General features: G+C 66.0%; 41 protein-coding genes and 1 pseudogene (1 of these 42 running past the window's edge). 20 read left to right on the top strand and 22 right to left on the bottom strand.

Going from position 1 to position 49,124, the window contains the following annotated elements:
- On the bottom strand, positions 1–186 hold the 5' end (the start) of the coding sequence (locus tag ACL03I_RS31050) for a maleylpyruvate isomerase N-terminal domain-containing protein (protein WP_412807613.1). It extends 471 nt beyond the left edge of the window; the window shows 186 of its 657 coding nt (coding positions 1–186); the start codon lies at positions 184–186; its stop codon lies beyond the left edge, outside the window.
- Between the two features lie 19 nt (positions 187–205).
- Positions 206–571, bottom strand: a complete 366-nt coding sequence (locus tag ACL03I_RS31055; protein ID WP_364425379.1) for a hypothetical protein — start codon at positions 569–571, stop codon at positions 206–208.
- A gap of 84 nt (positions 572–655) precedes the next feature.
- Here ACL03I_RS31055 and ACL03I_RS31060 point away from each other — a divergent pair, with 84 nt between their 5' ends.
- The gene (locus ACL03I_RS31060; RefSeq protein WP_355078141.1) at positions 656–1,246 is read left to right on the top strand and encodes a TetR/AcrR family transcriptional regulator; all 591 of its coding nucleotides are present in this window, start codon (positions 656–658) and stop codon (positions 1,244–1,246) included.
- 331 nt (positions 1,247–1,577) lie between these two features.
- Here ACL03I_RS31060 and ACL03I_RS31065 read toward each other — a convergent pair whose 3' ends face one another.
- On the bottom strand, positions 1,578–2,357 hold the full coding sequence (locus tag ACL03I_RS31065) for an NAD(P)H-dependent oxidoreductase (protein WP_364425382.1): 780 nt from the start codon (positions 2,355–2,357) through the stop codon (positions 1,578–1,580).
- Positions 2,358–2,495: 138 nt separating this feature from the next.
- Here ACL03I_RS31065 and ACL03I_RS31070 point away from each other — a divergent pair, with 138 nt between their 5' ends.
- Positions 2,496–3,344, top strand: a complete 849-nt coding sequence (locus tag ACL03I_RS31070; RefSeq protein ID WP_355078139.1) for a helix-turn-helix transcriptional regulator — start codon at positions 2,496–2,498, stop codon at positions 3,342–3,344.
- A 31-nt stretch (positions 3,345–3,375) separates the two neighbouring features.
- Here ACL03I_RS31070 and ACL03I_RS31075 read toward each other — a convergent pair.
- The 4 genes and pseudogenes from ACL03I_RS31075 to ACL03I_RS31090 all read right to left on the bottom strand — a co-directional run.
- Positions 3,376–3,474 (bottom strand): annotated as a pseudogene (locus ACL03I_RS31075) (SGNH/GDSL hydrolase family protein); the annotation flags it as partial.
- Between the two features lie 184 nt (positions 3,475–3,658).
- Positions 3,659–4,390, bottom strand: coding sequence for a dienelactone hydrolase family protein (locus ACL03I_RS31080; RefSeq protein ID WP_412807614.1), 732 nt, complete (start codon positions 4,388–4,390; stop codon positions 3,659–3,661).
- A gap of 262 nt (positions 4,391–4,652) precedes the next feature.
- Complete coding sequence (locus ACL03I_RS31085) at positions 4,653–5,204, bottom strand: dihydrofolate reductase family protein (RefSeq protein WP_355078137.1); 552 nt, start codon at positions 5,202–5,204, stop codon at positions 4,653–4,655.
- Between the two features lie 107 nt (positions 5,205–5,311).
- Positions 5,312–5,749: a DoxX family protein gene (locus tag ACL03I_RS31090; RefSeq protein ID WP_412807615.1), complete on the bottom strand. Its 438-nt coding sequence runs from the start codon at positions 5,747–5,749 to the stop codon at positions 5,312–5,314.
- A 370-nt stretch (positions 5,750–6,119) separates the two neighbouring features.
- Here ACL03I_RS31090 and ACL03I_RS31095 point away from each other — a divergent pair, with 370 nt between their 5' ends.
- The 3 genes from ACL03I_RS31095 to ACL03I_RS31105 all read left to right on the top strand — a co-directional run bounded on the left by ACL03I_RS31095 (position 6,120) and on the right by ACL03I_RS31105 (position 11,292).
- Positions 6,120–6,881: an AfsR/SARP family transcriptional regulator gene (locus ACL03I_RS31095; protein ID WP_412807616.1), complete on the top strand. Its 762-nt coding sequence runs from the start codon at positions 6,120–6,122 to the stop codon at positions 6,879–6,881.
- A gap of 155 nt (positions 6,882–7,036) precedes the next feature.
- Positions 7,037–9,118: a serine protease gene (locus ACL03I_RS31100; protein WP_355078134.1), complete on the top strand. Its 2,082-nt coding sequence runs from the start codon at positions 7,037–7,039 to the stop codon at positions 9,116–9,118.
- A gap of 1,259 nt (positions 9,119–10,377) precedes the next feature.
- Positions 10,378–11,292 (top strand): SDR family NAD(P)-dependent oxidoreductase, encoded by a 915-nt coding sequence (locus ACL03I_RS31105; RefSeq protein WP_412807617.1) that lies wholly within the window; start codon positions 10,378–10,380, stop codon positions 11,290–11,292.
- Between the two features lie 546 nt (positions 11,293–11,838).
- On the opposite strand, the gene ACL03I_RS31110 is transcribed toward ACL03I_RS31105, so the two are convergent.
- Positions 11,839–14,772 carry a tetratricopeptide repeat protein gene (locus tag ACL03I_RS31110; RefSeq protein ID WP_412807618.1) on the bottom strand — a complete coding sequence of 978 codons (2,934 nt, stop codon included), beginning with the start codon at positions 14,770–14,772 and terminating at the stop codon, positions 11,839–11,841.
- Between the two features lie 101 nt (positions 14,773–14,873).
- Entirely contained in the window at positions 14,874–15,320 is a 447-nt protein-coding gene (locus ACL03I_RS31115; RefSeq protein WP_412807619.1) for a hypothetical protein, read from the bottom strand.
- A 438-nt stretch (positions 15,321–15,758) separates the two neighbouring features.
- On the opposite strand from ACL03I_RS31115, the gene ACL03I_RS31120 reads away from it, so the two are divergent.
- Positions 15,759–16,364 carry an ABC transporter ATP-binding protein gene (locus ACL03I_RS31120; protein WP_412807620.1) on the top strand — a complete coding sequence of 202 codons (606 nt, stop codon included), beginning with the start codon at positions 15,759–15,761 and terminating at the stop codon, positions 16,362–16,364.
- Positions 16,365–16,372: 8 nt separating this feature from the next.
- Entirely contained in the window at positions 16,373–17,179 is an 807-nt protein-coding gene (locus ACL03I_RS31125) for an ABC transporter permease (protein WP_412807621.1), read from the top strand.
- Between the two features lie 67 nt (positions 17,180–17,246).
- Here the strand turns inward: ACL03I_RS31125 and ACL03I_RS31130 are convergent, their stop codons facing one another.
- Complete coding sequence (locus ACL03I_RS31130; RefSeq protein WP_412807622.1) at positions 17,247–19,256, bottom strand: polyprenyl synthetase family protein; 2,010 nt, start codon at positions 19,254–19,256, stop codon at positions 17,247–17,249.
- Between the two features lie 67 nt (positions 19,257–19,323).
- Between ACL03I_RS31130 and ACL03I_RS31135 the strand changes: the two genes are divergently transcribed.
- On the top strand, positions 19,324–19,611 hold the full coding sequence (locus tag ACL03I_RS31135) for a hypothetical protein (RefSeq protein WP_355078128.1): 288 nt from the start codon (positions 19,324–19,326) through the stop codon (positions 19,609–19,611).
- A gap of 86 nt (positions 19,612–19,697) precedes the next feature.
- Here the strand turns inward: ACL03I_RS31135 and ACL03I_RS31140 are convergent, their stop codons facing one another.
- The 4 genes from ACL03I_RS31140 to ACL03I_RS31155 form a co-directional block, all read right to left on the bottom strand.
- Positions 19,698–21,026, bottom strand: coding sequence for a cytochrome P450 (locus ACL03I_RS31140; RefSeq protein WP_355078127.1), 1,329 nt, complete (start codon positions 21,024–21,026; stop codon positions 19,698–19,700).
- A gap of 291 nt (positions 21,027–21,317) precedes the next feature.
- A complete protein-coding gene (locus ACL03I_RS31145) occupies positions 21,318–21,701 on the bottom strand; it encodes a GFA family protein (RefSeq protein WP_355078126.1) in 384 nt (127 codons plus the stop codon).
- Positions 21,702–21,849: 148 nt separating this feature from the next.
- Positions 21,850–22,122, bottom strand: a complete 273-nt coding sequence (locus ACL03I_RS31150) for a hypothetical protein (RefSeq protein WP_412807623.1) — start codon at positions 22,120–22,122, stop codon at positions 21,850–21,852.
- 233 nt (positions 22,123–22,355) lie between these two features.
- Positions 22,356–23,528 (bottom strand): hypothetical protein, encoded by a 1,173-nt coding sequence (locus ACL03I_RS31155; RefSeq protein WP_412807624.1) that lies wholly within the window; start codon positions 23,526–23,528, stop codon positions 22,356–22,358.
- A gap of 389 nt (positions 23,529–23,917) precedes the next feature.
- Here ACL03I_RS31155 and ACL03I_RS31160 point away from each other — a divergent pair, with 389 nt between their 5' ends.
- Complete coding sequence (locus ACL03I_RS31160) at positions 23,918–25,060, top strand: BUD32 family EKC/KEOPS complex subunit (RefSeq protein ID WP_412807625.1); 1,143 nt, start codon at positions 23,918–23,920, stop codon at positions 25,058–25,060.
- Between the two features lie 106 nt (positions 25,061–25,166).
- On the opposite strand, the gene ACL03I_RS31165 is transcribed toward ACL03I_RS31160, so the two are convergent.
- Positions 25,167–25,916 (bottom strand): TetR/AcrR family transcriptional regulator, encoded by a 750-nt coding sequence (locus tag ACL03I_RS31165; RefSeq protein ID WP_412807626.1) that lies wholly within the window; start codon positions 25,914–25,916, stop codon positions 25,167–25,169.
- Positions 25,917–26,062: 146 nt separating this feature from the next.
- On the opposite strand from ACL03I_RS31165, the gene ACL03I_RS31170 reads away from it, so the two are divergent.
- Complete coding sequence (locus ACL03I_RS31170) at positions 26,063–26,209, top strand: hypothetical protein (protein ID WP_355078122.1); 147 nt, start codon at positions 26,063–26,065, stop codon at positions 26,207–26,209.
- 112 nt (positions 26,210–26,321) lie between these two features.
- Positions 26,322–26,447: a hypothetical protein gene (locus ACL03I_RS31175; protein ID WP_355078121.1), complete on the top strand. Its 126-nt coding sequence runs from the start codon at positions 26,322–26,324 to the stop codon at positions 26,445–26,447.
- A 3-nt stretch (positions 26,448–26,450) separates the two neighbouring features.
- Here the strand turns inward: ACL03I_RS31175 and ACL03I_RS31180 are convergent, their stop codons facing one another.
- Together ACL03I_RS31180 and ACL03I_RS31185 are read right to left on the bottom strand one after the other, a co-directional pair.
- Positions 26,451–27,158, bottom strand: coding sequence for a hypothetical protein (locus ACL03I_RS31180; RefSeq protein ID WP_355078120.1), 708 nt, complete (start codon positions 27,156–27,158; stop codon positions 26,451–26,453).
- A 157-nt stretch (positions 27,159–27,315) separates the two neighbouring features.
- The gene (locus tag ACL03I_RS31185; protein WP_412807637.1) at positions 27,316–27,558 is read right to left on the bottom strand and encodes a pentapeptide repeat-containing protein; all 243 of its coding nucleotides are present in this window, start codon (positions 27,556–27,558) and stop codon (positions 27,316–27,318) included.
- Positions 27,559–27,830: 272 nt separating this feature from the next.
- On the opposite strand from ACL03I_RS31185, the gene ACL03I_RS31190 reads away from it, so the two are divergent.
- Together ACL03I_RS31190 and ACL03I_RS31195 are read left to right on the top strand one after the other, a co-directional pair.
- Positions 27,831–28,208 carry a hypothetical protein gene (locus ACL03I_RS31190; protein WP_412807627.1) on the top strand — a complete coding sequence of 126 codons (378 nt, stop codon included), beginning with the start codon at positions 27,831–27,833 and terminating at the stop codon, positions 28,206–28,208.
- Positions 28,209–28,265: 57 nt separating this feature from the next.
- Positions 28,266–36,761 (top strand): amino acid adenylation domain-containing protein, encoded by an 8,496-nt coding sequence (locus ACL03I_RS31195; RefSeq protein WP_412807628.1) that lies wholly within the window; start codon positions 28,266–28,268, stop codon positions 36,759–36,761.
- Positions 36,762–36,850: 89 nt separating this feature from the next.
- Here ACL03I_RS31195 and ACL03I_RS31200 read toward each other — a convergent pair whose 3' ends face one another.
- Positions 36,851–38,170: an FAD-binding oxidoreductase gene (locus ACL03I_RS31200; protein WP_355078116.1), complete on the bottom strand. Its 1,320-nt coding sequence runs from the start codon at positions 38,168–38,170 to the stop codon at positions 36,851–36,853.
- A gap of 456 nt (positions 38,171–38,626) precedes the next feature.
- On the opposite strand from ACL03I_RS31200, the gene ACL03I_RS31205 reads away from it, so the two are divergent.
- Positions 38,627–39,511, top strand: coding sequence for a hypothetical protein (locus tag ACL03I_RS31205; RefSeq protein ID WP_412807629.1), 885 nt, complete (start codon positions 38,627–38,629; stop codon positions 39,509–39,511).
- 671 nt (positions 39,512–40,182) lie between these two features.
- Here the strand turns inward: ACL03I_RS31205 and ACL03I_RS31210 are convergent.
- From ACL03I_RS31210 to ACL03I_RS31220, 3 genes are all read right to left on the bottom strand, one after another.
- Entirely contained in the window at positions 40,183–41,424 is a 1,242-nt protein-coding gene (locus ACL03I_RS31210; protein ID WP_412807630.1) for a lipase family protein, read from the bottom strand.
- 242 nt (positions 41,425–41,666) lie between these two features.
- A complete protein-coding gene (locus ACL03I_RS31215) occupies positions 41,667–42,047 on the bottom strand; it encodes a peptidase inhibitor family I36 protein (RefSeq protein ID WP_364425428.1) in 381 nt (126 codons plus the stop codon).
- Positions 42,048–42,193: 146 nt separating this feature from the next.
- Positions 42,194–43,093, bottom strand: a complete 900-nt coding sequence (locus ACL03I_RS31220; RefSeq protein ID WP_412807631.1) for an AraC family transcriptional regulator — start codon at positions 43,091–43,093, stop codon at positions 42,194–42,196.
- 572 nt (positions 43,094–43,665) lie between these two features.
- Here ACL03I_RS31220 and ACL03I_RS31225 point away from each other — a divergent pair.
- From ACL03I_RS31225 to ACL03I_RS31245, 5 genes are all read left to right on the top strand, one after another.
- Positions 43,666–44,265, top strand: coding sequence for a putative immunity protein (locus ACL03I_RS31225; protein ID WP_397278293.1), 600 nt, complete (start codon positions 43,666–43,668; stop codon positions 44,263–44,265).
- The gene (locus tag ACL03I_RS31230; protein ID WP_355078110.1) at positions 44,262–44,771 is read left to right on the top strand and encodes a putative immunity protein; all 510 of its coding nucleotides are present in this window, start codon (positions 44,262–44,264) and stop codon (positions 44,769–44,771) included. Before ACL03I_RS31225 ends, ACL03I_RS31230 begins: the two co-directional genes overlap by 4 nt.
- Before the next feature lie 173 nt (positions 44,772–44,944).
- A complete protein-coding gene (locus tag ACL03I_RS31235; RefSeq protein ID WP_355078104.1) occupies positions 44,945–45,562 on the top strand; it encodes a TetR/AcrR family transcriptional regulator in 618 nt (205 codons plus the stop codon).
- Between the two features lie 11 nt (positions 45,563–45,573).
- Positions 45,574–46,221 carry an enoyl-CoA hydratase/isomerase family protein gene (locus ACL03I_RS31240; RefSeq protein WP_355078103.1) on the top strand — a complete coding sequence of 216 codons (648 nt, stop codon included), beginning with the start codon at positions 45,574–45,576 and terminating at the stop codon, positions 46,219–46,221.
- Positions 46,222–46,248: 27 nt separating this feature from the next.
- Entirely contained in the window at positions 46,249–46,737 is a 489-nt protein-coding gene (locus ACL03I_RS31245; protein ID WP_364425435.1) for a hotdog fold domain-containing protein, read from the top strand.
- 139 nt (positions 46,738–46,876) lie between these two features.
- Here ACL03I_RS31245 and ACL03I_RS31250 read toward each other — a convergent pair whose 3' ends face one another.
- Positions 46,877–47,470, bottom strand: coding sequence for an RDD family protein (locus ACL03I_RS31250; RefSeq protein ID WP_412807632.1), 594 nt, complete (start codon positions 47,468–47,470; stop codon positions 46,877–46,879).
- Positions 47,471–48,051: 581 nt separating this feature from the next.
- Between ACL03I_RS31250 and ACL03I_RS31255 the strand changes: the two genes are divergently transcribed.
- Positions 48,052–48,522, top strand: a complete 471-nt coding sequence (locus tag ACL03I_RS31255) for an RDD family protein (RefSeq protein WP_412807633.1) — start codon at positions 48,052–48,054, stop codon at positions 48,520–48,522.
- Positions 48,523–49,124: the final 602 nt, after the last annotated feature.

Raw genomic sequence — 49,124 nt, forward strand, 5'->3', positions numbered from 1 at the left:
GTTCGCGCGGGCGGGCGGGGGAGCGGCCAAGCCGTCGGGGACGCGAGCGATCGCAGCTGTGACGTGCGCGATGAGTTCGGCGACTGTCCATGGTGGGCATGGGGTTGGCAATGTGAACTGGTGTGCCGTCAGTGTGGCGGTGGCCCGCACCCAGGCGGTGCACTCCTCGTCGAAGGCCCGGGCCACGAGGTCATCCGTAGGCGCGTCAGGCATCGACCGGCCCTCGGCGCTTCGTGCGACGCAGTGTCGCGAAGACCGCGAGGGCGGCGGTGATCGCGAGGGTTGGATGCACGATGCGGTCGCGCATGTCGACCGGGATGACGCCGAGGATGGCGTCGCCGCCCACGATGCCCAGGGCGGTTTCGATCGCGTAGAGGATTCCGACTGCGGTGACGACCGGGATGGGTCGGGTGCGCAGCCCGGCGAGCAGGGTGATACCGACTACCGCTTGCAGGGCCGCGCGCCATCCCGATCCAGGAAGGGAGAATGCCGGAGCGCCGAGCAGTGTGGTGAGCGACCGGATGAGAAGGAACAGTCCGACGACGGAGCAATACCACTGTGTGGCAGTCATCTCCGCTGATCTTCGAAAGGTATGGGCAACCACGAGACTCCTTATTGCCATGGTGGCAGTAACTGTATTGCTTATACTGCCACTGTGGCAATAGCGGAGGTGAAACGGCGTAGGCGCACCGTGGCGGAGGCTCGTGCGGAGATTCTGGGAGCGGCTGGCGCGCTGCTGCGTGAGCAGGCATCCGAAGCGGTGACCGTGAGCGCGATCATGGCCCGGACGACATTGTCGCGGAAGTCGTTCTATGTGTACTTCCCGGATCGGGTCGCATTGCTGCGCGAACTACTCGCTCCGTTGCGCGCCGAGACCGATGCCGCCATCGCCCGGTGGCGCACTGCAGCCGATCCCCGCCCGGCCGCGCGTGCCGCGCTGGAATCGGCTGCGCGGATGTATCAATGCGACGGCGCCCTGTTGCGCACCCTTGCCGTGGCCTCGCAGCGGGACGCGGAGGCCGCCCAGTTGTGGCAGGAGTTCCTGGCTCCACTGGAAGAGGTTGCGGCCGAGACGATCACGCGAGCCGACGAGCGGCTTCCCGCTGTGTCGGTTGCCCGGGCCCTGGTCGCGATGAACGTGCACTATCTGCTCGACGAGGTCGTCGGCGCCGCACCCGAGTCGGTGGACGCGGCCGTCGACACGGTCGCCGTCATCTGGGAGCGCACCCTGTATCCCCACGACTGAGACGGCGGTCGTTTCCGGCTCGACATGACCAACCCCAGAATGACCAGCAGGCTCAGGACCTATCGGTGCGGTGTCCGCGCAATCTGCGGCGCGCTGCCGGAATTCGGCTATCGCCCCTCCGGGGCGCTCAGGGCAGGTACCCGACCAGAGCCTCGCTGAGACGACGCGCCGCCTCACACGGTTTTCGAGGTGCATCGGGCTCGGCCGGACTGCTGGAGATCCCGCTGTTGTCGATCACCTAGGCCGCGAAGGCGGACTGGGCCTGCGCCGGAGCGGGGGACATCAGCGCCGCACCGGCGAGGAGGGCGGCAGGCGCGGGTCACCCCTTCGCTCAGCCGCGCACGTGCAGCCCGAAACCCGTGCGGCCCGAGGGCTCCAGCCCTTCCTTCAGTTGCAGCGAGGGGATCTCATAATCACCGAAGTTCTGCCGCCGGAACGCGATCGGCTCGGTCGAATCCAGGGTGAGCAGGCGTTGCTGCCAAGCCTTGGCGACATCCGGGTAGTCCTCGCCGGTCATCCGGTCGGTCCCGTACAGCACGAACGGCGGCAGCACTTCGATGCCCGGGTAGTAGAGGATGCCGTGGTGGATCGGGAACAGTAGATCCTCGATCGGGCCGTTGATGCCGCGGGCGGCGTAATGCGACTCCGGGCCGCCGGCGGTCACCGACAGCAGAGCTTTCCTGCCCGCGAGTGTGCCTTCGCCGAAGCGCTCACCGTACTTCGTGTCGTTGTGCTCGCCGACGCCGTATGCGAAGTGGTAGGTGAACACGCGGTCTACCCAGCCTTTGAGGATCGCGGGCATCGAGTACCACCACAGCGGGAATTGGAAAATGATCATGTCGGCCCACAGCAGTTTCTCCTGCTCGGCCGCGACGTCCGGGGTAAGCGTCCCGGCGTCGAAGGCCCGGCCGGAGTCCAGGGCGACCTTCAGCGGACTCGAGGCGTGGGGCCCGTAGTCTGCGGCGTCCACGACCGCCTTCCAGTTCATCGCGTACAGATCGCTCACTCGTACCTCGTGCCCGGCTGTCTCCAATGTGGACACAGCGAGGTCCTTCAGCGAGCTGTTGAGCGACTTCGGCTCGGGGTGGGCGTAGACGATCAGTGCCTTCATGGGAACTCCTTCGGATCAGGTGCCTTCGATCCTGAGCACCGCTGCGCCTGGTGTTCAGAGACGCTTCTTCCGCCGGACGGGACTTCCTGGTAACGGCAGGACCACCTTCGCGAGCACCACCGAGGCCATACTGGGGACGTGGACGATCTTGCGGGCTACCTGCGGACCCGGCGTTCCCGGGTCGACCCGGCGACCGCCGGCATTCCCATCGACAGGCGCCGCCGGGTCGAAGGGCTTCGCCGCGAGGAGGTCGCGCACCTGTCCGGGGTCAGCGTCGACTATTACGTGCGCCTGGAGCAGGGCCGCGCGACCCAGCCTTCCGAGCAGGTCCTCGACGCGCTCGCTCGCGTCCTGGGCCTCGATGAGACCGAACGCGGGCACCTCTACCGGCTCGCCCGGCAGCGCCGCCGCCGCGCGAAGGCGCCGAGCGGGCGGGTCCGACCGGAGCTGCTACGCGTCCTCGACCTGGTCGCCGACGCACCCGCGCTGATCATGGACCACCGCATGGACGTGCTCGCCGGAAATCGGCTCGCCGGCCTTCTCTACGGCCGACCGATGCCGGGCCTGAACACCGCCCGGCACATCTTCCTCGAGGAGGCCGAGCGCGGCCTCTACGCCGACTGGGAGAATTGCACCCTCGACGTGGTCGGGCACCTGCGCCTGGCCGCAGGCAAATACCCCGAGGACCCCCGCCTGGCCTCGCTTATCGGTGAGCTGGCGATGGGCAGTGAGCGCTTCCGCCGCCTCTGGGCCCGCGCAGACGTGCGCGCCCGCACGCATGGACGCAAGGCGTACCGACACCCGCTGGTCGGATTGCTGGAACTGCATCAGGAGAACTTCGCACTACCGGACGAAACGGGCATGGAGCTGCTGGTGCTGTCCGCGCTCCCCGGCAGCCCCGCCGAGGACGGGCTGCGTCTGCTCGCGGGGCTGGACGCCGACAGCGGTGACACGCATCCCACGATGAACGCTCAGGTTCGCGAGTAACTCAACGTCGGCCCCCGGAAACACCTTAGCTGGCTGCGAGTTGGACCAGTCCGATGTCGTTGCCGCCGATCCCCACGGTGACGAGCGTGGTGTCGGGAGTGAGCGCCTCGTACTGCGGCGCCACGGAAGCTCAGGGTGCTATCCGAGGAAGTTTCGGGAGGCGAGTGGGGAGCTGAGTCGGGCCCGGAGATGCACTTGATCATCGCCGGGCCCAACACTTCAGTCTGAAGCAGCCGTCACCCCCATAACCCGAGAATGCGCGGATTCGACGAGTCGGCCGCTATCCGCCTCCATGTCGGCCTGTCGGGCCGGATTCACTTCAAGTGCCGGGCGAAGAACCGGTTTGCCTCCTCTCCCGCGAACTGCGGGACGCCGGTGTGCCCGCCCATGTTGGCGTGCAGCGTCTTCTCCTTGGAGCCGAAGGCGTCGAACAGGTCCAGGGCCATCTGCCGGTCGTTTCTCTCGTCGTCCCACTGCAGCAGGACATGCAGTGGAATAGTGACCTGCCGGGCCTCCTCGAATATGGCGCGCGGCACGAAACTCCCGGCGAACAGAACGGCGGCCACGATGCGCGGCTCGACCGCCGCCAGCCGGGTGCCGATGGAGATCACCCCGCCCGAATACCCGACCGGCCCGCCGATCTCGGGCAGCGCGAGAAGGGCGTCCAGGACGGCCCGCCATTCTGGGACCGCCTGGTCGACCAGCGGGAGGACGAGCCGGTCGACGATGTCGTCGGTGACCGGCTCGCCAGCCCGTAGCACCCGGTGCAGGTCGGCGCGGACCTGCTCGGCGGCAGCCGAACGGGGCCGGTCACCGCTGCCGGGGAGCTCGATGGTGGCTGCGGCGAAGCCCTCCGCCACGGAGTGCCGGGCCCGGGCAATCAGTCGGGGGTACATCTTGTCCAGTCCGCCTGGGTGGCCGATCAGGATCAGCGGTGCCGGCGCGGATGCTGATCCGGGCGTCCACAGGACGCCGGGGACCTCGCCAAGGGTGAATTCGCGCTCGAGGATATCGTCGTCGAGGCGCTGTTCAGAAATGAATTGCACGGTGGTGCCTTTCGGGAGTGCTCTTGAACGGCGCTCCCGGACGATCTATCGCCCGACCGTGACCCCAGAGGGGAGCACCCATGTAGATACTGCGTTCACGGGTACCACCTCCTCGTTCACTTGCACGGCTTCCGGAAGGCTAGCAGTGGTCGCCGCGGTCGACCAACAGGTTTTGCGGAGGCTCCAGGGCCGGTGCCGCGGAGCCGCTCGCTTACGGTGTCCGGCCGTGTCTGGTGACGAGGGTGCTGCGGTCGAACGGAGCTCAGTCGGCGAGATAGCGCAGCATCACTGCGGTGTCGAAGTGCCTCGTCTCGACCAATCGGAGCTGGATGCGCTTGTCCAACGATGGGAACAGCGGTGTGCCGCCGCCGAGCACCACGGGCAAGACGAACAGTTGATACTCGTCGATCAGCCCGTGTGGTATCAGCGAAGCCGCGAGGCTGGCGCCACCGATCTCCATGACGCCATCGCCTCCCGCCTTGAGCCTGCGGACCTCCTCGACCGCGTTCTCGCTGATCAACGTGCTGTTCCAGTGGACCTCGGTGAGCGTCCGGGAAAAGACGACCTTCGGCTTCTCCGTCCAGAGCCTGCTGAACTCCCGCTCGATGCGCGGCGCGTCCGCGGGCACATGCGGCCAGTACTCGGCCATCAGCTCGTACAGGCGACGGCCGTGCAGCGAGACCTCGATTTCGCGGTAACGGTCGTTGTGAAACTGGTGTAGCTCCTCGTCAGGGTTGGTCCAGTCGATGCTGCCGTCGCGGTCGTTGATGTAGCCGTCCAGGGACACGCTGAACCCGTAGATCAGTTTCCTCATGACGAGGTAGACCTCCTACACGCTCGAAACTCATCGGCGCTCATCGGATAGAGGCAGGCGTCAGGCTCTGGGCCTGCCTCCAACGCCCGGTCGCACTTATGGATTCGTCATCGCGACAGCGAGTTGCGCAGATCCGTGATGGTGGCGCGGCGCTCGTAGGCGATCCAGGCGAAGATCGCGGCAAGCGCCAAAGGGAAGATTCCCATCAAGGGCTTGTCGGCGATGAAAGCCTGCGTCGCTGCGGCGAGCACGGTGAGAACGGACAGACCTGCGGCAGCCAGGGCACTGAGCCGTGGCACCATCAGGCCGATACCGCCCGCCACCTCCGCAACTCCGATGAAGACGAGCAACCCGAGGGGGATGGTCAGATTCTCGGGGGCGTTGTCCGTCAGGGCGCTCGGCATAACGAGTTTCGGCCCGCCGGAGGCGATGATGAAGAACAGGCCGAGCAGGATCTGCAGGGCCCACAGGACGCGGTTGCGGACTTTGCCGGGACGGTCGGTGACGTCGCTGGAGAAGTTGGTGGTGGGGTTGGCGGTGGTCATTCCTGGTCCTTCTGGTTGGTGCGCCGCGTTGGCAGCGCGTTCACCGGATAGGACGGAGCACCGTCGGAGAACTCATCGCTGTCCACGAAGATTCTCCGGACCGCTTTACGTGGAGGAGTTTTGCTTCGATAGTGCGAGATCGTGGGTCTCACTCCGTTGATACCGCATGCGAGTAGTCCGCTACGCGGCGGTTCGTTCTGGGCGTGGCGACCATAGTCATTCGTCGACGTTCGTTGTCTCGCGATCGCGTAGTCGGCTACTCGCGCCGACAGTTCGTGACCTGGGCATGATGGCCGGTGTGCGATAGCCGAGATCGACCGGTCGACGTACGCCTGCGAAATGAAGACCGACGCCGCGATCGAGTAGTGAAATGGTGCTCATCCATAATGCCACGCATGCGACGTGTGTCCAGCTCACGTTGATCGAAGAATTCGCCCTGCACAGCGGCGACCGCCGACTTTCCATTCCGCACGCGGCGGAGCGGGTGCTGACCTATCTGGCACTGCTGAACCGGCCGGTCTCTCGTGGCCGCCTCGCCGGCGCGCTGTGGCCGGAGTGCGCTGATCACTGTGCGGCGCAGCGTCTGCGAACCGCCTTGTGGCGCTTGCGCCGTATCCAGGACGCAGTCGTGGAGATCAACGGCGACCGTCTTCGCCTCCATCCGGACGTGGTCGTCGATCTGGCGTATCTGACCGAATTGGCGCAGAAACTGGTTCACCAGCCGTGCTCGGAGGATCTCGCGCGCGTCCCGCTGCTGCTGGATCGCGCAGCGCTGCTGGCGGACTGGGACGAGGAGTGGGTGGTCGTCGACCGGGAACGGTACCGATTGGCCTGGGTCGCGGCGCTGGAAGCGGCGGCCGAAGCCTTGCTGGAGCGTCGGCAGGTCGGCGCCGCCCTGATGGCCGCGTCGGCGGTGGCGGCGGCAGAGCCGCTCCGGGAAAGTTCCCGCAGGATTCTGATGCGAATCCATCTCGCGCAGGGCAACAAGATCGACGCCCTTCGGGAATACCGGCGATACCGAGACCTGCTGTGGGCCGAGTTCGACACCGAGCCGTCGCCGGAATTCGACGAACTCCTCCTCCGCGTCCAGAAGTGCGACGCCCCGGCGGTCGAGTCGCTCCGGAATCGCTGACACGAGTCGCACGGGCGCGGTGACGATGGACGAACGCTGTCGGGCACTGCCGCGCTGGACGAAACGCTGAGGTGACGGTGGTGTGACGCGCCTGAGGAACACTCCGCCAGTAGCGGACATGACCACATCAACCTCTGTTTCCAGGCGGTTGCACCATGAATTCTCGTGAACAAGTCCAAGCGGCGTGGTTGAAGCAGATCGGGGCCGCCGCGGAGCGTTACGTCGCGACCGAGACCAAGCGCGAAGACATCGAGCAACGTCGCAAAATGAAGGACAGCCCGGTTGTCGACTCTCCGGAGCAGATCAGCGCTCGGGCGCAGCGGCTGGCTACCAGCGGCGAGATGCCGGTCGAGGCCATGATCGAAGCCGGCCGGATCGAGCCCTCCGACCGGATCACGACGCTCGAGCGGATCATCGGCGCCAGCAACGAACTCCAACCGGCCAACTTCCTTTCCCGCGGTGCTCGCACGGCGGCGTCGGTCGCGCGGATATCGCTGAGCCGCAACGGCCGAGAAGTACCGCTGGGCACCGGGTTCCTGGTGTCGCCCCGGCTGCTCTTGACCAACAATCACGTACTTCCCGATCAGGACACCGCCCGGCAGGCCGTGATCGAGTTCGGCGCCGAGACGACGATCGACAACGACCCTCGCCTTCCTGTGCGGTTCCGTCTCGACCCCGACTTCTTCGTCACCGATGAGCACCTGGATTTCACTTTGGTGCCGGTTCGTCCCGGCGCCGACGGCAAGCCGCCCGGCGACGCCGTCGGCTGGTGGAACCGGCTGATCATGGACCAGGGAAAGATCGTCATCGGTGAGGCGATGAACGTCATCGGGCACCCGATGGGCAGGCTCAAGGAGATCGGCATCCGCCGCAACCAGCTCGACTTGCAGCTCGATGACTTCCTGCACTACTCGACCGACACCGAACCGGGGAACTCCGGCTCGCCGGTCTTCAACGACCAATGGGAGGTCGTCGCGTTGCACCACTCCGGCGTTCCGCGCACCGACGAGCAAGGGCGGCTTCTGCGCCGTGACGGCACGGTCTGGCACGAAGGCGACGGTGACGACGCGATTGCCTGGAGGGCCAACGAGGGAGTGCGCATCAGTGCGATCCTCATGCACCTGGCCGGACTGCAGCGCTCGGCGCGCGACCACGAGTTTCTCGCCGAACTCGGTCCCGACGCCGGGCCGGTCGGCGGACCATCGGCAATCCGCCCCCGCCTCGCACCTGCCGAGGACCGCACCGAACAGATAGGTCCGGCTTCGGCGCCGCGTGAAAGCACGGAACTCCGCCACGGCGTCACCGCCCGAGCAGGCGCCTTCGGCGGCACACGTCACCTGCTGTTCCTGCATGGCCGCAGCCAGCATGGTCGCGATCCCGAACTTCTGCGCCGCGAGTGGACCGCCGGCCTCAACAAGGGCCTCACCCTCGCCGGGCTCAGCACGTTCGATCCCGCGGATGCCTTCTTCCCGTTCTACGGCGACCGTTTGGCAGCCCTGCTGCAGCCCACGGAGGAAACGGCACTCGCGCCCGAGACCATGGCCGTCGATCATGCGCTGGCAATGGCGCCGACCACGCCGCAGGCTCGCCGGCTGTACGAACAGATCCTGCAGAACGCGGCCGCGGACGCGGGCATGCCCGCCGAGGACGGGCAACCGGCCGACCGGGTCGAAGCGGAAGGACTCGGTTCGATCGGCAGCGCGATCGTGAGCAGGCTGCAGCGGCAGCTCAGCTGGCTGGCCGCCCGTACCGACCTGGACGAGCTCATCATCGCCCAAGTCTTCCGGGACGTCGCTTCGTACCTCGCCGACGAGCAGATCCGGCAAGCGGTACTCGACTGTGTCCTCGAGACCGCTCCCGCATCGGGACGGCTCACCCTCGTCAGCCACAGCCTCGGCACCGTGGTCGCGATGGATCTGCTCACCCGGCTCCAGCCCCAGCTCGACGTCGCCGTGCTGCTCACTCTCGGCAGTCCCCTGGGGCTGGACGCGGTTTACAACAAACTCCTGGTCCCAGGACCGCACCGGCCGGAGCGTGTCGGCGACTGGCTGAATGCCTGGTCCGTGGTGGATCCGATCACCATCGGATGCCCGCTGCGCCATATCTGGAAGGGACAGCTGCGGGAGATTCCCGTCGACAATCCCAAGGAACGGGCCCACAGCATCGCTGAGTACCTTGCCCATCCAGCTGTCGCGCAAGCCATCCACAACGGTGTCGCGCCGACGACGGGACCATGACGGGAGTCCGTGGTTCGTGATGGTCCGGCACCCGCGTGACACGTCGGACGCGGCCGGTGAGAGCGGCGGTGCCAGGGCCATCCCGGTCACTTGCTCAACCTGGCCGTCAGGTGCGGAACGGTGGCGAGCGAGTTCGCAGTCGTCGGCAACGACCGAGTTTGTGCCTGAGGACTGCGCGGATACTTCGCGGAGTTGCTGGAACTTTATTCCAGCAGGATTTTTACCGGCTGCTCATAGTCGTGTTCGATGTCGTCGGACCGGTGGCGGATGGCTGTCGGTGCCGCCAGAGTCGTCCCCAACGGTATGAGCTTCCCGCACCGGTTAACGCAATGTGGATTGCCGACGGATATGTGTGGGCGCTGGGTGCGGCGACGGCCTAGCGAAGAGTTCAGCGTGGCCCAGCAGGTCCGTCCACCTGGTCGGGGTCACCGTTGCGACCACTATCGGGCTGACCTTCGGTGCCTGCTCTCTCGCTTGCACTCTTTCCCACTCGGCGCGGTTTGACCATGCGCCGAATACCGGCGGCCGGAGCATCGTCACCAGCTCGTTTCCGCCGCAACGCGTCGAGATCGATGACACTTGCATCAGGCTCGGCACTGCCCGGATCATCCTTCGGAGCGGGGTGCCGCGCCGCGCCGGGGTCGACCGGCCACCACCCTGTCTCCCGCTGCAGTTCCGATCGCAGTACGGGCTTGGTCGGTGCAGGATCATAGACGGAGCCACCGTCCGAGCGCCGAGTCTTTTGGAGACGTTCGCCGGCCTCTTCTGCCACGCGCCGCGGGCGACGTGGTAGTCGGGTGACTTTCGACGTGCCGTCTCCCACTCCGGGAGTCTCCACAGCCTTCATCCCTTCGTCCTGTTTTCTGCGCGACCGGTCCAGCTCGTCGAACCCCTTCCGGCTGGGCCCTGGCAAGGATTCCGGTGCGTCGCTCACGTCCGTATTCTCCCTCAATAGGTAAACCGCTGGGCACCGGAGCCAGGCCCGGGCCGCCGCGAGACTGGCGGGTATACCGGAATGTGTTGCGCACACTGGTGTGCACGACCGCGCTGCCACACGGCGTCATCGCATCCGGCAGACCATTCAGGCCGTCGCACACCCGCGACACCATGACCGTCGTCGGCCACGCAAGGACCTCCCCATCGATGTCTCGCCGCCCTCTTGCGCAACCGCGGCGGGAGCGCGACGGTGTGAGTGTGAGTCCCACCCCCGCCGGGCTCGTCGGACAATGCGACGGACCGACCGATCGTTGGGAGGAAAAATGGCGAACAGGTGGACCGAGCAAGACATACCAGCCCAGAAGGGACGACTAGCGGTCGTCACCGGCGCCAACAGCGGGCTGGGGTTCGAGACGGCCCGAGCGCTCGCGGCGCACGGTGCGTCGGTGGTGTTGGCGGTTCGGGATGTCGACAAGGGCAAACACGCCGCAGACCGTATCGCCGGTGCCGTTCCCGGCGCGGACACCACCATCCAACAGCTGGATCTGACCTCGCTGGCATCTGTACGGACTGCTGCCGAACAGCTGAAATCCGCTCACGCCACGATCGACCTCTTGATCAACAACGCCGGGGTGATGTACCCGCCGAGACAGACCACGAGCGACGGGTTCGAGCTGCAATTCGGGACGAATCATCTGGGACACTTCGCGCTCACCGGGCTGCTGCTGGACAGAATGCTGCCGGTGCCGGGCTCGCGGGTGGTCACGGTCAGCAGTGTCGGACATCGAATCCGGGCGCGAATCGACTTCGACGATCTGCAAGGCGAACGGTCCTACAATCGGGTGGCGGCCTATGGCCGGTCCAAGCTGGCGAATCTGATGTTCACCTACGAACTGCAACGTCGTCTGTCCGGCAACGGCAAAACGATCGCGGTCGCGGCACACCCCGGTGCCGCGAACACCGACCTCATGCGCAACATGCCCACTGCGCTGCGTGCGCTCGTGCCTGTCATCGCGCCCATCGTCACGCAAAGCCCAGCGATGGGGGCCTTGCCGGTCCTCCGCGCGGCCACCGATCCCGGCGTGCTGGGCGGTCAGTACTACGGGCCGGGCGGATTCCTGGAGACCCGCGGCTACCCGAAGATCGTCGAATCGAGCGCCCGATCCCATGACATGGCGATTCAGCAACGCTTGTGGACGGTCTCGGAGGAACTGACCGGAGTCACCTTCCCCGTCTGATCGTCACCGCACGGCCGGAAGGTCGTTCGACGAAGAACCTCCCCAGGCCTTGTCCACGCACCTCCAGCAGTACCTGCACTGCTGCACCGCGCCGGTGGGGGCGGCAGGGGCTGCCCCAACGACGCGGCGACGAGACAGATTGCAGCACAAGTTGTCCCGGTATCGCTTGCCGTATCACAGGTTAGGACGTTCATCCGACACTCGCACAGTGCCACAACTAGCTCCAGGAATGTGGCGTAGTGGAGAGACCGTGGCTATCGCAATGGGATCGGATGCGCGTGATCGCGGGTCGCCCCTCGTCATGGGACGTGCGTGATGCCTCGCCGAATTTCGCTGGTGGAGTGTTCGATCTTCGACAGGTCACGCGAGCGTGAGGAGCGCAGCTGCCACGGGACGCTGGTGACCGTTACCGCGGGTTGAAACTGGGCGGGCGGTCAAGGCTCCGTCGTTCACTTGATGCCTGATCAGACGGAGTGAGCCTGGAACTGCATCGTTTCCTGGGTTGACCTGCTGCTGCGCCGCAGGGGGATGTGGCTGAATCGAAGCTCAGGCCGGCGGGTTCGTAGGATGCCGCCGATGGGTCTCGGCTACCTGCTCGGCCGCGGCAAGATGGTCGCGCACCACGTCAGCCAGTGGATGGTCGCTGCCGAGGGCTCGCGTCGTCTGGTCGAACATTGTCTCGAAGAGTTGCACGGCCTCCTCGAATCGGCCTGCCGCGTGATAGGCGAGCGCGAGTCCGTTGATCGAACGCCCGGTGAGGGAGTCGTCGGGGCCGAACTCCTGCTGGTCGATGTTCGCCTCGTACAGGGGAATGGCTTCCTCGAATCGGCCTGCGGCTCGGAGGGTGTCGGCAAGCGCGTTGCGGGTGCTCCGGAGCCGTGGATGGCCGGGAAGAGCGCGGTGGTACTCGGCGAGATTCGTCTTGAACAAGTCGATCGCGGTGTCGAGGTGACCGGCTGAGCGGTACGCGGCCGCGAGGTTGTCGCGAGAGGCGAGGGTGGCGTGGTGGTCTGGTCCGAGGACGCGCAGTCGGTCGGTCAAGGTGGTTCGGTGGTTGGTGAGGGCGTCATCGATGCGGCCTGCCGCGTGGTAGGCGGCGGCGAGGTTGTACCGGTAGGTCAAGGTGTCGGGGTGGTCGAGACCGAGTTCTCGCGCGCTGGCGGAGACGTTGGCCTCCAGCAATGGAATGGCCCGTCCTGGTTGCCGCACTCCCAGGGCGTCGGCGAGGTTGTTGCGCGCCTTCAGGGTGTCGGGATGGTCGGGACCGAGAATCCGGAGGCGATCCCGCAGGGAGGCTTCCTGTATGGCGATCGACTCGTCCCAGCGTCCGGACGCGCTGTAGGCGATGGCGAGCCCGCCCTGAGTGAGCAGGGTGATCGGGTGGTCGGAACCGAGTATCCGGGGAAAATCGGCGATATTCGCTTCGAAAAGTGCGATGGCGTCCGCGAGCCGCCCGGCCGTCTGCAAGGCACAGGCGAGGTTGTGGCGGGTTATGAGTGTGTCCGGGTGTTCCGGCCCGAGGACCCGCAGCCGCTCGACGAGGTTTGCTTCGCCGAGACGGACGGCGTCGTCGGCTCTGCCGATGGCCTCGTAGATCTCGGCGAGATTGTTGCGGCAGGCCAGCGTGACGGGATGATCACCTCCGAAGATCCGCATGGCGTCGTCGAGGTTCTTCCGCAGCAGCGGGACGGCCTCGTCGGTGCGTCCTGCCGCCCCGTAAGCGCGGGCGAGTTTGTGCAGGCAGAGGAACGAATCGACGTGATCGGCACCGAGTACCCTCAGGTAGACGGGCAGAAGATCCTCGAAGATGGCGATCGCGTCCGCGAGGTGACCCGCCGACAGGTGGACCTGAGCGAGCCCGCCGCGAAAGTTGAGGGTCTGGTACGCGTCCGCACCGAATACCTGCTGGCTGTGCGCGATGTTCTCGGTGTGCAGGGCCCTGGACTTGTCCAGGAACCCGGCCTGGAGGTACGTGTCCGCCAGTTGAAAGCGCATGGCCAGCGTGACGGGATGGGCAAGTCCGAGAACCTGCCCGGCGTCGGTCAGGTACGCCTCGAGCCGGGCGGCTGCTTCATCGAGCCTGCCGCAGGCGGCGTGGGCCCGGGCCAGTAGATATCGGGCAGTGAACGTATCGGGATGCTCGCCGCCGAGGATCTGCTCGCTGGAGATGACGACATCCTGCGCGAGGGTCAGCGCTCTGGCGGTGTCGGCGGCCTCGGTCAGCTGCTCGACGGCCCATCTGCGAACGGCGATCATTGCCGCGGCATGTTTTCTGGTGCTGCTGTGCACCATTCCGGTGTCCCACAGCGCGTCGATCTGATCGACGAGATGCGCGCCGTCCTGCCGGCGCGCCCACGCCTGCGAGGGCGGAAACGTATTGCGCATGATGATGGCGAGCGCGGACCGGACGAGTTCGACCGTGGACCGCGCGGCAGGAGCCCGATTACGAAGTGCCGCGGTCGCTCGCCGGAACAAGCTGATGGACTGCGTATTCGAACCGCGTTCGCGCAGCACGCGGCTCACGAGCCGGTGCATGATCAGCGCCTCGCCGGAAGTCGACCAGGACAGCAGGGAACCAGCCACACATCGTTCCAGTGCCTCGTCGATTCGCCTGGGGCTGGTGGCGAGCAGGGATCGGTGCACGCCACCGGGCGAGAGCATGGCCATCGCACCCAGAAGCCAGGCGACGTCGGCCGCGAGCTGGTAATCGCCGGTGACGCCCTCGGTGGTTTCGATGCACAACGAGATCGCCTGGACGACCGACCGGGGATAGTCGTGACCGGCGGTGCGCCGCAATACGGTCGGCAATGGGCTGTCGTGCAGCAGCTGCCGGTACTGCGCGTAGCCGAGGCGGCGACCGACCATCGTCGCGGCGGCGGCGGACAGTGCCAGCGGCAGGTCACCCAGGTCCTCGGCGACCTGATCGGCACCGTCGTCGCCGAGTCCGGTCGAGTCGGCGAGGTAGCGCACCGATTCAGGGCGAGTGAAACAGGTGACGTCGACCGCATCGCCGAAGGCCGCGAAGGACCGGTCGACGCTGGTGATCACGATGCGCGTGCGGCCGCCGGTCGGCAACAGCTCCCGGAGGTGGTCGGCGTCGGTGGCGTTGTCGAACACCAATAGCGCCGCGACGGTGTCTCCGGAGAGGTGATCGCGTAACCGCCGGGCCGACACCGCGGAGTCGCCGTCGGGGTCGGCGACGCCCAGCCGCTGGGCGATATCGGCGAGTCCGGACAGTGTGCTGTCCGGCGTTTCGGCATTGACCCACCCCACCAGACCCTGTCCGGAATCGAACAGTGAACGTGCGTGAGCGGCCGCCAGGTGGGTCTTGCCCGCGCCGCGCAGTCCGGTGACGACGACGGCCGCCGCAGGGCGCTCCAGTGCTCGACGCAGACGTGCCAGCTCGTCGCGGACGACGAATCGTGGTGGCTCCCGGGGGATCCGGCCGACGACTACCACGCTGGTAGCCGGAGACGACACGCGAATGCCTGCTGTGAGATAGATGTCGCGGGCGTGAACGTCGGAGAGCCGAGTGACGATATGGGTGGTCAGCGCGGGGGCGTCGGTCGAGGCCGCCGCGCTCAGCCGGGGTGTGACGAGTCACCGGCCCCCGCATCGATGTCCTCGATGTGGATATCACCGCTGAATCGTCCGCCGTGCACCCGCACACCGGTGCCGGTTGCCGTGACGCGGCTGATCCGCAACGCGGCGGCCTCTACCATCTCCAGGTCGACGCCGACGGCTCCCACGTCCGCTCGCGCTGCCGCGGAAATGAGTTCTGTTGCTGTGGTGAGTAATTCGTGGTCATCGGCGGCGCCGTACGCCTCCAGCGCGCCCGCGAGGGCTTCCCGTTCGGCGGCGGCGTCCGGGTCCGCCTCCACCTGTGCTAGATCCACATCGCGATAGCGGCGGGTGAGTAGACCCTTCAACGCCGCATACGCGTCGGTCACGGATTGCTTGGCAGTATCGGTGAGACCGGCGGCGGCGCCGACCGCGACCGCGGTGGCGACTATGGTGGCCGGGTCCATTCGAATTCCCCCTCTGTGGCGACTCGGACGAGTAGCTCAAGTGTGCACGATCGCGGCAAAGCCAACCTTTTCCGTGACTGATTCTGCGTGCTGCCCGGGACCGACCGCTGAGCATGCCGTTCCCAGCGATCACTGGAGACGGCACTTGCGCTCAGTTCAGTGTGAACGTCGCGCTACCCGAGATCAACGCTGCGGTGACACCGGCACGAGCCAAAAAACGTTGCGGCTGTTTGCGATTGGGAGCCATGCCCGGTTTGTCGGGCTGCCCGGCAACTCATCCCGGCCGCCGATCGGATATGCGGACTCGGATACCACAGCCCGGAGAAAGTCACCTTCCGCGCGACGGTTCGGTGTCGCGAAATTGGCGTTCCGGCACCGGGTTTCGTTGTCGATTGATAGCATTCGAGCCGCTGTCGGGCCACTGGATCGGGGGCGTTGATGGAGGTGGAGGACGTCCACCACGCGTACGGCAGACGGTCGGTGCTGCGTGGCATCAACATAGTGTTGCCTCCGGGGATGCTGGTGGGCATCGTCGGTGAGAACGGGGCGGGTAAGTCGACGCTGCTGAAGGTTCTGTCCGGAGAGCTGCGACCGGACCGGGGGAAGGTCCGCCACCGTGGGCGGTTCGGTTACTGCCCTCAGCAGGTGATCCTGAACGACGCTTTCACAGTGCGTCAGCACCTGGACTTCTTCGCCGAGGCCTATGCGATCCCGGACCTGCGCCGCGCGGAGGAGACCATGGAGATCTTGCGTTTCGCGGAGTACGCCGGTGAGCGGGTCGGGACGCTCAGCGGCGGTACACGGCAAAAGCTCAACCTGACGCTGGCGGTGATGCATGATCCGCAGGTCTTGCTGCTGGATGAGCCGTATCAGGGTTTCGATTGGGAGACGTATCTGCGTTTCTGGGATCTGGTCGCGGAATTCCGTGACACCGACCGGTCGGTCTTGGTGGTCTCGCATCTGGCTCACGACACCGACAAGCTGGACCAGGTGTGGCGGTTGCGCGACGGCGTCTTACGAGGCGGACAGGAGAATGCCGGATGAGCGATCGTGTGCGGTTGTTCGTGATCGCCACGCGCTACGGTCTCATCGAGCACGCGCGTAACCGTTTCGCCATGCTGTTGGTGGCCTTCTTCCTTCCCATATTGATCACCGTGGTCCGCGTGGCCGTCACGGACCTCGAGGTGCCGTTCCGGCTTCGAGACACCGGTCTGGTTCTGCGCGCCAACGGTAACGAGCTCGCTCAGGTCAGCGGCGCCCTGATGGCGGTCTCGCTGATCACAGGGTTCATGATGTTCGCTGCCACTTTCAGCAGCGGCGCATTCGACCGGCGCCTCTCGATGGCGGGGTACCCTCGGGTCGCTTCCGGTTTGGCGAAGATCGCCTGCCTGGTGATGGCCTCGGTGGTGGTTTGCGTGTACGCCACGGCGGTCATCTGCTGCTACTGGTCGCCGCGGCAGCCTGTCCTGCTCGCCGCGGCGCTTTTCGGCGCGGCGATGACATACGGGGCGCTGGGTGTGGCTTTCGGCGCGCTGCTGCGCCGAGAGGTGGAGGGGATGTTCGCCATCGCGATGATCAGCTGCTTCGACATGGCCGTACAGAACCCCATCGCCAGTGCTGGGGCGGACAGCGATTTCGTGCGCTGGCTGCCCTCCTATGGGGCCATGCAGGCTTCGACCACAGCCGGTTTCTCCGACGCCACGCCATTGACGGGATTCGCCGTACAACTAGCCTGGTTCATCGCGAGCGCCCTCGTCGGTCTGATCGCTTTCCATCGGCGCACCCGTTCCTCTCTTCGACCTACGATGTGGATGCGCACCTGGAGCCCGAAGGGGTCCGGACAGTCGGTGAAGCACTGAGGAGGCATCCCGCGCGACCACACGGTGGAGGTGCGGGACATGACTCTGCTTTGCCCGGCTGTGGAGCTTACGACGGCGTAGGAGCCGGTTCGTCGGCCGAGAGGTAGACCTCACGGCGCAAGCGTTCGAGATCCGGCGCTGCGACAGCGGAGGTTTGCGTGTACCGATTGCTTTCACGTCCCCAGAGCCCCACGCTCGTAATGTTCACATACATCTCCGCGTAGTCCTTCCCCTGCCCCGCCAAGCCGGGAAGAACGCGCAGGAGCGCGGGGACGTAGTGGATTACCGCCTCGAGCTGGGCGCGCTGATCCGCCACTTGGCGCCGCACTTGGTCCACGGCTTCGTCGCGAGTGCAGCCGGTTTCGTGACGGACCGCCCGCACCAGGTTGTAGGGAACTCGGTCTGCCTCGTCCTGATCCAGTCCCACCAGGTCGTTCTCCACGAAGGTGACCCAAAAGGCGAGCTCCTCGAGACGGCGGATCACGGGGTGTTCCCGCAGCGTCGATGGCAGTTCCCGGTCGTGGTACACCTCCATGCAGGCGATGGCGGTTTCGATCCCACTGGTCGACATCCGCATCGGCAGGTAGTCGGCCGTGGAAGGGACGTAGCCACTGATGCGATGATGGGCTTCGCGTTCGGCGGCTTCGAACCACTCCTCGATGCCGTCGAGGAACCGCTTCTGCCAGCGGATGGTCCGGCCCTCGCGCAGGCGCGGCCATATGCTCGCCCAAGCCGTCGGAATCGCGCCGGGCCGCCACGGTTTCTCCGGGTCCTGGCGCAACGTCGCCACCATGCCACGTCGCAAGGCGGTCACGGCTTCCGGGTCCCTCAGCTGTGGATCCTCGAAAAGGTCGTCCCAGGCGAGGACCAGCACGGCCATGCCGTAGGCGGTCTGTTCCCGGGCCTCGTTCGCCGCTGGGGCCAATGTTTGCGCCGGGATCTGGATCGCCCCCGTCCACCGGTGGTAGTCCGCCTCGGTAGAGGAGACGGCAAGGCCGGTGTCCACCAGCCAGTTCCGCAACCATCGCCCGAGCTGCGGCGGAAGCCCATCGCCGCGGGTTCGAGGCGGCTGCGTCGAACGCCGGGGGACCGCGCGACCAGGAGTTCGCCGGTCGAGTATGGACCGGGCGTAGGCGGTGATCGCGTGGCGAGCGCCCGGATCGACGGGCAGGGTGGCGAGCTGACCGGCGGCCCGGTCCATGAACTCATCAGCCACCGTTTGTGCTTCGTCCACGGCGCCGCAGGCGATGACGATCTCGCGGGCGCGCGCGGCTTGCTCGAGTGTCATTCTGCTCTGCAACAGGCGAGCAAGGCTTCTGTTGCGGGCGGCCGCGCGGATCACGGGCAGTGTGTAAATGCCCGCGGACAGATCCGCGTTGACGGGCTTACCCAGTTCTTCGGCGGTGGAGGTCAAATCGAGGATGTCGTCATACAGCTGGTAGGCCAGTCCGAAGTACCGGCCGAACTGGGCCGACGCCTGTTGCTGATCGTCGGGCCTGCCGGCCTGCATCGCGCCCACCCGGCATGCCAGCGAGAGCACCGCCGCCGTCTTGCCGTCGATCGCGTCCAGGTAGGACTGCTCGCTGCGGGAGGCCACGTAGAGGTCGGCGGCCTCGATCACCATGCCCGCGCACATCCGCTCACCGGCGATTGCCCCCGCCAGGACTTCCCGCCCGCCGAGTTCGGCCAGCATGCGCACACTTGTGAGCATCACAGAGTCCCCACCCAACACGGCCATATGCGAACCCCACACCACATTGGCACTGGGACGGCCTCGACGCTCGTATGCGTGATCGATGACGTCGTCGTGGTAGAGCGAGCCCAGATGCAGCAACTCGACGGCAGCGGCGGCGCGCACCGCCCGGTCGTCGGCCGGGGCCGCGGGATCGGTGAGCAGGTAGTACGACAATAGGGTCAATGTGGGACGGACCAAGCGGCGCGAGGTATCCGGGCCTTCCGCTGTGAGCGCCGCCAGTTCAGGCCTACCCTCCAGCCGAACGGGTCCGAGAACGTCACGGACCCGGTCCAGGTCCGCATCCAGATGGGGGAAGACAGCCGAATCGATTTCACGTGGCACGCGGGCACTCTCCTGACTGGTTGCATCGGTCATCCAGAACACCGCCGATCAATGGCAATGAGACACCATGTCGCTGCGGAACATGTTGGTATCGGCCGAAATTGAGGCCCGATCCGCAGGTGCGGTGCAGCTCGACCGGACACCGGGAGGGTGCGCCGCGCATCGAGCGATGCCCGATTTACAGCGGGAGTTGTTCCAGGAGGTCATGCTGCGCGAGACCGCCGCCGGTACCTGGATCGACGTTCACGCGGCGCGCTGGCAGGCGACGTTCACCTTCTACGCTGTCTTTCGGCCCGCAGATCGTTCGCGATCGTCGACCACCAGCAGGGCCTCTCCGCTGAGCGTGCTCTGGTGATGGCGCGGCCGCGCTGGCACCTGCACGACTCCAGTTGCTCGAAGACTCCCGCGACGGCGAATCAGTCTGCCGTGGTGCAGGTCTGATCAGCGGGGATGCAGGGTTATCCGGGCGTTGTAGGCGGGGCTGAGGCCGGTGTGATAGCGACGTGGGGGCTCGACGAGACCGGTGGCCGCACCGATGCGACGATGCTCGAGAATGGTGCGGAAGAGGATGCGCGCTTCCGCCAAGGCGAATTGGGCACCCAGACAGCGATGCGCGCCGGCGCCGAAGGTCAGCCAGGTGCGGCCGTTCGGCGGCTCGTCGAGGAAGCGTTCAGGGCGGAAGGTCATCGGGTCCGGGTAATGCCGTGGTGATTCGTGAATGAGGAGAATCGGGACTATGACGATGGCCCCCTTGGGGACGTGGACTCCGTTGACCACGGTGTCGCGCAGTGCGCGCCGCCCGGTGAACGGTGACACCGGGCGGATTCGCATTGTTTCGGCGACCACGGCGTCGAGGTATGCGTCGAGCCGGGCGGAGTCGCCTGCGTCGACCGCTGCATCGAGCTCGGCCATGGCTGCCGGGTGGACGGCCAGCATGGCGGCGATCCAGCCGAGCGTGATCGCGGTGGTCTCGTAGGCGCCGAGCAGGATGCCACGCATATTGCGGGCCAATGCGGCGTCGTCGTGCTGATCCAGTTCGGTGCCGACATACCGCGACAGCACATCCTTCCGGCCGTTTCTGTCACCGGGCGTGGACCGGCGCGCGGCGATTTCCTCGATGATGAGGGCGTCGACCTCGGCCTGGCGGCGGCTGAGCGGCGGGTAGGGCAACGTGTAGCCGCCGACCAGCGGGGTGAGCAAGGTGACGGCGAGAAAACCGCGACTTTCTATTTCCCCGAACCACCGGCTCACCGCCTGTTTCAGCCGGTCCTTGCGGGGCGCGGCCACGTCGCCGAAGACGACGCCGAGCAGCACGCCGATGGCCAGGTCGTAGCCGACCTTCAGAAACTCGAACGGTTCACCGACAGGCCAGCTCGGCAGTTCGCGCTGGACCACCTCCACCATGAGGTCCTCGTAGGACCGAAGTGCCTTGCTCTGGAACGGCGGTGCGAACAGCTTACGTTCGCGGCGATGTTCGTCACCGTCGAGGAAAATCAACGTCTGCTTGCCGAACATCATGTCGTGGCTGGAGAAGCGGCTCAGCACCTGCCCGACCGAGAAGTCGTCGTGGTTGGCGAACAGTCCTCGCACATCGTCCATGTCGTAAGTGACCAGCATGGTCGGAAATCCTGGCGGCGAGACGACGAACCGTTCGCCGAATTCCAGCAAGGGGGAACGGTGCGTGCCGGGGCGCATCAGTCCACCGATCTGCGCGATGTGGCGGGTGCGTAGCCTAGGGAGTTCACGCAGAGACAGCGTGGCATGCGACATGTAGCCATCCTTAACCCGTCGCTCGGCGACTCGCAAACATGAAATCCCCGCAGTGGCAATAGATACCGGGCCTATCACCGCTTCGCGCAGGCGAAGTCGTCGACGTGCCGGTAAGGATCTTGTACTCGAGTGTTCAGTGCATCACCGCGCGAGGGCCACCTGGCGCCCCGCTGACGTGGGCCCGGGCGTCGGTCCTCGGTGGGGCGCCGATTGGATCCCCGGCCCCGTCGCCGTCATCGTCGGCCGCCACGACCGGCCCAAAAACCTGCTCGGCGCGGTGAGCGCCCAGGACTACGAACCACCGTCGACGGTTTCGATCACCGGCAGCCACGGCACGGCGTGGGATTTGAAGGACTGGTGTACCGGGGTGAGCGCGCTGTGGTCGTCGAGGGCCATCATCGTGATCCCCATGGCGGTGCCGCCGTCGTCGATCGCGGCGACGAGCGAGCCACAATTGGGGCAGAAGCCGCGTTTGGTGGTCGGGAAGGTTGCGAACCAGGTCGGCTCACCGCCCGCACCGGTCCATTCGAACTTCTCGAGCGGGAAATCGACCCAGGCTGTGACCGGCCCGCCGGCCAGCTTCTGGCAGTGCGGGCACGAGCACAGGTGCGGCCATCCGGCCTCGGCATAGGCGCGGAACCGGATCTGCCCGCACAGACAGCCACCCTCATACATCGGCTTTCCCCTCTCTACCGAAAAGTGTTGTGAATACAGCTAATTCGCGCATCGCGTGACAGCCTTGACGTCCGCCCCGGTCAGCGTAATGGAACGCGGCGGGCCGAGCGGGGACTTGCGGCTGTGCCATGTGTCAAAACACCGCGGACTACTGAAAGAGTCTGATGTCGCGTGCCCCGGTGGCGGCCATGCAGAGACGTTCGGATGCCGATGCCGAGTCCGACACTGCGGGCCGGACGGCCCACCGTCCCGCGCTCAGCGCGGACCGCGGCTCAGTTGCCGGGTTGGCGTCGCGGTCGTGACTGGTGGGGTAGCCGTCGTTGTACCACTGGCCGTTCGCGTCGCGGGTCCGCCCTTCGAATTCGGTGCCCCCAACGTTCTCCCCGGGCCCAGGGGGCGCGGTGTCCGTCGTGTTGGCCATGAGCTCGTTGCCGGCGACCTCGTTGGGCGGCGTGCCCAGCGGGCTCAGTACTCGAACGTCCCTCGCGCCGGCGAGGTCCCGTCCTCGCGGTTGCGCATCTCTGCCCAGGCCACTGCGTTCGCCGATGTGGTGTCGGTCGGTTGGTAGGCCAGGGTGTGTTTGGTGCCAGCGGTGTATCCGACAGCAGTCACTGCTGCGGATCCCACCATACGGATCCGTCCTCGCCGTTCGGCTCACCCGGTCTCGAATTCCGCTCTTAGCGCGGCGAACAGCGTGTCCACCTCGGGGCCGAAGACCAATCCCGTGGCGTACAGGGTCGTCATCGCGGCATCGAGGGCGTCGGGTCGGTTCGCGTCGATGATGGTGGGCAGTGCGAAGGACGGACGGTGGATCGGACCCAGGTCGAAGGGGTTCGCCGTCGTACCGGCCGAACCGAGAACCATCGTTGCTTCCATTGCGCCGACGTGTTCGTCATCCGGCGGGCCGAAGTCCTCGTCGTGCAGTCGGGTCATGGCCGCGTCTACGTCGTCGAACGGGGGCGGTAGCGGTCGGCCGTCCCGCAGCGCCGCCAAGGCGGGCCGCACCCATGGCCGGTCGCTGAGGCCTGCTTTCGCGCAGGCTTGGGCCGCCGACCAGCGCGCCAGGCGCCGCAACTCGGGATCACCCATGGTGGCGATCGCCTCGGCGATCGCGCGGTCATGGCGTGCCAGGTCTTCCGCGCCCGGGTGATCTTCCAGCCGGGGTATCGGCTCCCCGCCCCAACGCTGCCGCTGGAAAGCGGCCGCTTGGGCCGGTAGTTCGTCGATGTGCAGGCGGCGAGAGCCTTTGTCGTCGACTACGACGACCCATTCCTCCGCGTCGACCGACGCGGTGACCTCGGGTAGCGGGGCATTCTCGGGCACACCGTATCCGGGCATGTTCCACTGCATGGCCGGTAGCGGTTCGCTGCCGTCGTCCGGCCAGAGCCGGATACGCCACACGTCGCCGGGTTCGGTCGACCCGGGCCAGCCGTAGTTGACGAATCCACGGCCGCTGATCTCGATCAGGTACTGGCCCTCCGGAACCGGGCAGTCGACCGCGCCGTCGGTGGGCGACGACAGGCACAGTGTGCCCTCCGGTCCGACTCGCAACCGGGTCTCACACACTTGCTGCCACTCGGCGCGATCGCCGGGCGGCCGCTCGTCCCAAACCTGAACCGTTACTGGCATATGGAAGTTGTTCTGGTGCGGGCTCAACACCACCACCGCCAGCCCATCGGAGGCGAACGGGTGCGCCGCCAGCGCCCGGTCGAGCAGTTCGAGTTCCTCGACCGGGCTCTCGACGCCACCGTCGATGCGGAACTGCCCGTAATCCATGAACAGAATCACGGTTTCCTCGCTGACCGGCCGCCTGAACACGGTGCTCATCGCGTCATCCTGGCACGCGAGGCATCTCGGCCCGAGGGCGACGTTCCCGGTCAGGGGGAGTCTGCATGCCGGACCAGCGCGGCGGCATGCGGCGCGACGGGCGCTGTGCGTATCTCCGAGTGCAGTCGGACAACCGTATGGTCCGTGGCCGTGCTGCGGATCGGCGGCATGTCGAAAGCCAGCGGCCCCGTAGCCTCGGACCGTCACTTGACGCCTACGTGGAGCTCGTGACGTAGAGTGCGGTTCCGGAGGACAAGCCGGGACCGCCGTCGGGTGCGGCCTGCGGACCGGCCTCCTGCCCGCTCCGCAGGCCGCCGGTACGACCGCGTGGCCATGGCTGAATCGAGGTCGGCGCTCACGTGGAGACCGCAGCGAACTCCCCGCACGCAGTGACGTCCTCCTCCCCGGGCGCGGCGATATCCCGTGACGCGGCGACGACCCGCCACATGGCGCGCCCGGCGCGTCTGCAAGCCCACAGCGCCGTCTCCACGGCCCTGGCGCTGCACAGCGATCACGCGTTGCGCGAGCTCGTGGACACGGCCACGCCGATCGGCGCCGGTATCGGCGGGAAGTCGGCGCTGCTGGAGGTCGCCGGAACCCCGGTCTTCATGAAGCGAGTGCCCCTCACCGACCTGGAACGGCAGCCGGAGCACGTCCGGTCCACGGCGAACCTGTTCGACATGCCGCTCTTCTGCCAGTACGGCGTCGGCCTCATCGGCGGGCCGGGCTTCGGAGCCTGGCGCGAACTCGCCGTGCACACCATGACGACGAACTGGGTGCTTGCCGCCGAACACGAGCGCTTCCCGCTGATGTACCACTGGCGGGTGCTGCCGGACACGACGCCGCTGCCGGAGGAGCTCGCCGACATCGACCGTGCCGTCGCCTATTGGGACGGCCGACCGCAGGTACGCCACCGGATCGAGGCCCTCCAGAACTCTTCGGCGAGCATCGCGCTGTTCCTGGAATACATCCCGCAGAACCTGCACGAGTGGCTCAACGCCCAGATCGAGGCGGGCGACGAGGCCACCGACTGGGCCTGCGCCATGGTCGAGCGGGAACTGGCCGCCCGCACCGCGTTCATGAACAGCCGCGGGCTGCTGCACCTCGACGCGCACTTCTGGAACATCCTGACCGACGGTCGACGCCTCTACTTCGGCGACTACGGCCTCTCGCTCTCCTCGGCGTTCGACCTCTCGCCGGAGGAGGCCGCGTTCTTCGACCAGCACCAGAGCTACGACCGCGGCTACACCGCAACCTACCTGGTGAACTGGCTGGTCACGGCCCTGTACGGGCTCCGGCGGGAGGACCGGGAGGCGCGCGCCGCGATGGTGTGCGTCTTCGCCGAGGGTAAGCCGCCGGAGGGCATCCCTGGGCAGGCCGCCACGGTCATCACCCGGCACGCGCCGATCGCCGCGGCGATGTCCGCGTTCATGCGCGCGTTCCAGCAGGAGAGCCGGAGCACCCCGTACCCGGACCAGGAGATCCGCTGCCTGCTGGGCGGCCAGGCCTTTCGGAGCCCTGACGTTAGGTGACCCACCGGGTCCTCGGAGCGCACATGTAGTTGGCGAACACCGATCGACATGACGGACATGGGGTGTTCCGGCCCCGTTCATCGACAAGGCGTGGACTCTTTGCCAACTATGCGGACCATCCGGAGTCGTTCTGGCTGTTTGCCGACGCGCCGACGCCACCGACGCGTGCGCTGACCAGACCCACGATCAGGTCCACGGTGAAGTCGAACTCGCGGTCGCGGTCGAAGCGGGCGAGGTGGGCAGCGGCAAGGCGGACCTGGGGCAGTCCGGATGACTCGAGAGTGCTCTGCCGTTCGGCGATTTCGCCGGGGTCCGCGGTGCCGTAGGTGGGCCCGGCGGAGGCTTCGCGCAGCAAGGTTCCGATCAAGGTGGCCAGCAAGGCGCGCATCAAGTGAACGGCGTCCTCGGGGCTGCAGCCGGTGCGGCGCAGTACCGCGAGAGCGGCCTCGACCGGAGCCAGGCCGGCGGCCGATGAGAGCTGGCGGGTCAGGACCAGAGTGGCGGCTTGGGGGTGGGCGAGGGTGATCCTGCGGAACTCATGCGCCCATGCTCGGAGGTCATCTTCCAGCGAGCCGGTCTGCTCCGGTGGACGCAGTTGCTCGAGCAGGTATTCGGCGACCGCGTCGAGCAGGTCGTCCTTGTCCCGCACGTAGTGGTAGAGGCTCTTGGCATCTACACCCAGCGAGCGGCTGACCGACCGCATGCTCACCGCACCGACACCTCCGGCGTCGATCACCGCCAGAGCTGCCTCTCGGATCGCCGCACGGGAGAGCCGGCCCTGCGCCTTCGGTGGACGCCCGCGACGGGCCGAGGCCTGGCGGGTCGAGGTCGGTGGCGTCGCGGGTGCGGGGTTCATGGCTTCCACTCTGGCATATTTCCCACGTTGTGGGTTTACTGGATCGCGCTGATCGACTTACCCGGCCACAGCAGCGGTCATGCAGCCGTGGCGGTCGATGCGGCCAGCTCGACGGCAACGGATCGACGCCGCGCGCGATCACCGCGATGGAACGCGTGATCGCCTACGACTGGCAGAAGGTCGAGGCCAACCACGCGCGCCTGCGCGAGCTGCGGGCCGCCGCCGAACCTGATCTGCTGCTGGTCAACGCCCACGACCCGCAGCTGCTCGACCGCGCCCTCGGACGAGGCTGAGCCACTTCCCACCCCATCCCGAGCCTGTGGTGACGTACGCCCGTACCCCGGGGTGCCCTGAGGCGGCTGCGTCCTTCGACGGAAAGAGCCGGATCTTCGGTGACCTCGCCAAATGGGTCAACCGCGGCAGCAGCTCGCCGGTGAGGACTACCGGAGCCTCTACGACGAAGCCCTCGCGCTCGGCTACGAGTTCGGCCCGAAAGCCAGGTTGACACATCTCCGTGAGCGCGTCACTTGATGCTCAGCGGTTTGCGGATAGGTCATCGCGCCCGGCCTTGATGAATTCCACATTTATGTGATCCAAGTCGGCGACGAAATCATTGATAGTTTTGACCATTGCAGCCGAATCATGCTCCCACTCCGCAATATCCGACTCGTTCGGCGCGCCAAAGCTCAAATATTTCCGCGCAAAAGTGACCCATTCGTCCTGATTGAATCGGATATAACGCTCGGCGAGTCGACCCGCGACGTCCGCCATCGCGGGGCTCCCTACCATCATCGCCAATTCCAGCTGACCCAGAACACGAATGCCCACGCGAGAGTATTCGGGTAACTCAGGTTTGACCTCTTCCCGACTTGTGCGCGCAATCAATTTTCCTTGTATCCTGCCAAGCTGTTCGAAAAGCGCGAATAACGTTGTAGCACAGTCGACATAGACCTTCTGACGATCGGAGCGCACAGCTTTATCCGTCTCGATACGGACGGTCCTATCAGACTGAGCGATGTTGACGTAGACCGCCGAACCCGCAGCAACAACACTCGAGATGACAGCCGCAACAAGTGCCGCGAACAGCGTGTATCGGCCACTCCGGCCAGCGACCTCGAGTGCGCCCTGGCGCGTCGGCTCGGCGTCAGGCTGTCGATCCGATGCCGCCGAGCCCGGATCTCCTTCACGCGGCGGGTGTGCAGCATCCTCCGACTCGGGCATCGGTCCGGTATCGGCGTTCATCACCTGCTCCTAGGCACGCACATACCCACGTTGCGATTGTTCCCTACGGGACAGTGCTCGACCGCCAACGTAATCGTATGGCAACTTTCCAGCTAACATCATCTCCGTGCCAATGGGCCGTAGCTGTCACCTTGTCGCGCCGGTCGCGTAAGACGCGTCAGCTACCGCCGAGGCGGCGACGGTAGAAACCCAATGCGATTTGATCGCTGGTGCGCCGGCATGCATGGTCCCGGGGGCCGGGGCCTGAAGAATGGTGGCTGGCCTGGCCGGGATTTTCATCACCGGAGCGGGGGCGTGTATCCGTCCCGGCCAGCGCGGCGTCGTCGTACACCACACCGATCAGGATTGCGTCGCTGAGGTCGGCGGCGGTCAGGTCGGCGTGGCGCAGGTCCGCGCCGATGAGTTCTGTGCCGGTTGAAGCTCGCGCCGACCCGCTGCAAGGTGGTCACGGCGGTCCAGGTGACCGCGTGGACTTGGTCGTCGGTCATCGGCAACTGAGCAGGTGATGGCGCGGAACCGCCGTGCAGGCGTCGAGGCAGGTCGAGAAAGTGGTGAGTTCCGCCGACCGAAAGCCTGCACCGGCGCTCGCTTCGGAGTTATCGTTGAAGTCCCTGCTGGAGGCCATGGTCGGGGTGCACAACAGACCTCCTGCCTGTGGCCTTGGGATACGACATGCACGCACCGACCGCGTCGCTCGCCGACAATCTCTGCATGCCGCCGCTCGCGAAGCCAGTCGCGGCGGTCGATGCCACCGCGCTGGTCCGGATAGCAGGGGCAGATGCCAACTCGCTCGAGTTGAGCTTCATCGTGGGTAACGAGTCGATCATCAGTGGTCCGCCAGCGCACCGTGAAGTCGGCGGGCTGTTCACATTTGCCGCCGATCCGGCGGTATCCAGCAAGTCGCGGCGTCTATGGCCTTCCGAATCGAGCGGTCGACGTCTGCCGTCTTACATCCCGGACTGCGGCCGATGCGTCGACGGAACCTGTGTCGGCGCGGACGCCGTCCTGAGCCTGGCTCAGACTGAGAGAAAAGGAATACGACATCTGTAGTGCTTGATCGTGAGGAATGGCCCGAGTGGCTACACCGGTCAGAATAAAGGTCTTGTCATGCAACAGTCTTCCGCTAGACCGATCGCTACCGGGAATAGGCTGTCCGACGGAGTTTTCCCGCTTTCGGCGGCCCAACGCGGAATTTGGTTCGCCCAGCACGTCGCAGGCGATGTCCCGATCTCTATTGCCCAGTACGTCGACCTGGCGGGATCGATCGACCTCGACCTGCTCGCCCCGGCAGCGCGCCGAGCCGGGCGCGAGTTCGGCACCGGGTATCTGCGCCTGATAGAAAGCGACGGTTATCCGTTCCAGTGCGTCGACACCACGCTCGACGATCGTGCACGCGTTGTCGACTTCCGAGGTGAGCGCGATCCCGCGGGCGCGGCTCATGCCTGGATGCGCCACGAATACTCGGCGCCCCTCGATCTGATGAACGATCGGCTGGCCTGTGTCGTCATGCTGCGGATCGCCGACGACCGCTGGTTCTGCTACTGGCGGATGCACCACATCGCGCTGGACGGCATGGGGGTCTCGGCCATGGCGCGACGCACCGGCGAGCTCTACACCGCGGCGATCGAGGGGAGGCCGCCCCCTGCCGCACAGGCCGAGGACCTGAGGAAGATCGTCGATGCCGATCAGGCGTACCGCAGCTCCGACCGTTTCGCGGCCGACCGGGAGTATTGGCTTCGGCACCTGGACGGGATCGCCGACCCGGTGAGTCTGGCGGGCCGTACCGCCGAAGTGGACGCGCATCCCAGACGTGTGGAGGCGGCGCTGACGCAGGAAACGGCTGCGTTGCTGGAGATGGTCGCGAAGGCGGCGTCGTCCGGTGTGGCGCCTACGGTGGTCGCAGCCTTCGGCGCCTATCTGGCTGCGATCACCAGTGCTCCAGAGGTGGTCTTGAGCCTGCCGGTCTCTGCGCGCACGACGGCGACGATGCGGCGCTCCGGCGGCATGATCGCCAACGTCGTCCCGGTGCGACTGAGCTTGCGGCCGACCACGACCGTCGGTGAACTGATCCGGGCAGCACAGGCTGAGCTGACCGGCGCGCTGCGGCGGCAGCGCTACCGCCAAGAGGACATCTTCCGCGACCTCGGTTGGCCGATGGACGAGGTAGCGACCTTCGGTCCGTCGGTGAATTTGATGATGGTGGACACCAGGGTTCAACTCGGTGCGGTGACCGGACGAGCGCATGTGCTGACGGCCGGGCTGATCGACGACCTCTACGTCAATCTGTATCCGGGCGTTGGGGGCGAGAGCACCCACATCGACTTCCAGGGCAACGCTAACCTGTACAGCGATACCGAATTGATCGCTCACCACAGCCGATTTCTGCGGTTCCTGCGCAGGTTCCTCACCGCTGGACCGGACGCGGCACTGTCCACGATTCCCGTCGTACCTGATAACGAGCTCGCCGAGCTCGCACCGGCACGCGGACCGACGAGCGTCGCGCCGCGCACGTTGCCCGAAATTCTCGCCGCGGGTGCGGGAATCGACCCCGGAGCGATCGCTGTCCATAGCGGGTCAGCTCGGCTGACCTACCGCCAAGTGGACGAATACACCAACCGGCTGGCACGCATCCTGATCGCCGCCGGTGTCGGGCCGGAACGCGGTGTGGCGATCTCGATTCCGCGCTCGATCGATTCCGTGCTCGCGATGCTCGCCGTGGCCAAGACAGGCGCCGCATTCGTGCCGATCGACCCGACCTACCCTTCGGACCGGATCGAGCATATGGTCGACGACAGCGGCGTCGGCATCGGCCTCACCGTAACGACCGCGCGAAGTCTGCTTCCGAATCGGGTGAACTGGCTGATCCTCGACGAGGACGAGACCGGCCGGGACATCGCGGAGCAGAGTGCGGCCGCGGTCGACGATACGGTGCGGCACGCTGCGGTGCTGTTGGATCAGGTCGCCTACATGATCTACACCTCAGGGTCGACCGGATTGCCCAAAGGCGTCCTGGTCACACACCGTGGCTTGGCGAATCTGGTCGCAAACTCCGCGCAGGGTTTCGGCGTCGCCGCGGATTCCGTAATGGCACATGTTGTTTCGCCGAGCTTCGATATTTCGGTCGAAGAGATCCTGGTCAGCTTCGCCGCCGGTGCGACGCTCGTCGTTGTTCCGCCATCGGCGTACGGCGGTGAAGAGATGGCGGCGGTTCTGCGCGCGGAAGGTGTGTCCCACCTGGACGCCACACCGGCGGTCGTGGGATCCCTCGACCCGGCGACATTACCCAGCGTGCGCACTGTCGTTGTCGGTGGTGAGAGCTGTCCAGGCGAGTTGGTGGCCAGGTGGTCCGGTCGTTCTGTACTCAATGGGTACGGGCCCACCGAGACCACGGTCACGGCGACCTTGAGCGACGCGTTGAGACCCGCTGGGCCGGTCACGATCGGAAGTCCGGCTCGCGGTTTCTCGGCGGTCGTGCTCGATTCCTGGTTGCGGCCGGTGGCTCCCGGGACGATCGGGGAGCTCTATCTCGCCGGGGCGGGTGTGGCGCGCGGCTATCATCAGCGTAGAGGCCTCACTGCCTGCCGATTCGTAGCGAACCCTTACGCGTGCGGAGAGCGGATGTACCGCACCGGAGACTTGGCTCGCTGGACCGAGAGTTCCGGGAGATTGGAGCTGGATCATCAGGGTCGCAGCGACTTCCAGGTGAAGGTGCGCGGCTTCCGTATCGAGCTCGGCGAAATCGATGCCGTTCTGCGACAGCACCCCGGCGTCGACTTCGTGGTCACCCTCGGCAAGGAGACCGACTCGGGTTCCACCGCGCTGGTGTCGTACGTGCTGCCCGAACCGGGTGCCGAAGTCTCTGTGGACGCGTTGAAAGCGGCTGCGGACAAGGCGCTTCCGGCCTATATGGTGCCCGCCGCGGTGGTAATACTGGACAGTATTCCGCTGACACCGCTGGGCAAGGTAGATCGCACGGCACTGCCAGAACCAGAGTTCGGCTCGGACGCGTCTGTGGGCAGACCACCTTCGACCCCACGGGAGCAGGCGCTGGCCGCGCTGTTCGCCGAGGTTCTCGGGCTGGATTCGGTGGGCGTCGGCGCGAGCTTCTTCGCACTCGGTGGCGACAGCATCTCGGCCATTCAACTGGTCTCGAAGGCGAAGTCCGCCGGGATCGGCCTCAGCGCACGAGATGTATTCGAGCGCAAGACCGTTGCCGCTCTCGCAGCGGTGGCCACCGAGGCGCGCACTCCGGTGGCACGCGAGCTGCCCGGCGGTGGCGTCGGCGCCGTCGAACTCACACCGATCGTGCAGGCGATGCTGGACCAAGGACAGACCTGGCGCAGGCTCGGCCAGGGGGTTTTGGTCGGTCTACCGGCCGACGTGGACCACACACGATTGGTCGAGGCCGTGCAAGTGCTTCTCGACCATCACGACCTACTGCGCTCCTCGATGCGAAACACCGATCACGGCTGGGAATGGGTTGTCGCACCAGCCGGTGCGGTCGAGGCAGGCACCTTGGTGGACATCGTGAGCGCCGATCGCAATGGCGATCCGACGTTCGATGACGAATTGCAAGCTGCCGCGGACCTGCTCGATCCGGAGGCCGGAGTCGTCGCACGCTTCGTGCTGATCGAACGAGCGGATGCTCCTTCCTTGTGCTGGATCGTGCTGCATCACCTGGTGATCGACGCGGTGTCGTGGCGCACCCTGCTGCCGGATCTGGCGACCGCGGCCATGGGCCTCGCCCTGGCTCCGGTCGGCACCTCGTTTCGGCGTTGGGCCCACGGACAAGTCGACCATGCGGCAGGCCGCAGCGCCGAACTGCCGGTCTGGCAGAACATTTTGGCGACGCCCGATCCGCCGATCGGCACGGGCGCTTGGGACCCGGCCCTCGACATCGCCGCCGCCGCGGGGACTTTCCGGACCATCGTCGTTCCGGATGTCGCGAACTCGGTACTCACCACGGTGCCGGACCTTTTCCACTGCGGTGCCGACGATGTGCTGCTGACCGCGCTCGCGATGGCAGCATGCCGCTGGCGTGATCGAAGGTCATTGCTTCTCAGCATGGAGGGCCACGGACGCACGGAGGCCGTCCTGCCCGGCGCCGATGTCGCGCGCACCGTGGGCTGGTTCACCACGGTCCATCCGATCGCCATCGATCTGACGGGCATCGACCTCGCAGACGCTTTCACCGGTGGCCCCGCGGCGGGCGCCGCGATCAAGACCACGAAGCAACAGTTACGCGCGGTGCCCGACAAGGGTGTCGGCTTCGGCATGCTCCGGTATCTGAACGCCGACACCAAGAATGCGCTCGTGGACGCGCCGACCCCGCAGATCAGCTTCAACTATCTGGGCCGGGTGCCGACCGACAGCGAGGCCGGGGCCTGGTTGCCGCAACGCTTCGCGGCAACGCGGGACGAGCGAGCGCCGCTGGCCGCGGTCGTCGATATCAATGCCGCACTGACCGACGACGGGCTGGAAGTGACGTGGGCATACGCAGCCCGGCTGCTCGAGGCCGTAGACGTCGAAGAGTTCGCCGATCTCTGGGCAGCCGCGCTGCGGGCACTGGCCGATCACAGCGGCAGCCCAGGAGCCGGAGGAAACACTCCTTGCGACTTCGACCTCGTCGCGGTGACGCAGGCACAGATCGACGCCTGGGAACGCACCTATCCGACTCTCACCGATGTCTGGCCGCTGTCACCATTGCAGCATGGCCTGCTCTTCCATGCGCTGTACGATCCCGAAGGCGCCGACGTCTATACGGTGCAGTCGCTACTCACGCTGACGGGTACCGTCGACACCGCGCGACTACGCTCCGCCGCGCAGACGCTGGTGGCACGGCACGACATCCTGCGGGTCGCGTTCGTAGAGACCGATGAAGGGCCCCGCCAACTCGTCGTCACCGACGCCGACATCTGCTGGCGGGAGATCGACCTGACCGGAATCGCGGAAGCCGAGCAACGACAGCGAGAACTCGACCGGGTGATCGCCCTGGACGCGGGCAGCCGGTTCGAATTGACCCGCCCGCCGCTCGTGCGCTGCACGCTCATGCGTATCGCTCCCGCGCAGTACCGGTTCGTGTTGACCAACCATCACCTTGTGCTGGACGGCTGGTCGACTGCGCTGCTGGTGCGGGAATTACTCACGCTCTATGCCACTGCGGGCGACACCTCCGCGCTGCCGCCCGCGCACTCTTACCGCGAATTCCTCTCCTGGCTGCGCCAGCAGGATCATGCTGCCTCGACCGCCGCGTGGGCACAGTACTTGGCAGGTATGGACATCCCGACACGGGCGGTCTCGACATCGACCGGCACGGAGGCGACAGGGACCGGGACGGTGTCCGCCGACCTGTCCCAGGATATCGTCGCACGTCTGCAAATGGCCGCGCGCGATTCGGGCACCACGGCGAACACGATAGTGCAGGCGGGTTGGGCGATGCTGCTGGCCGTGCTGACGGGCCGATCCGACGTGGTATTCGGCGCGACGGTGTCGGGCAGGCCACCCGAGCTGGCCGGTGTCGAAGAATCGGTCGGTCTTTTCATCAATACGCTGCCGGTGCGTGTACGGTTCGATCCCGCGGAGCGGGTCGCCGACCTACTGGCTCGCATGCAGAGTGAACAGGCACGGCTGATGGATCATCAGCACGTCGGGCTCGCTGCGATTCACAAGACGGTGGGCTTGGCCGAATTGTTCGATACGCTCACCGTTTTCGAGTCGTATCCGCTCGACCGAGGCGCGTTGTCGGCGCTGCCGGACATCGCGGGCATGCGGGTAGTCGACATCGAGGGCACCGATGCCACGCCGTATCCGTTGAATCTCATGGTGGTTCCGCTGCCCGGCAGCGACGGGCAGGCCATGCTGCGCATCAGCGTGAAGTACCACGCCGACCAGTTCGTGCCGGAGACAGCGCGCCTACTGTTGGATCGCTTGGTCCGGTTCCTGACTCAACTCGTAGGCAACCCACAGGCGCTGGTGTCCGAGCTACAGTGCTGCGACGACGCGGAGCGCGCCACGCTGCTGTCGGTGCGTGGACCGGCGTCGATGCCGCCGCGAACACTGCCAGAAATTCTCTGTGCCGGAGCACGGATCGACCACAGTGCCATCGCTGTTCGCGCGGGCGAGATAACGATGTCCTATGGCGAGCTCGACGCCTGGTCGAATCGTCTTGCCCGCGTCCTACTGCGCCGAGGCGCGCGGCCGGAAATGTGCGTCGTGCTTGCTCTCGGTCGATCGCTGGAATCGGTGGTGGCGGTGTGGGCAGTCGCCAAGACCGGCGCGGCGTTCGTGTCGCTCGATCCTTGCTATCCGATCGAGCGGATCGAGCACATCCTGGCCGACTCGAAGGCGGAGATCGGCGTGACGGTGACCCGCGAGACGCTACCGGGAACCATCGACTGGCTGCTGCTCGATGACCTCGATACGCGCCGCCGGGTCGAGAAGGTCTCCGCGGCACCGATCACCGACGCGGAGCGTGGGAGTCCCATCCGCATCGACCACGCGGCGTACCTGATCTACACCTCGGGCTCCACCGGCGAACCCAAGGCTGTGCTGGTCAGTCATCGCGGGCTCGCGAATCTGGTGGCCGACTTGACCGAGTCACTGGACTTGGATACGGCGGTCGGCGTCCTGCATGTGGCGTCACCGAGCTTCGACGCGTCGATCTTCGAACTGCTGACAGCACATGGCGCGGGCGGCGAACTCGTGATCGCGCCGCCTGACGTATGTGCGGGCGGAGAGCTGGATCGACTGCTGCGCGCCGAACGGGTCACCCATGCGTCGATCACGCCGTCGGTACTGGCCACGATGGATCCTGGCGGACTCGATCAGCTGCGGGTGCTTGCTGTGGGGGGCGAGCCCGCGAGGGCTGAACTGATCGAGCGGTGGTCGAATGAGCGTCGGATGGTGAACCTGTACGGTCCGACAGAGTTCAGCACTTGGGCGACCTGTCACCGCGATCTCGCCGCGGCAGCACCGATCACCATCGGCGGGCCGATCCGTGGCGCCGCGACCATGGTGCTCGACACCTGGTTGCGTCCGGTGCCGGTCGGCGTCGCCGGTGAACTGTACCTGGCCGGTCCCGCGCTCGCCCGCGGCTATTTCGGCCGTTTCGAGGCGACCGCGACACACTTCGTCGCCGATCCCTACGGCCAGCCGGGGGAGCGGATGTACCGCACCGGCGACATGGTGCGATGGGTCATCGGGGCCGACCATACATACGAACTGGAGTTTCTGGGCCGCAACGACTTCCAGGTGAAGATCCACGGCCTGCGGATCGAACTCGGCGAGATCGATTCCGTGCTGTGCCGCGATGAACAGGTCGAGTATGCGGTGACGATAGGCCGCGCCGGGCCGACAGGGGCAACCGTACTGGTGTCGTATGTGCTGCCTGCCGAAGATGTCACGGTCGACGTCGCGCATCTGCGTATGGTCGCGACCGCTGCCCTGCCCGCGTACATGGTCCCTTCCGTGTTCGTCGTGCTCGATACGATTCCGCTCAACGCGGTCGGCAAGCTCGATCGGACCGCCTTGCCCACACCTGAATTCGCGGACGGGCAGGCCGGGTACCGGCCACCCTCGACACCGACCGAAGCAATTCTCGCCGACATCTGCGCGGAGCTGCTCGGTGTCGACAAAGTCGGCGCCGACGATTCCTTCTTCGTTCTCGGCGGCGACAGTATCCTCGCTCTCCAGCTGGTATCCAGGGCCGAGCGGCGGGGCGTCCACCGCACGCCGTTTCAGGTGTTCCAGCACCGCACCATCGCCGCATTGGCCGCGGCCGCCGGGCGCATGGCCGATGAGCTGCCTCCAGTCGACGCCGGACCTATGCTCGACGTCGTGTGGCCGATCCGGCTCGGCGGCAGCGAACCCGCGCTGTTCTGCGTGTCTCCGTCCTCCGGAGTCGCCTGGCCCTACTCGGGATTCGCGGATGTGCTGTCGCCGGGCAGGCCGATCTATGGGCTACAGGCAACGGGCCTGGGCGGCGGCGAAGCACTAGCGCGATCGATCGAAGAGTTGGTCGATCGGTACATCCACGAGATCCGGATTCTGCAGCCGACGGGTCCATACCACCTGCTCGGGTGGTCGTTCGGCGGGCTCGTCGCGCACGCGATCGCCACGAAGTTGAGGAACGCCGGTGAGCAAGTAGGACTTCTCGCGCTACTCGACACGGACTCCGCGGACATCGATGGTGACAGCATCGAGCAGCTTTCCGCCGGCGGCTTCGTCAGTACTTTCGGCCCGATGTTGGGTATTCGTGGTGTGCCCGCCGATGCGTCCGCGGAAGATGCCGCCGATCTGATTCGTACCCAGCTGGGCGGTGTTTCGCCGATCGATGCGGGCACAATCGAGCGTCTGACGCGGTGGTACAACATAGTGGCACAGATCAGAACCGGATATCATCGTCCCGTATTCGACGGGGACGCAGTGTATTTCAGTGCGACCGTCGACGCTTCCGGCAACTCGGGCCCCGGTGGATGGCGGCCCTACGTGACCGGCGAGATCGTCGATCACGATATCGGAGTCACCCATGACGAACTGACCGCACGACACGTGTTGCCGATCATCGCGCGCGTACTCGACGAGCATTTGGCCGGTCGAAGATGAACCTTCAGGACAGGCCGGCATGTCACGGCAGCTCACGGAGATAGGTCGGGTCGGTCCGGGTCTGCGGAACAGTCATGACTGACTGTCGATCAGTGTGATGCGGGCGGGATGCTCTGCTCGTACTGGAAAATGTTGTGGGGGTCGTACTTCGCTTTGATCGTGCGCAGCCGCTCGAAGTGCTGTCCGCCCCAGTAGGCGGTTCCCCACTCTTGCATTCCGACGTTCGGTACGTTGACGTAGGCGCCGTCCGCGTAGGGCCGCAGCGCCTGGCTGAACTCGGCGGTCCAGGCCTGGGCCTGCGAGGTCAGCGGGTCGCTGGCGCCTGGTTGTGTTGAACGAGTCCCCCAAGCTGCGCCGATCTCACCGTAGAAAAGCGCGTCACGATGCGCGAACGCCGTGCCGCCAGGGGGTTCCGACTTGATCGCCCCACCGAAGGCATCGACGAAGTAGTTGCTGTCCTCTGTGGGAGCGTTTCGCATGAAGTCGCCGATGATGTCGATCGCCTTCTTCGGGAACGGCTCTTTGACGAACTGCGAGAAGAACTTCCAGTTCGCGGGCTCTCGCGGGAGCGGGACCTGGGCTCCCGCGAAAATATCGCCCCAGTTACCGACCTGCACCGTGACATCGGGGCGGCCGACCGACAGGATCGCGGCCAGCATCTCGGTGGCCTGTGCCGCCGCCCCCTCCACGAGCCACGCGGACAGCAGGATCTGGGACTTGTGGACCTCGAGCTCGGAACCCAGACGGCTGTCGGCGGACGGTACCGTACGCTGCCACGCCTCGAAGACCCCGTACAGGTCCCCGAGTCCATCCCATGTCGCCTGCACATAGGCGAGATGCTCGAGCGGATACACCTTGTAGGTGAGTTGGGTGACGATCCCGAAGTTGCCGTTGCCCGCGCCGCGAAGCGCCCAGAGCAGGTCCGAGTGGTGCTGCGAGTCCGCGTTGATCACCTCGGCGCAGTCGTCACCCGACGCGACGACGACCTCGGCCGCGATCAGGCTGTCGCAGGCCATGCCGAGCCAGCGGTTGAGTGGCCCGAGGCCACCGCCGAGCGTCGCACCGCACACGCTTACGCTGCCCTCGCTTCCGGTTGTGATCGCGAAATTCTGCTTCGCGAGCGTCGTCACCGCTTCCAGCTGGTTCAGCCCGGCGCCGACCGTCGCGATACGAGCGCCAGGGTCGATCCGGACCGACTTCAGCCGGCTGACGTCGATCACGATGCCGTTGTCGACGTTCGACCAGCCCTCGAGGGCGTGGCGGCCGCTGCGTACCCGCAACGCGACGTTGTGCTGCCGCGCCCACGTCAGGGCGTTCACCACGTCCTGGGTGTCCTGCGCGAAGACGATGACCAGCGGATAGTGCGAAAAGAGCTGATCCCAGCCGAGTCGGGCCTCCGTGTACGACACGTCACCGGGTCGGACGATGTGGCCGGTCAGCGTCGCGGGCGGGCATCCCGGGCTTTTTTCGGGGACGCTTGCGTCCGCGATATCCGGCGTGTCTGCGCCTGTGAGGCCCGAAACAACGACTGCTCCTACGCCGACGGCCGTCGACGTCCTGAGCAGGTCACGGCGAGAAAGATCACTCAAGGCCAAGTCCTCTCGATCGGCTACGCCAATACCGGGCTCCCCATGGAACTCTTACCCGCCAACCGCCGGGCAGTCCTTCGTTCTCGATTTCCGAACGGTAACGGGTGACGTGGCGGTGCGTTCCGACCCGCCAATCGAGGACGATCACAACCGCCCGAAGGCGTGACTCAGTAAGATTCGGACTCGGGCCGTGTCGGTTACGCGCGTCCCCTTTGCGTGTTACTCAGCCTCCAGAGATGGAGCTGCCCGACAGGTATGGCTCATTAGGCTGGCTGGGTGGAGTTCACAACGGATTTCGAGCGTGGTGGGTGGCTGCTGGCGCGCGTCGGCGAACACGGGGTCGGCGGCGTCGCTGGTACCGGCTTCGAGGCTTATGCGCGGATCCTGCACCCGGTCGAGGCGACCCGCCGCGATGTCACGGTCACCGACGAGTGGGGTAGTCCCGAGATCGTGGAGGAGGTGAAGTGGCCGTGGGCCGAGGTCGCCGTGCGCAACGGCAGAGTGATGCATCCGCTGGTGCAGTGGCGCAACCTCACCGACGATGAGGACGAAGCGGCGATGTCGTTCGATGACGGCTGGAGAGTCGGCCAGACCGTCGAGGGGTGGTTCGACCCGAGTCTGCTGGCCGCGCTCACCGTCCACCTTCGCGCAGCCACCGAGGCACCGGAAGAGGTGACGGCTGGAGTGTGGAATGGATTCGGCGAGCTGAACACATCCTCGGGTGCGGTGTTCGTCGCGTCCACCGACGGCGATCCGCAGAACCTCGAGCGCGAGCGAGCTCGAATCGACGCCGAGCTGGCAGCGTCTGTCGCGCCACAGGTCAGACGAGCGGTCCGGACAGGGCCTTTCCTGCGGTGGCCGGGACGCGACTTCATGCTGTTCGACACCAGTCTCTCCGAACTCGCCGACCCCAGCTGGGTGCATGCGGCGGGCCTGGGATGGACGACCGACTTCCCCGGAGTGACGCCCCAGCTGCTCTGGCCCGCCGACCACGCATGGGTCGTGGCCAGCGAGATCGACTTCGACTCCACGATCGTCGCCGGCTCACGGGCTCTGATCGACGCGGTTGTGGCCGACGATCGTTTCGAGGCCTTCGAGGTCGCCGAGAATTCGGATCTGAGCTGGTACGGCGACACAATCAACTCCGCGCCGAAGGACTGAGATGTCGGCGAGAGCTCGACCAGGGCGTGCAGCCGAGGTGCACGACGATCTCACGAAAAGGTCTGGAGACGGCAGGCATGGTAGATCCGACCTACTCGTATGTTCCTAAACGGCCGTTCAGGCGTGTCGTGGTGTCGCGGGGTTGGGCCTGGCGGGTGGTGTCGGCCGGCCAGCCGCCAGACCCAACACCTCCAGTCTGGAGAACATCCGTACTCAGACGCGGAGAATTTGCAGGAGTTTGCGGGTTCAAAAGAGTTCACAGCTTTCGACGCCGATTTCTCGCGGGCAGTCCCAGGGAGTAGGCCCGGTCTGCGATCCCAGGCTGCGAGTGCTCTTGCTGGGACGGGCAGGATTCCGACCTTGGCCGCATATGCGATGCCGCAGCGTCGGATCGAACTCTCTTGTACCGCGAACTGTGATTCCCCAATGCCGCGACCAGGTCGCCGATCGCATACGGATTCGTCCTGGCCCTCATCATCGAATGGCTCGAATCATTGGGAGACACAGGCTAGTCGTGGCGGCCGACTGCCGACGCCGGACCTCGTCGACTTACCTGTAGTCGCCGAGACTGCCTGCCGGAATCGACCGCCACGTCCTGTCCCGCTGAAGCCCTTTCGCACTGAACCGGATCGAAGTTCGCGTGCCACCGAGGCGGGGCACGGGACATCAGTTCATGCGGAGGTGGGGTTGAACTCGGCAGTGACGCGGTCCACGAAGTTCTTGGCTTCGGGGCTCTCGTGGTCGGTGGGCAGCTCCACGGGCTGTCCGTTGAGCGGGACGGTCGCCGGCCGATGGTTCGCCAGCACCTTTCCGGCACCGTCGCCGAGCGGTAGACCGGCCAAGGCCGAGACCCGGTTCATCACGGCGTCGGTGCCGACCGGCGGGAGGGCTACGACGCCCTGCGGCCACTGCACGCCTCCGATTTCGAAGAACTCATGGTAGCCGCCTATGTGCTGGTACCCGACCTGCGCAAAGTACAAATCATCCGGCGTCGAGCCTTGCGTTTGATTGATCTTATCGTTGAACGTGCCGTGGAACACGCCGCTCGCGGGGTCGAAGTGTGCGTATTGGCCTGATACGGACGCCTGTATCTTGAGCACTTCGAACAGAACCTGCATACCACCGGGAGCAGGCTGGTTGTTCTTGGAGTAGAGAGCCTTGGCGCCATCGATATCGGGCGGGTTCCACATGTGCGGGACGATGTCGAGGTCGTTGGCGTAGCGCCGAACTCGTTGCAGGCGTTGGGTGGTGTAGTTGACGAATTCCTGATTGCAGAAACTCGGTCCGGCGGTCGAGAGCACGCTGATCCTGGCTTTTTCGGAATTGTCCCAAAGCCACTGGGTGTCGCGCAGGAACAGCGCCAGCGTGAGTGACAGGGCGCCGCCGAGGCTGTGGCCGGTGACGGTCAGGTCGATCGCCTTGTCGCCGAGCGAACTCAGGAACTCGGGCAACGTGTGACCGGCGCCGGGACGCTGGCCTGAGGGCTTGATATTGAGGAGGGTTTTCACCCCGATAGCGGTGCCGATCGTGTGCCAGGCGCCATTATTCGCGAACCACGGCGTCTGGAGAATGAAGGAGTCCTCGACGAGCCAGTCGAACACCAGTGCATCGGTGCTGCCGGCCATCGCGATCACGTACCGGGAGCGATCCTCTGTGCTTCGCACCATGTACAGGGCGTTGACCGCGTACAAGTCGGTGTCGAACAGCGCGACTCCCGGACCCCAGACGATCTCCCACCCTCCGATGACGTCCCGGTTGGTGTCGAGATACTGCTGGATCTTCTGAGAGAGGGTGTCCTCCAGGTCGCCGTCTTCTTTGCTGATGCTGTTGACCAGATTCGCGTACTCGCACAGCTGGTATGTGATCTTGTCTTGCAGAGACGGCTCATTGATCGTCGTGGATTGTGCAGTCATGTACCGCTCCTTACCGTATGAGTTTCATCCGAAACAGAGAGGAGAAAGCGGTGACGCGAATTCACACGCCGAGTCGGGACAGAACATCCCGAACCGGTAGCTGTGTATAGGAGTCTAGACGATCCACCACACCTGCGGGCGAATAATCTGCCTGGCCGCGACCTGACGTCGTCGCCCGCGGACGGTCGGTAAACCTCCCGGCTGCGCGCCGAGAGGGTTTACCGATTATTGTAAATTTGAACTCAGCCGCAGACCCACAGGGCATCGGCCTTGTTGTCACCGTCGGCGGGCACATTGCCCTTGCTGTTGTCGGGGACCGAGACGAGCAGTTGCCACTCCTGACCGGTCCAGTTGTAGACGCCGACCGTCTTCCCGGTGCGGTTCCAGTACGAGCTCAGACGATCTCCATTTCCTTCGTTGCCGATGTCGTGCAGCAGGCAGTTGCTGTCGACCTGCACGAACATGCCGGTGCCGTTGCGGTGGTCGTAGCCGCAGAACAGTCCGCCCGGGCAGTCGTAAGCCGCCGACGCCGGTGCCGGCGCGAGGGCCGCGCCGTATCCAGCGACCGCGAGGGTAGCCGCCGCCGCGACGCTGAGACGACGAAACAATGTGAGTGAGAACATGATTGACCCTTCGAAGCCGATGGGATCGAGTATCGGTGCGGCGGAAATGCGCCGCACTCATGATGGGTGGACCGGACCGCCCGCGACTATCCACCTCGCGCGAGTTCTATCCGGGCTGCGCGGCGGGATCGGCGCGGCGCGGCGTTTCAGGCGCGCAGCGTCACCGACGGCGGCACACCCCATCGCCGTCGGTACAGGGCTGAAAAACGGCCCAGATGCCAGAACCCCCAGTCCGCGGCCACCGCCGCGACGGTGGTCATGGTGGGGTCCGCGGCGGCCAGCGCGATGTGCACGCCCACCAGCCGGGCTTCACGCAATCGCGCCGTCGGTGTGGTGTCGAGGTATCGCCGGAAGCCCTCTTGCAGGCTCCGCACCGAAAGTCCCACTGCCTCAGCGATGTCGGTGATGGTGAGCATTTCGTGCGCATGGTCGGTGATGAGTTGTTCGGCCAGGCGGATGGGACGCGGCGTCGACTTTCCGGGTGCGTCGTCGAGCAGGAGCTCGGTATAGCTGTTCGGCTGGGCCAGCAGGAGTTGGGACATCATCAGCTGCTCGATCTGCGGCCGCAGCCGCGAATCCAGGAACAGGCCGGGGCCTTCGGCGTCGTCCTGCAGCATGCGCAGCGATTCGAACCAGGTCCGGGCGGCGGGTGACCGCAATTGCATGGCGACGGCCATCCGCAGCGGACGATCCGGCGGCCGGCCCAGCATCCGCCGCAAATGGTCGTCCAACGCGGCACGGTCGAATCGGACGAGCAGTTGCTTGCTGCTCTCATGCCAGTTCATGTCCAGGGGCGCGTCCGGGTCCGGAACCGAGGCCACCGCAGGGTCGGAGGCGATATCCGCGGTCCCGTTGAGCACCCGGGCCCACCCGGCCAGCGGTATTTGAACCAGGCGGAAGGTTTCGATGGGCTCGGTCCGGATCCGAACCTGGACCCCGTAATGCTTGTAGACCAGGCCGACATCGCCGTACCGGACGACATTGCAGCTGGCCTCCATGGTGGAGGCGCTCGGATCGAGCCGGTGCTCACGCAGAATGCCGCTCATCCCCGCCCGGGCCACCTCGGGGTCGGCGGTCCGAAAATAGCGATGCCTCGACAGCGGTTCTACGAACATCCCGACTGCCCTCCAAGCAGCAGGCACCGCGCGAACGGGCCTGGATCAGTGGATATCTAAGGTATTGTCCGCCGAAACCTGCGGGCACGCAGTCGGTTTCACATTCCAGGAAATCGGCGAGATCCTGGGTGGATCGACCGATGCCACCAAGATGATCGCCAGCCGGGCTCGTCGCAACGTCAAAGCCGCAGATCAGCCGACGGGCCTCGGTCGTGATCATCGAGAAATCGTCCGAGCCTTCCCTGGGCGGCGACTTCGAAGCGCTCCTGCGCGTCATCAACCCGAACGTGAAGCTGACCGTAGACACCTCCGACCAGGGGTCGGTGGTCCGATGGCGTGGAAGCGGCGCTGGACGGGTGGGCCCGTCTCAGGTGTGGGGATGCTCGTTTCGGCTGTCCGGTCATTCGCGGCTGACGTGGCATCGCTTTGAGGGTTTACGGTCGCATCCCCTGGTTAGGTGACCACAACATTCAATCGAACGTTCAAGATTACGATCGGAGGGTGTGAACCTCCGGTCAGAGCCTCCCCTCCGGCGCAAGCAACGCACCCCAGACTTCGCGTTGACCATGGACGAGATCAGGGCAGTGACGGCTTTTGCCATGTCCTCGGCAGAGCAGGTACTTCCGCTGTTCGAGGCATGTCACCCCGATGACAGCAGACCCCGCGACGCGCTCGCCGCCGCAGCCGCGTTCGTCCACGGAGGCCGCCGCTCTCGCGCCCAGCGGGTGACGGCACCTGCCGCCCACCGTGCTGGGCGAGAAGCGGCGGCGCCCGTGCCGTTTCACGCCGCGATGGCCGCGGGCGATGCCGCCGCATCGGCGTATCTGCATCCGCTGGCGGATGCCGCTCAGGTCAACCACATCCTGCGCGCGTCTGCGCACACCATCCGAGTATTCGAGCTGCGCCCCAGCGACGAATACGGCGACTCGGTCGAGCGCATCGTCGACCTCGCGGCGCCACTGGTGATCGACGTCCTCCGTCGTTATCCGAGGATCGGCGCCGGCACGAACCGGGTCAGCCAGCTCGTGCACCAGCTCGACAACCGCCTGCGAGATGAGCGCACCCCGTCACCGCGGCACGAGCGAGGGGCGGAGCGGCGATGATCCTGCCCAAGGTCCGAGACCCCCGGATGGTGACGATCCGTCGGGGTGGCCGCCTGACCGATGCCGACCATCAGCTGCTCGCGCTGTGGGCGGCGGCATGCGCCGAGCACGTTCTCGGCCATTTCGAGCACGAACAGCCCGACGATCCACGCCCACGAGACGCCATCGCCGCCGCCAGAGCGTGGGCGCGAGGCGACATGCCGATGATGCAAGCCCGGGCAGCAGGCGGACACGCGATGGGCGCCGCCCGCCCGCTGACCGGCGCGGCCCGGTTCGCCGCCTACGCCGCCGGACAAGCCGCATGCGTTGGACACGTCGCCGAACACGACCTCGGTGCCGCCGCCTACGCGATCAAAGCCGTTCGAAGCGCGCATCCCGGCAATCCCCAGGCGGGCCGGATCGAGCGTGACTGGCAGCGAGACCAGCTCACCGACCCCATCCGCGCCCTGGTCCTCGAAGACCAGGCCCGGCGCAACAGCATCTGCTGGTCGGTCTTCTCCGACTGAGCCGCACAGCATCTCCGCCGTATCGACCGCTGTCCTGGCAGTTTCCGGTCAGGGTGATCCGGTCTTCGAAGGGACCGCGAACGCGGTGCGTGCGGGCTTCCACCTCAGCTGGGAAATTCAACATCGACAGACTGTCCGTAGTTACGGAGCGAATGCTCTGTTATGCTCCGGCCATGCCCCGTCCTCGTGTACACGCTCTGGATCAGCTCATGGATGCCGCAGAACGATTGGCAGTCGACTCCGGACCCGCTGCGGTCACCGTCCGCGCGCTCTCGGAGGCCGCGTCGGTGTCCAATGGCGCGATCTATCACGCCTTCGGCTCCCGCGCCGGGCTGATGGGACGTGTCTGGCTGCGCGCCGCGCAGCGGTTTCTGACTTTGCAGCGTGAGGCCGCGGATCGTGCACTGGCGCACGGGGGTGCCGTCGAGGCGGTCGTCGCGGCCGCCGACGCCCCTGCCGAATTCCTGGTGCAGCAGCCGGTTTCGGGGCGTTTCCTGCTGACCGTGCCCCGCCGGGAACTCCTCGGTTCCAGCGAGATCCCCGACGACATCGCCGAGCAACTACGCCGACTCGATCAGACCCTGACCGAGCTGTTCGTAAATCTGTCGCGCGGCGTGTTCGACCGCGCCGACCGTGAGGCCGTCGCCGTCATCCGTGATTGCGTGGTGGAACTGCCCACCGCGCTGCTGCTGCGCGGCCGCCGGAGCCCCGATACCGCAGTGCGCCAACGCCTCGCCGCGGCGGTCCGCGCGGTACTGGCCGTACCCCTGCACCCCACCACAACGAAGTGAAAGGAAACACCATGACCGCGAACCTGCACTACCAGGACAAGATCGCCGTACTGAACCTCGGCGACGACGAAAACCGTTTCTCCCCGGACTGGCTCGACACCGTCAACACCCACCTCGACGCTATCGAGCGCGACGCGCAAGGGCTGGTCACCACCGGCAGCGGCAAGTTCTACTCCAACGGTCTCGACCTGGACTGGCTGATGGCCAACGGCGACCGCGCCGAATGGTACGTCGGCCGCGTCCAGAAACTGTTCGCCCGCATCCTCACCTTCCCGCTGCCCACCATCGCCGCGGTGAACGGCCACGCCTTCGGCGCCGGCGCCATGCTGGCCACCGCCCACGACTACCGCGTCATGCGTGAAGACCGCGGCTACTACTGCTTTCCCGAGGTCGACATCAACATCCCCTTCACCCCAGGCATGGCCGCGCTCATCCAGGCCAAGCTCGGCCCCCAGGCCGCCGTGACAGCGATGACCACCGGTTACCGTTTCAACGGTCCGGACGCCCTGGCTGCCGGGCTCGTCGACGCCACCGCCGCCGATACCGAGGTCCTCACCACCTCCATAACCCGGCTCACCCCCATTCTCGGCAAGGACCCCGCCACCCTCGCCGCCATCAAGACCACCATGTACAGCGCGGTCACCACCGCACTGCGCTGACACCGCTCGAACCGAGGAAGACCGTCGATGACAATCACCACGGACAAGCCGGCCGGCACCAATCTCGCGCTCTGGAACACACTGCAGCGCTTGCCATTCGGCAACTGGTTCTTCACCCAGGCGCTTTGCTTCAAAGCCCCCTATTTCCGCAGCGTGCACCCCCTTCTCCAAGAGCTGCGGCCCGGACTGTGCCGGGTCAGCGCCCCCAACCGGCGCAGCGTCCACAACCACCTCGGCACCTACCACGCCATCGCCTCGTGCAACATGGCCGAGCTCGCCGGCGGCATGATGACCGACGCCACCATCCCCGCCACCCACCGGTGGATCCCGGTCGGCATGACCGTGGAATACAAGTCCAAGGCAACCACCGCAGTGACCGCCGTCGCCTCCCTCGACCCCATTCCCGACTTCGGCGACGAACCCACCGAACTCGTCGTCCCGGTCGATATCCTCGACGCCGACGGCAAAGCCTTCGTCACCGCCCGGATCACCATGCACGTTTCCAAGAAACGCTGACGCCCACACCGGCTCACAAGCCCCTGGCACCACGCTGCGCGAACCAGGTGACCAGAAACGGCGCCTCGAGACCGCTTCGGTTGGAGTGCACAATTTCTTGTGCTCCGGTTCAGCGATTTCGAGGCCGAAACGGACTGGCCTACGGTCGCTTTCGCATGTCCACGCGGCCCGGCAGCACCATGGGGATGTCGTTCTTCCAGTCGATCTTTCGCTTGGCCGCGCGTACCACCCGGCTGCCAGTTGCCAGATCGTGCAGGGCCAGGCGTTTTCCCGCGGGATTCGCCGCGAGGAAGAAGCTCACAATGAGCGCGAGGAAGCCGACAACGGCGAACCCATTGAGTATGGCTGATTCCGGATTCGATCCCGACAGGGACATGAATACGAACGGCAGGAAGATGATCAGCATGCGCGAGGCTGCCGGCAGCAATTCCAGCCTTGGCCGAGCCCACTCTCCAGAAGGTACTACCCGAAGTCCGAGAAGCCCTTTGCCGAGAGTCTGTCCGTCGCGTCGGATCAACAGAAAGACCTCCAATCCAACGTAGGCGATGAAGTAGCACAGCCACGCCGCTGATCCGTAGACCACCGCTTCATGGGCTTCGGTCGTCAGCAAGGCGACCGGGACCAACAGAATTCCGACGGGTACGGCGACGACGAATGTGAGTAGCAGGCAGAAAGCAAGGTCGAGGAGCCGTGCGGCGAGACGCCGGAAGAACGGAGCGGATTCGTAGGGCATCTGACCTCATCTGTGACTTTTCTTCGATGGCGAGTTGCCCTCGGCGAGAGCGGCTCTGGGTACTGTGTCGCAATCGCCGCGCCCCTGCGCTTCGTTACTCAACTGACAAAGGGAGCGTGAGTTGAAAGGTCGGTCAAGGCAGCCGCGAGTGGCGATCGATCCAATGCGCTGATCGATTCGGCCATGGACGGCGTGCTGTCCGTCGGCGAGGCGTAAGGGCTGATCCAGCAGGGTCTGTCCGGTGGTGACGCGTTCGGTCGCGAGGCGCGGCGGACACTGCGCAACAGCAGTAGCCGTGGATCGCCCGAAACTGGATCGCCGTGGCGGCAGGTCACAAGAGCAACCTGAACGCCGCCACCGAGGCGAGGAGACTTGGGCGGGCTCAGTATCCAATTTCAGAAGTGTTGCGCAGCAGATGAATTCACGTCCGGCGAACGGGCGATAGTGCACTGGAGTCGGTACTCTCGGTCTACAGTGGTCGCTGCGATCTGTGCAATGTCCTGAGTGACAGGTTTTCGGGCGACGCGCCAGTCCGGCGGGTGAGTGCGCGGTCGGACATGGGATCGATATGAGGAGGAATGATGACTGCGGGTGGGTACGGCCAGAATCCGGGGCAGGTGGTCGGTGTCGCTGCGGCCGGCATCGGAGGCCGTGCCGCGGCCAGATTCATCGACTGGATCATTGCCGGCATCATCGGCGGATTACTGTTCTGGGTGCTCGAACGGGTATCCGACCTGCCGGGATGGGTTTCGATTCTTCCTGGCGCCGGATTCGGGTTCCTGTACTTCGTATTCTTCGAGGTGGTGACCGGGTCGACGCCGGGCAAGAAGCTCCTCGGACTGCATGTCACCGGGGCCGGTGGCGCGACGAAGCCGAATGTCGTGGAATCGGCGAAACGCAACGCGTACATGCTGTTCAACTTGATTCCGTGGGTCGGCGGTATCTTCTGGTTCTTCGCGGCCATCGCGATCGCTGTCACAGTGACCGCGAGTTCGACGAAGCAAGGGTGGCACGACAACTTCGCGGGTGGCACGCAGGTGGTCAAGCGCTGACGCGAGCGCGCTGGTTGCCTTCGCCCGGACGGTGCGATCACGTCGGCGCCCGGATCGGCCGGATCCGCCGACGACCCGGACATCGGTGCAGCCGTCCCTCCGACACACGCCGCCAGCGCCTCCTCGAACTCGAAGGGACTCAGCGAGTTCTGCCGTAACGCCGCCAGCACCCGCGCGTCATCACGAGCACGTACCCGGCGGCGATGCCATACCGCCAGCGCAGCCGCGCAGCCGGCGACGGCCGGCGCGCACACCCCCGCAGATGCGAGTGCCACGGCTTGCCGTTCGGCGATGTCCGCGACCTTGGGTGCAGCGACCATCGCGGCGACCGCGGCCATGAACATCAACGCCGCCGCATCCGACCCGCGGCGACCACGTCGTCTTCCCATCCCCGTGCCCCCATCAGCAGCCTGCCCGGCTTTTGCTCGGCCTGGCGGTCGGCCGATCTCGATTGTCACGGCTGCCGCCCGATTTTGCCCACCTCGGAGGCCCCTCTCGGTGATGGCGCCGAGGCAGAACGCGGCGGGAGGTGGATGGTCGGGCTATCCCGCGGGCCGCAGCGCGTGAATCCAACGCCGAACTGTCAACTCCGGCCCAACCGT

The organism is Nocardia sichangensis (genome assembly GCF_047200615.1).
Lineage (GTDB): Bacteria > Actinomycetota > Actinomycetes > Mycobacteriales > Mycobacteriaceae > Nocardia > Nocardia sichangensis.

Excerpts from the sequence above, each read along its gene's own strand:
- ACL03I_RS31055 (WP_364425379.1), bottom strand. The coding sequence starts at position 571 with ATGACTGCCACACAGTGGTATTGCTCCGTCGTCGGACTGTTCCTTCTC.
- ACL03I_RS31065 (WP_364425382.1), bottom strand. The coding sequence starts at position 2,357 with ATGAAGGCACTGATCGTCTACGCCCACCCCGAGCCGAAGTCGCTCAAC.
- ACL03I_RS31085 (WP_355078137.1), bottom strand. The coding sequence starts at position 5,204 with ATGAGGAAACTGATCTACGGGTTCAGCGTGTCCCTGGACGGCTACATC.
- ACL03I_RS31090 (WP_412807615.1), bottom strand. The coding sequence starts at position 5,749 with ATGACCACCGCCAACCCCACCACCAACTTCTCCAGCGACGTCACCGAC.
- ACL03I_RS31095 (WP_412807616.1), top strand. The coding sequence starts at position 6,120 with ATGGTGCTCATCCATAATGCCACGCATGCGACGTGTGTCCAGCTCACG.
- ACL03I_RS31100 (WP_355078134.1), top strand. The coding sequence starts at position 7,037 with ATGAATTCTCGTGAACAAGTCCAAGCGGCGTGGTTGAAGCAGATCGGG.
- ACL03I_RS31105 (WP_412807617.1), top strand. The coding sequence starts at position 10,378 with ATGGCGAACAGGTGGACCGAGCAAGACATACCAGCCCAGAAGGGACGA.
- ACL03I_RS31115 (WP_412807619.1), bottom strand. The coding sequence starts at position 15,320 with ATGGACCCGGCCACCATAGTCGCCACCGCGGTCGCGGTCGGCGCCGCC.
- ACL03I_RS31120 (WP_412807620.1), top strand. The coding sequence starts at position 15,759 with ATGGAGGTGGAGGACGTCCACCACGCGTACGGCAGACGGTCGGTGCTG.
- ACL03I_RS31135 (WP_355078128.1), top strand. The coding sequence starts at position 19,324 with ATGTCGCTGCGGAACATGTTGGTATCGGCCGAAATTGAGGCCCGATCC.
- ACL03I_RS31140 (WP_355078127.1), bottom strand. The coding sequence starts at position 21,026 with ATGTCGCATGCCACGCTGTCTCTGCGTGAACTCCCTAGGCTACGCACC.
- ACL03I_RS31145 (WP_355078126.1), bottom strand. The coding sequence starts at position 21,701 with ATGTATGAGGGTGGCTGTCTGTGCGGGCAGATCCGGTTCCGCGCCTAT.
- ACL03I_RS31150 (WP_412807623.1), bottom strand. The coding sequence starts at position 22,122 with ATGGCCAACACGACGGACACCGCGCCCCCTGGGCCCGGGGAGAACGTT.
- ACL03I_RS31155 (WP_412807624.1), bottom strand. The coding sequence starts at position 23,528 with ATGAGCACCGTGTTCAGGCGGCCGGTCAGCGAGGAAACCGTGATTCTG.
- ACL03I_RS31165 (WP_412807626.1), bottom strand. The coding sequence starts at position 25,916 with ATGAACCCCGCACCCGCGACGCCACCGACCTCGACCCGCCAGGCCTCG.
- ACL03I_RS31170 (WP_355078122.1), top strand. The coding sequence starts at position 26,063 with ATGGAACGCGTGATCGCCTACGACTGGCAGAAGGTCGAGGCCAACCAC.
- ACL03I_RS31175 (WP_355078121.1), top strand. The coding sequence starts at position 26,322 with ATGGGTCAACCGCGGCAGCAGCTCGCCGGTGAGGACTACCGGAGCCTC.
- ACL03I_RS31180 (WP_355078120.1), bottom strand. The coding sequence starts at position 27,158 with ATGAACGCCGATACCGGACCGATGCCCGAGTCGGAGGATGCTGCACAC.
- ACL03I_RS31190 (WP_412807627.1), top strand. The coding sequence starts at position 27,831 with ATGCACGCACCGACCGCGTCGCTCGCCGACAATCTCTGCATGCCGCCG.
- ACL03I_RS31195 (WP_412807628.1), top strand. The coding sequence starts at position 28,266 with ATGCAACAGTCTTCCGCTAGACCGATCGCTACCGGGAATAGGCTGTCC.
- ACL03I_RS31210 (WP_412807630.1), bottom strand. The coding sequence starts at position 41,424 with ATGACTGCACAATCCACGACGATCAATGAGCCGTCTCTGCAAGACAAG.
- ACL03I_RS31215 (WP_364425428.1), bottom strand. The coding sequence starts at position 42,047 with ATGTTCTCACTCACATTGTTTCGTCGTCTCAGCGTCGCGGCGGCGGCT.
- ACL03I_RS31220 (WP_412807631.1), bottom strand. The coding sequence starts at position 43,093 with ATGAGCGGCATTCTGCGTGAGCACCGGCTCGATCCGAGCGCCTCCACC.
- ACL03I_RS31230 (WP_355078110.1), top strand. The coding sequence starts at position 44,262 with ATGATCCTGCCCAAGGTCCGAGACCCCCGGATGGTGACGATCCGTCGG.
- ACL03I_RS31235 (WP_355078104.1), top strand. The coding sequence starts at position 44,945 with ATGCCCCGTCCTCGTGTACACGCTCTGGATCAGCTCATGGATGCCGCA.
- ACL03I_RS31240 (WP_355078103.1), top strand. The coding sequence starts at position 45,574 with ATGACCGCGAACCTGCACTACCAGGACAAGATCGCCGTACTGAACCTC.
- ACL03I_RS31245 (WP_364425435.1), top strand. The coding sequence starts at position 46,249 with ATGACAATCACCACGGACAAGCCGGCCGGCACCAATCTCGCGCTCTGG.
- ACL03I_RS31250 (WP_412807632.1), bottom strand. The coding sequence starts at position 47,470 with ATGCCCTACGAATCCGCTCCGTTCTTCCGGCGTCTCGCCGCACGGCTC.
- ACL03I_RS31255 (WP_412807633.1), top strand. The coding sequence starts at position 48,052 with ATGACTGCGGGTGGGTACGGCCAGAATCCGGGGCAGGTGGTCGGTGTC.